Source organism: Streptomyces sp. NBC_01320, from assembly GCF_035974375.1.
In the GTDB taxonomy this organism is placed as follows: Bacteria; Actinomycetota; Actinomycetes; order Streptomycetales; family Streptomycetaceae; genus Streptomyces; species Streptomyces yanii.
Genome location: NZ_CP108390.1, coordinates 6,413,729 through 6,470,793, shown reverse-complemented (window position 1 = coordinate 6,470,793; position 57,065 = coordinate 6,413,729). Strand labels below are relative to the sequence as shown.

General features: G+C 70.9%; 52 protein-coding genes (2 of these 52 running past the window's edge). 17 read left to right on the top strand and 35 right to left on the bottom strand.

All coding sequences use genetic code 11. The features are described from left to right. On the bottom strand, positions 1–115 hold the 5' end (the start) of the coding sequence (locus OG395_RS29435) for an APC family permease (RefSeq protein WP_327245619.1). The gene continues 1,703 nt to the left of window position 1, outside the view; 115 of the gene's 1,818 nt are visible here — the first part of the coding sequence; it begins with the start codon at positions 113–115; its stop codon lies beyond the left edge, outside the window. A 1,943-nt stretch (positions 116–2,058) separates the two neighbouring features. Between OG395_RS29435 and OG395_RS29430 the strand changes: the two genes are divergently transcribed. Then, positions 2,059–2,865: an SGNH/GDSL hydrolase family protein gene (locus OG395_RS29430; RefSeq protein WP_327245618.1), complete on the top strand. Its 807-nt coding sequence runs from the start codon at positions 2,059–2,061 to the stop codon at positions 2,863–2,865. 255 nt (positions 2,866–3,120) lie between these two features. On the opposite strand, the gene OG395_RS29425 is transcribed toward OG395_RS29430, so the two are convergent. Further along, the gene (locus OG395_RS29425) at positions 3,121–4,560 is read right to left on the bottom strand and encodes an MFS transporter (protein ID WP_327245617.1); all 1,440 of its coding nucleotides are present in this window, start codon (positions 4,558–4,560) and stop codon (positions 3,121–3,123) included. Between the two features lie 55 nt (positions 4,561–4,615). On the opposite strand from OG395_RS29425, the gene OG395_RS29420 reads away from it, so the two are divergent. Continuing rightward, positions 4,616–5,182, top strand: coding sequence for a winged helix-turn-helix transcriptional regulator (locus tag OG395_RS29420; protein WP_327245616.1), 567 nt, complete (start codon positions 4,616–4,618; stop codon positions 5,180–5,182). On the opposite strand, the gene OG395_RS29415 is transcribed toward OG395_RS29420, so the two are convergent. Together OG395_RS29415 and OG395_RS29410 are read right to left on the bottom strand one after the other, a co-directional pair. Next, positions 5,176–5,559 (bottom strand): nuclear transport factor 2 family protein, encoded by a 384-nt coding sequence (locus OG395_RS29415; RefSeq protein ID WP_327245615.1) that lies wholly within the window; start codon positions 5,557–5,559, stop codon positions 5,176–5,178. The genes OG395_RS29420 and OG395_RS29415 overlap by 7 nt on opposite strands. 40 nt (positions 5,560–5,599) lie before the next feature. Beyond that, on the bottom strand, positions 5,600–6,436 hold the full coding sequence (locus tag OG395_RS29410; protein ID WP_327245614.1) for a class I SAM-dependent methyltransferase: 837 nt from the start codon (positions 6,434–6,436) through the stop codon (positions 5,600–5,602). A 70-nt stretch (positions 6,437–6,506) separates the two neighbouring features. On the opposite strand from OG395_RS29410, the gene OG395_RS29405 reads away from it, so the two are divergent. Further along, positions 6,507–8,375, top strand: coding sequence for a S9 family peptidase (locus OG395_RS29405; protein WP_442818612.1), 1,869 nt, complete (start codon positions 6,507–6,509; stop codon positions 8,373–8,375). Between the two features lie 227 nt (positions 8,376–8,602). Next, positions 8,603–9,412 carry an SURF1 family protein gene (locus tag OG395_RS29400; RefSeq protein WP_327245612.1) on the top strand — a complete coding sequence of 270 codons (810 nt, stop codon included), beginning with the start codon at positions 8,603–8,605 and terminating at the stop codon, positions 9,410–9,412. An 81-nt stretch (positions 9,413–9,493) separates the two neighbouring features. Here OG395_RS29400 and OG395_RS29395 read toward each other — a convergent pair whose 3' ends face one another. The 7 genes from OG395_RS29395 to OG395_RS29365 form a co-directional block, all read right to left on the bottom strand. Next, a complete protein-coding gene (locus OG395_RS29395; protein ID WP_442818611.1) occupies positions 9,494–10,726 on the bottom strand; it encodes a hypothetical protein in 1,233 nt (410 codons plus the stop codon). Positions 10,727–10,791: 65 nt separating this feature from the next. Beyond that, the gene (locus OG395_RS29390) at positions 10,792–11,367 is read right to left on the bottom strand and encodes a SigE family RNA polymerase sigma factor (RefSeq protein ID WP_266984182.1); all 576 of its coding nucleotides are present in this window, start codon (positions 11,365–11,367) and stop codon (positions 10,792–10,794) included. A gap of 358 nt (positions 11,368–11,725) precedes the next feature. Next, a complete protein-coding gene (locus OG395_RS29385; protein ID WP_327245610.1) occupies positions 11,726–12,790 on the bottom strand; it encodes an aspartate-semialdehyde dehydrogenase in 1,065 nt (354 codons plus the stop codon). Next, positions 12,787–14,058, bottom strand: a complete 1,272-nt coding sequence (locus OG395_RS29380; protein WP_266984180.1) for an aspartate kinase — start codon at positions 14,056–14,058, stop codon at positions 12,787–12,789. The genes OG395_RS29385 and OG395_RS29380 overlap by 4 nt, the downstream gene beginning before the upstream one ends. A 548-nt stretch (positions 14,059–14,606) precedes the next feature. Further along, positions 14,607–15,266, bottom strand: coding sequence for a DUF5063 domain-containing protein (locus OG395_RS29375; protein ID WP_266984178.1), 660 nt, complete (start codon positions 15,264–15,266; stop codon positions 14,607–14,609). A 134-nt stretch (positions 15,267–15,400) separates the two neighbouring features. After that, a complete protein-coding gene (recR, locus tag OG395_RS29370) occupies positions 15,401–16,000 on the bottom strand; it encodes a recombination mediator RecR (RefSeq protein WP_327245609.1) in 600 nt (199 codons plus the stop codon). An 82-nt stretch (positions 16,001–16,082) separates the two neighbouring features. Beyond that, positions 16,083–16,418 (bottom strand): YbaB/EbfC family nucleoid-associated protein, encoded by a 336-nt coding sequence (locus OG395_RS29365; protein ID WP_266984175.1) that lies wholly within the window; start codon positions 16,416–16,418, stop codon positions 16,083–16,085. 373 nt (positions 16,419–16,791) lie between these two features. On the opposite strand from OG395_RS29365, the gene OG395_RS29360 reads away from it, so the two are divergent. Beyond that, a complete protein-coding gene (locus tag OG395_RS29360) occupies positions 16,792–17,592 on the top strand; it encodes an SLATT domain-containing protein (RefSeq protein WP_442818773.1) in 801 nt (266 codons plus the stop codon). Positions 17,593–17,668: 76 nt separating this feature from the next. On the opposite strand, the gene OG395_RS29355 is transcribed toward OG395_RS29360, so the two are convergent. From OG395_RS29355 to OG395_RS29345, 3 genes are all read right to left on the bottom strand, one after another. Continuing rightward, the gene (locus OG395_RS29355) at positions 17,669–18,319 is read right to left on the bottom strand and encodes a hypothetical protein (protein WP_327245607.1); all 651 of its coding nucleotides are present in this window, start codon (positions 18,317–18,319) and stop codon (positions 17,669–17,671) included. Positions 18,320–18,443: 124 nt separating this feature from the next. Next, the gene (locus OG395_RS29350) at positions 18,444–19,163 is read right to left on the bottom strand and encodes a GntR family transcriptional regulator (RefSeq protein ID WP_327245606.1); all 720 of its coding nucleotides are present in this window, start codon (positions 19,161–19,163) and stop codon (positions 18,444–18,446) included. A 114-nt stretch (positions 19,164–19,277) separates the two neighbouring features. Further along, positions 19,278–20,660: an aspartate aminotransferase family protein gene (locus OG395_RS29345; protein WP_266984169.1), complete on the bottom strand. Its 1,383-nt coding sequence runs from the start codon at positions 20,658–20,660 to the stop codon at positions 19,278–19,280. Between the two features lie 219 nt (positions 20,661–20,879). On the opposite strand from OG395_RS29345, the gene OG395_RS29340 reads away from it, so the two are divergent. From OG395_RS29340 to OG395_RS29325, 4 genes are all read left to right on the top strand, one after another. Beyond that, on the top strand, positions 20,880–21,473 hold the full coding sequence (locus OG395_RS29340) for a DJ-1/PfpI family protein (RefSeq protein WP_327245605.1): 594 nt from the start codon (positions 20,880–20,882) through the stop codon (positions 21,471–21,473). Next, positions 21,470–21,937 (top strand): MarR family winged helix-turn-helix transcriptional regulator, encoded by a 468-nt coding sequence (locus OG395_RS29335; protein WP_327245604.1) that lies wholly within the window; start codon positions 21,470–21,472, stop codon positions 21,935–21,937. The genes OG395_RS29340 and OG395_RS29335 overlap by 4 nt, the downstream gene beginning before the upstream one ends. Positions 21,938–22,094: 157 nt before the next feature. Further along, on the top strand, positions 22,095–23,942 hold the full coding sequence (locus OG395_RS29330; protein WP_327245603.1) for a serine/threonine-protein kinase: 1,848 nt from the start codon (positions 22,095–22,097) through the stop codon (positions 23,940–23,942). Between the two features lie 387 nt (positions 23,943–24,329). Continuing rightward, on the top strand, positions 24,330–25,748 hold the full coding sequence (locus OG395_RS29325) for an FG-GAP repeat protein (protein ID WP_327245602.1): 1,419 nt from the start codon (positions 24,330–24,332) through the stop codon (positions 25,746–25,748). A 105-nt stretch (positions 25,749–25,853) separates the two neighbouring features. Here the strand turns inward: OG395_RS29325 and OG395_RS29320 are convergent, their stop codons facing one another. Beyond that, positions 25,854–27,317 carry a helix-turn-helix domain-containing protein gene (locus OG395_RS29320; protein ID WP_327249495.1) on the bottom strand — a complete coding sequence of 488 codons (1,464 nt, stop codon included), beginning with the start codon at positions 27,315–27,317 and terminating at the stop codon, positions 25,854–25,856. A gap of 423 nt (positions 27,318–27,740) precedes the next feature. Here OG395_RS29320 and dnaN point away from each other — a divergent pair, with 423 nt between their 5' ends. Continuing rightward, positions 27,741–28,859 (top strand): DNA polymerase III subunit beta, encoded by a 1,119-nt coding sequence (gene dnaN, locus OG395_RS29315; RefSeq protein WP_327245601.1) that lies wholly within the window; start codon positions 27,741–27,743, stop codon positions 28,857–28,859. A gap of 185 nt (positions 28,860–29,044) precedes the next feature. Beyond that, positions 29,045–30,574 (top strand): substrate-binding domain-containing protein, encoded by a 1,530-nt coding sequence (locus OG395_RS29310; RefSeq protein ID WP_327245600.1) that lies wholly within the window; start codon positions 29,045–29,047, stop codon positions 30,572–30,574. A 53-nt stretch (positions 30,575–30,627) separates the two neighbouring features. Here OG395_RS29310 and OG395_RS29305 read toward each other — a convergent pair whose 3' ends face one another. Then, positions 30,628–31,911, bottom strand: a complete 1,284-nt coding sequence (locus OG395_RS29305; protein ID WP_327245599.1) for an adenylosuccinate synthase — start codon at positions 31,909–31,911, stop codon at positions 30,628–30,630. A gap of 186 nt (positions 31,912–32,097) precedes the next feature. Here OG395_RS29305 and OG395_RS29300 point away from each other — a divergent pair, with 186 nt between their 5' ends. Both OG395_RS29300 and OG395_RS29295 read left to right on the top strand, forming a co-directional pair. After that, the gene (locus OG395_RS29300; RefSeq protein WP_327245598.1) at positions 32,098–32,964 is read left to right on the top strand and encodes a diacylglycerol kinase; all 867 of its coding nucleotides are present in this window, start codon (positions 32,098–32,100) and stop codon (positions 32,962–32,964) included. Positions 32,965–33,103: 139 nt separating this feature from the next. Then, a complete protein-coding gene (locus OG395_RS29295; protein ID WP_327245597.1) occupies positions 33,104–33,376 on the top strand; it encodes a DUF1876 domain-containing protein in 273 nt (90 codons plus the stop codon). Between the two features lie 148 nt (positions 33,377–33,524). Here the strand turns inward: OG395_RS29295 and OG395_RS29290 are convergent, their stop codons facing one another. Beyond that, positions 33,525–34,064, bottom strand: a complete 540-nt coding sequence (locus OG395_RS29290; protein WP_327245596.1) for a GbsR/MarR family transcriptional regulator — start codon at positions 34,062–34,064, stop codon at positions 33,525–33,527. A gap of 113 nt (positions 34,065–34,177) precedes the next feature. Between OG395_RS29290 and OG395_RS29285 the strand changes: the two genes are divergently transcribed. Both OG395_RS29285 and OG395_RS29280 read left to right on the top strand, forming a co-directional pair. Then, a complete protein-coding gene (locus tag OG395_RS29285; protein WP_327245595.1) occupies positions 34,178–35,092 on the top strand; it encodes an ABC transporter ATP-binding protein in 915 nt (304 codons plus the stop codon). Further along, the gene (locus OG395_RS29280) at positions 35,089–36,711 is read left to right on the top strand and encodes an ABC transporter permease (RefSeq protein ID WP_327245594.1); all 1,623 of its coding nucleotides are present in this window, start codon (positions 35,089–35,091) and stop codon (positions 36,709–36,711) included. The genes OG395_RS29285 and OG395_RS29280 overlap by 4 nt, the downstream gene beginning before the upstream one ends. A gap of 151 nt (positions 36,712–36,862) precedes the next feature. On the opposite strand, the gene OG395_RS29275 is transcribed toward OG395_RS29280, so the two are convergent. The 16 genes from OG395_RS29275 to OG395_RS29200 form a co-directional block, all read right to left on the bottom strand. Next, positions 36,863–38,092, bottom strand: a complete 1,230-nt coding sequence (locus OG395_RS29275; protein ID WP_327245593.1) for a cytochrome P450 — start codon at positions 38,090–38,092, stop codon at positions 36,863–36,865. A 61-nt stretch (positions 38,093–38,153) separates the two neighbouring features. Further along, positions 38,154–38,816 (bottom strand): response regulator transcription factor, encoded by a 663-nt coding sequence (locus OG395_RS29270; protein WP_327245592.1) that lies wholly within the window; start codon positions 38,814–38,816, stop codon positions 38,154–38,156. Beyond that, on the bottom strand, positions 38,813–40,132 hold the full coding sequence (locus tag OG395_RS29265) for a sensor histidine kinase (protein ID WP_327245591.1): 1,320 nt from the start codon (positions 40,130–40,132) through the stop codon (positions 38,813–38,815). Before OG395_RS29265 ends, OG395_RS29270 begins: the two co-directional genes overlap by 4 nt. 141 nt (positions 40,133–40,273) lie before the next feature. Then, positions 40,274–41,149 carry an alpha/beta hydrolase gene (locus OG395_RS29260; RefSeq protein WP_327245590.1) on the bottom strand — a complete coding sequence of 292 codons (876 nt, stop codon included), beginning with the start codon at positions 41,147–41,149 and terminating at the stop codon, positions 40,274–40,276. Positions 41,150–41,258: 109 nt separating this feature from the next. Next, on the bottom strand, positions 41,259–42,473 hold the full coding sequence (kynU, locus tag OG395_RS29255) for a kynureninase (RefSeq protein ID WP_327245589.1): 1,215 nt from the start codon (positions 42,471–42,473) through the stop codon (positions 41,259–41,261). Beyond that, a complete protein-coding gene (locus tag OG395_RS29250; RefSeq protein ID WP_327245588.1) occupies positions 42,466–43,314 on the bottom strand; it encodes a tryptophan 2,3-dioxygenase family protein in 849 nt (282 codons plus the stop codon). The genes kynU and OG395_RS29250 overlap by 8 nt, the downstream gene beginning before the upstream one ends. A 161-nt stretch (positions 43,315–43,475) precedes the next feature. After that, the gene (locus OG395_RS29245; protein ID WP_030977723.1) at positions 43,476–43,889 is read right to left on the bottom strand and encodes a DUF3151 domain-containing protein; all 414 of its coding nucleotides are present in this window, start codon (positions 43,887–43,889) and stop codon (positions 43,476–43,478) included. A 55-nt stretch (positions 43,890–43,944) separates the two neighbouring features. Then, positions 43,945–45,462, bottom strand: a complete 1,518-nt coding sequence (locus OG395_RS29240; protein ID WP_327245587.1) for an MFS transporter — start codon at positions 45,460–45,462, stop codon at positions 43,945–43,947. A 64-nt stretch (positions 45,463–45,526) separates the two neighbouring features. Beyond that, on the bottom strand, positions 45,527–46,705 hold the full coding sequence (locus OG395_RS29235; RefSeq protein ID WP_327245586.1) for a MalY/PatB family protein: 1,179 nt from the start codon (positions 46,703–46,705) through the stop codon (positions 45,527–45,529). 88 nt (positions 46,706–46,793) lie between these two features. After that, positions 46,794–47,825 (bottom strand): class II fructose-bisphosphate aldolase, encoded by a 1,032-nt coding sequence (fbaA, locus tag OG395_RS29230; RefSeq protein WP_327245585.1) that lies wholly within the window; start codon positions 47,823–47,825, stop codon positions 46,794–46,796. Between the two features lie 213 nt (positions 47,826–48,038). Next, on the bottom strand, positions 48,039–48,578 hold the full coding sequence (gene pyrE, locus OG395_RS29225; protein WP_327245584.1) for an orotate phosphoribosyltransferase: 540 nt from the start codon (positions 48,576–48,578) through the stop codon (positions 48,039–48,041). Between the two features lie 25 nt (positions 48,579–48,603). Then, positions 48,604–49,404 carry an aldose epimerase family protein gene (locus OG395_RS29220; protein WP_327245583.1) on the bottom strand — a complete coding sequence of 267 codons (801 nt, stop codon included), beginning with the start codon at positions 49,402–49,404 and terminating at the stop codon, positions 48,604–48,606. Positions 49,405–49,425: 21 nt separating this feature from the next. Further along, complete coding sequence (locus tag OG395_RS29215; RefSeq protein WP_327245582.1) at positions 49,426–50,391, bottom strand: SRPBCC domain-containing protein; 966 nt, start codon at positions 50,389–50,391, stop codon at positions 49,426–49,428. 119 nt (positions 50,392–50,510) lie between these two features. Beyond that, the gene (locus OG395_RS29210) at positions 50,511–52,121 is read right to left on the bottom strand and encodes a polyamine aminopropyltransferase (protein WP_327245581.1); all 1,611 of its coding nucleotides are present in this window, start codon (positions 52,119–52,121) and stop codon (positions 50,511–50,513) included. Between the two features lie 84 nt (positions 52,122–52,205). Beyond that, complete coding sequence (locus tag OG395_RS29205; RefSeq protein ID WP_327245580.1) at positions 52,206–52,727, bottom strand: DUF2617 family protein; 522 nt, start codon at positions 52,725–52,727, stop codon at positions 52,206–52,208. 306 nt (positions 52,728–53,033) lie between these two features. Further along, entirely contained in the window at positions 53,034–53,327 is a 294-nt protein-coding gene (locus tag OG395_RS29200) for a hypothetical protein (RefSeq protein ID WP_327245579.1), read from the bottom strand. Between the two features lie 138 nt (positions 53,328–53,465). Here OG395_RS29200 and OG395_RS29195 point away from each other — a divergent pair, with 138 nt between their 5' ends. Then, on the top strand, positions 53,466–54,644 hold the full coding sequence (locus OG395_RS29195; protein ID WP_327245578.1) for a pyridoxal phosphate-dependent aminotransferase: 1,179 nt from the start codon (positions 53,466–53,468) through the stop codon (positions 54,642–54,644). A gap of 277 nt (positions 54,645–54,921) precedes the next feature. Here OG395_RS29195 and OG395_RS29190 read toward each other — a convergent pair whose 3' ends face one another. Then, the gene (locus tag OG395_RS29190) at positions 54,922–55,479 is read right to left on the bottom strand and encodes a YbjN domain-containing protein (RefSeq protein WP_266984115.1); all 558 of its coding nucleotides are present in this window, start codon (positions 55,477–55,479) and stop codon (positions 54,922–54,924) included. Positions 55,480–55,624: 145 nt separating this feature from the next. Here OG395_RS29190 and OG395_RS29185 point away from each other — a divergent pair, with 145 nt between their 5' ends. Next, on the top strand, positions 55,625–56,086 hold the full coding sequence (locus tag OG395_RS29185; protein ID WP_327245577.1) for a hypothetical protein: 462 nt from the start codon (positions 55,625–55,627) through the stop codon (positions 56,084–56,086). A 15-nt stretch (positions 56,087–56,101) separates the two neighbouring features. On the opposite strand, the gene clpB is transcribed toward OG395_RS29185, so the two are convergent. Then, on the bottom strand, positions 56,102–57,065 hold the end of the coding sequence (gene clpB, locus OG395_RS29180) for an ATP-dependent chaperone ClpB (RefSeq protein WP_327245576.1). The gene runs 1,634 nt beyond the window's last position; only the last 964 of its 2,598 coding nucleotides appear in the window; its start codon lies off the right edge, out of view; the stop codon is at positions 56,102–56,104.

The following is a 57,065-nucleotide window of genomic DNA, read 5'->3' as shown; positions in this document are numbered from 1 at the left end:
CGTCCAGCGACAGCGCCGCCAACCCCTCCAGGCTCGTGAGACGGTGCTTCTCGCCCTCGCCCGGACGTAACGGAACACGTGGTTTCAGCTCGCGACGTGCCAGGCCATACGCCATCGGGACCTCTCACCACGGCCGGTCGGACAGTCGGACGGTCGGGACCAGTTTCCTCCGGACCGCGTCTTCGCGCGTCGTGGTGATGGCCCGGGCGGGTCAGCCGGCGTGAGGGAAGGCCGGCCCTGCTCCTCCGCCGTGCGCAGCGCCGCGCGCACGGCGTCCCGCAATCCCTGGTGGTGCTGGTCGGGTACGGCACGGACGTCGGGTTCGCCGTCCTCCGCCCCGGCATGGGCACGGGTGACCATGCAGCCCCGACGGGGGTACTCGCCGGTGCAGCGAGCCTTGATCAGCCCGGCGAAGAACTCCGCGACGGCGGGCAGGCCGCGCTCGTCCTCGGCGAGGCGGCGGGACGTCGGCCGGGAGCGATGCGCGGGACCCGCCGCACTCCCCCGGTCCCGGACGCCCGGAATGCGCGCTTCGTACTCACATGCGAATCTGAAAGTGGCCCCTCGTCCGAGATCGGCTACAGGAGGCGTCATCGTGAGCAAGAAGCAGAGCCGACAGAATCGCGGCGCCCGCACAGGTGGCCACGAACGCAGCGCGCCCGCGGAGACGAAGGAACAGACGCAGACGCACATTCCGGATGCGCCTGGGCCGGTGCGCGCGATATCGGAGCAGGTCTCCCACCGGAAGCAGCGTAGGTTCGGGCACAACTGATCTTCGGCGGCCGACCGTGACCAAAGCGCTGTGGTGGCACCCCGCGTGGGGGCCACCACAGAGTGCGTCTGCGCGTCGGCCTGAATCCGCGCGGCCCCGGGCGCCATCTGCGTCGGCGCGCCGCAGGCGTACCGCGGCCGGATCACGGAGTTGCGGTGTCGCGCGAGCAACCACCTGCCCTGTTCCATGAGCCACCCGCCGACGAGGACCGTGTCCCCCGCGCCCGGGTGCACGGTCGGCGCAAACGCTCCGCAGCCGTCGGCATCGGCGCCGGGTTCAGGGCGCCGAGCGTGAGCGGGACCGGATCCGCCGCTCTGCCCGGCCACCGGCCCCGATGCCGCGCGGCCCTTCGATGATTTCGTAGCACCTCCCGCGCGCCGAGTGCGGACTCCTTGTCCGGCACGTTCGCCCGGCTGGTTGCGACCGCGAAGTGCATCGCGGTGAACAGACCGCCCGCTGCGGCGGGTTTCGACGTCGACACCGAGGCCGGTGGTGATCCCGGCCGTCAGGATCCGTCGTACTGCCGCCTGCGTCCCGAGTACCGGCATCGCCTTCTCGACCGCGGGGCAGACCGCAACTGTGCGCGTTGTCGATACCGGAGACGCCGGGCCCGTCGTGGCTGCGGTCGGGGTGACCGGTCCGTCGTCCGAACGGAGCAGTTTCTTGCGCACGCGGCGCAGCTCCGTCGGGCGGGGCGCCGAAGTCCGGCTTGCCGCCGGCCAGGCGTGCAGCGCGCTCCGGCCCCTCAGGCCAGGGCGAACAGCCCCTCCACATCGATCACTTCGGTGCCCTCGGAGTCGGCCTGGGCATGTCCCCGTACTTTTGGGCGACTTGGCCGGGAGCGGCGCCCTCCGGCCGATGTCGTGTCGTAACCCTGGGCGGAGCGGACTCCTGGTCGCGCCGTACGAGGACGGCGAGTTGGGCCCTGCCGGACGGACGTGGCGGGCCCGTGCCTGTGTGTCGAGGCGCAGCGTCCGGCGCACTTCTTCCAGGGCCTCGGGGGACACCTTGACGTCGCGACCCCGGCTTCAGCGAGGCGCGTCGACTGTGCAGTAAGTTCCGTGACTCCTCGCGCCGCATGCGCGACGAGGCTCTCCCGGTCAACGCATTCCTTCTCCCGGCGCCCCACGGTGGACGGGCGGTTCAGCATGCCCGAACGAACGATCATTCGGGCATTTCAGACGAGTTCCGACGCAGCCATTACCGGCGGGTACCAACAGCTGCTAGAAACGTCCTCGCTCACTCAACCCCCCACCCACCCCCCACACTTCGGAGGGCTGACAGGCATGTCAGTACGGAGATTCTGGGCGTCCGCATCCACTCTGGTCCTCGCCGTCGTGGCCGCGCTGGGCATGGCCCAGCCGGCCTCGGCAACCTCCTCGGCCGCCGCCGGCGGGTATGTCGCCCTCGGCGACTCCTACTCGTCCGGCGTCGGTTCGGGAAACTATCTCTCCGACTCCGGCGACTGCCGCCGGAGCACCAAGGCCTATCCCTACCTCTGGGCGGCGGCGAATTCGCCGGCCTCGTTCGCCTTCGTCGCATGCTCGGGTGCCACGACCGGCTCCGTCGCCGGCAGTCAACTGGGTGTGCTGAGTTCGTCGACGACCCTGGTGAGCGTCACCGCGGGCGGCAACGACGTCGGTTTCGCCGATGTCATGCAGGACTGCGTCCTGTACAGCGAGTCCACCTGCGTGAGCAGCGTGAACGCAGCTGTGTCGCAGATGCAGAACTCGCTTCCTTCCGGCCTTGGTTCGCTGTACAGCGCCATCCGCTCCCGTGCCCCGCAGGCCCATGTGGTGGTGCTGGGATATCCGCGGTTCTACCAGCTGAACGGGACCTGCATCGCCGGGCTCACCGAGATCGAGCGCTCGGCCATCAACAATGCGTCCGACGTGCTGAACGGTGTCATCGCCAAGCAGGCGGCCAATGCCGGATTCACGTTCTCCGGCGTGGTCGACGAGTTCACCGGGCATGAGCTGTGCTCCGGCGACGCCTGGCTCAACAGTGTGACGCTGCCGGTCTACAACTCGTACCACCCCAAGGCCGCGGGGCAGTCGGGCGGTTATCTGCCCGCCTTCCGCTCGGTCGCGTAATACGCAACGGGTAACGCGTTCGTACGGTACGGAAAGGTGGCGGTCCACCGGGAGATCTCCGGTGGACCGCCACACGTCTGCCGTCCCCCTCAGAGCCTGTCGGGTGACCTCTGATCGGGCGGCCACGCCCTGGCACGCACGCTTCCCGCGTTGCCGAAATGTCCTAGTAGCTCCGCTACGAGGACATCCCGCCGCCTTGGAATCGCACGCACCAGACCGCGTCCGCTATCCGATCGAAGGTCACCCGACAGGCTCTCAGGCGCGGCTCGCAGTGCCCGGCCGGGGCAGGGCGAGGGCCGTCACTGCGGCGAGTACGGCGGTGGCGGCCGCCGCCCACCAGCCGTGCCGGAACGCGTCGAGTGCCGCGGCCGGGGTCTTTGGGGTGGCGAGCAGAGTGACCATCAGGGCGACGCCGAGGACCGAACCGGTCTGGCGCGCCATCGTGGTGACAGCCGATCCGGTCGCGAACCGGGTCGGCGGCAGGGCCGCCGCAGCCGCACCGACCAGAGTGGGCAGGGCGAAACCGACGCCGATGCCAGTGATCAGCATGCCGGGCACGAACCCCGTCGCGTAGTGCGGGACCGTGTCGAGCGCGATCGCCCACCAGCCGAGGCCGACAGCGAACAGCAGACAGCCGAGCGCCGCCGTGCGGCCCGCGCCGAGGCGGCGGACCACAGGGCCGGAGGTGACGGCGAGCGCCGGGACGACCAACGGGCCGGGCGCGATGGCCAGTCCGGTGCGGATCGCCGAGTACCCCCACACCTGCTGGCACCAGAGCACCGAGGTCAGCAGCATCGCCGCGAACGCGACGGTGAAGAGAAGCGCGGCGAGGGTGGCGGCCGCGAAGGCCGGGGTGCGCAGCATCGGCAGTTCGACGATGGGGGCGCTGTGCCGGGCGGAGCGCAGCCAGAACGCCCCGCCGAGCGCGACCGCGGCGACGAGCGAGCCGATCACCTCCGGCGAACCCCAGCCCCATGCATCGGCCTTGACCAGTCCGAGCGCGAGCGCACCGATGGCGAGCGTGAGCACGGCGGCGCCGACCAGGTCCGGGAAGCGGCCGTCGCGGTCCGGGCGGGCGTCGGGCAGCAGTCGGGCCCCGGCCACCAGTCCGACCGCACCGACCGGCACGTTGACGAGGAACACCCAGCGCCAGTCGGCCTCCACCAGCAGCCCACCGATGACGGGACCGAGACCGGCGGCGATCCCTCCGATCGCGGCCCAGCTGCGGATGGCCTGCGGTCGGCGCTCGGGCGGGGTGTTGACGAGCAGGAGCGCCAGTGAGGTCGGCATCAGCGCGGCGGCTCCGGCGGCCTGCAGGGCGCGGGCGGCGACCAGCCAGCCGACGCCCGGGGCGACGGCACAGAGTGCGGAGGCGACGGTGAAGACCGCCAGCCCGAGGAGGAAGCCGCGCCGGTGCCCGTACCGGTCGGCCAGCCGGCCGGCGACGACGAGCAGGGCGGCGAAGACGATCGCGTACGCGTTGAGCACCCAGGACAGCGAGGCGAGGGAGCTGCCGTGGAAGGAGTCGCCGAGGGCGGGGACGGCGACGTTGACGATGAACAGGTCGAGGTTCACGACGAAGACACCAGCCGAAATGATCCAGGCGGTGGCGCGGGAGCGCGCGGCCGAGCCCTTCGCCGCGGGCGGCGCGAGGTCAGCCGCATCCGTTAGTGAGTTTGATTCTCCAACTGTCATGGCCGCAAGGTAGCGCCAGTGAGTTTGAGATGGCAACCTTGTAGGGGTGAGTGCAATGAACGGTTCCGTGAGCCGGATCGACACAGCCGCCCTGCCCGGGCGGCCCTGTTCCGCCGCCGCCACGCTGCATGTGGTGGGCGAGAAGTGGGCCCTGCTCGCGGTACGCGAGATCTTCTTCGGCAACCATCGGTTCGAGGCGATCGCCCGTAACACCGGGGCGCCGCGGGACCGCCTTGCGGCCCGGCTGCGCTCGCTGGAGCAGGCCGGGGTGGTCGAGCGACGCCCGTACAACGAACGGCCGCCGCGTTACGAGTACCACCTGACCGAGGCGGGCCGGGACCTCGCTCCGGTGATCCGGGCCCTGCTGGACTGGGGCGACCGCTGGGTGCTCGACGAGCCGCCCGTCGTCATGGTCCATGAGCCGGGCAGCGTCCCCCAGCCGGGCAGCACGGATACCCGTGTCGAGGGCGGACACGGGCACGACCTCGACGCCGCGTGGGTCTGCCGCACCTGCGGCAAGGAGGTCGTGATGAACACCCTCACCGTGGACGTCTGCGCCCCCGGCTGGGACCGGGCCGGCCCCACCCCCGTAAAGGCCGCCCCTGAAGCCGCGCCTCAGTAACGCTCGGCGAGGTGCTCCCGCCCTGCCGGAGGCCCGTACGGCTCCGGCCAGAAGTCCGTGATCTCCACGATCCGGCCCTGGTCGTCCCCCGTGAAGAAGTGGAGGGCGTGCATCTCTTCCAGGCCCGCGGTGAACAGCGTCCGTACGGCCACCTGTTCGCCTGTCCGGTCGGCCACGATCCGTTCGACACGGACATGCCAGTCTCCCGGGTACTCCCGGTTGAACCGCAGATACCGCTCCTTGCCGAGAATGCGCTCGCGGGTCTGCGGCAGGTCGTAGAGCACCTCCTCGGCGAGCGTCGTCGCGAAGGTGTCCCAGTCACGTGTCTCGGCCGCGGTCCAGTACGTCTCCACCGTGGCGCGCAGATCGGCAGTCATGGTCCGAGTCTGAACCCCACCACTGACAACCGGCCTTCGCTCAACCCGTGGACGGCTTCGACGCCTTGATCGAGTACATCAGTGGAATGCGGGGCCGGTCGGACGGGAAGCGATGGAACCCGTCGGCGTGCCGCTCCAGTGCCGCGAACCGCTGGAAGAGCGAGGCGTCGTGCTCGTGCAGGAACTCGATCCGCAGTCCTGCGGCGGCCAGCGCCGACACCACGTCGCCGACGGGGTGCTGCCACTCGACACTCCGGTTGTGGACGGTCGGTGCGTCGAGGTCCGCGTATGTACCCGGTGTCTCGTCGACCCATGCGTCGCGGCTGAAGTAGTCGTACGTGATCGTCGAGCCGGTCGCGTCGTCGAGGCAGTCGGTCAGCGGATGGAACTCCGCGAGATAGAGGAATCCGCCGGGCGAGACGAGCGCGGCGGCGATCTCGGCCCAGCGGCGGGTGTCCGGCAGCCAGTTCAGCGCACCGACGCCGGTGTAGACGATGTCGTACGAGGAATCGGGGACGGCCTCCGCCGCGTCATGCACATCGGCGGCGACGAACGCCGCCCGGTCCGGGGTGAACCCGAGCTCACGGGCCAGACCACGGGCGGTCTCGACGGCCGGCTCGGAGAAGTCGAGCCCGACGACGTGCGCGGCGCCGTGCCGGGCCCAGGAAAGAGTGTCGAGCCCGATGTGGCACTGCAGATGCAGCAGCGACTTTCCCGTGACGTCCCCGACCTCCGCGAGCTCGAACGCACGCAGCGCGTCCTTGCCCGCCCGGAAGGCGTCGAGGTCGTAGAAGTCGCTCGCCGTATGGATCGCCACGCGCTCATCCCAGCGCGCGCGGTTGGCCTCGCGCCAGTCGTCCGGAGTCGGGGAGTACATGTCGGGGAGGTTATCCACAGGCTGAGGACGATGTGAACGGATTTTCCGGGCCCGACGCAGAATGGGGGGCATGACTGAGATCACTGGCTCGACGACCGACTCCGCTCCGGCGCGGGCGAACGGCTCCGTTCCGGCACAGACGACCGATTCCGTTCCGGTGTGGGAGCAGCGCTTCCGGGCGCCCCGGGTGTCGCTGCCCGACTGGGCGGAGGACGCGCCGGACCGTGCGCTGTTCGTCTCCAACGCGACGGGGACGTACGAGCTGTACGCATGGGACCGGGTGAGCGGGGATCAGCGACAGGTCACCGACCGGCCCAACGGGACGACGGACGGGGTGCTGACCCCGGACGGCGAGGCGATCTGGTGGTTCGACGACACCGACGGGGACGAGTTCGGGGTGTGGATGCGCCAGCCGTTCCACGGCGGTGGCGGTGAAGGGACGGTGGACATGCCGGCGGCTCCCGGTCTCGCCCCCTCCTACCCGGCGGGGCTCGCGATCGGGCGGGACGGGACGGCGGTGATCGGCCGCTCCACCGACGAGGACGGGACGACGATCCATGTCGTACGGCCGGGGTCCGCGCCCGTCGAGATCTACCGGCACCGCGAGTCGGCGGGCGTCGGGGACCTGTCGCACGACGGGACGTTGATCGCCCTGGAGCACACCGAGCACGGCGACGCGATGCACTCGGCGCTCCGCGTGGTGCGGCCGGATGGGACGACGGTCGCCGAGCTCGACGACACCAAGGGCGGTACGGAGGAGCTGGGACTGACCGTGCTGGGCTTCGCGCCGGTGGCCGGAGACGCCCGGCTGCTGATCGGGCATCAGCGGCGGGGACGCTGGGAGCCGATGATCTGGGACCCGGTGGCAGGGACGGAGACGGACCTCGCGATCGATCTGCCCGGCGACGTGGGCGCCGAGTGGTATCCGGACGGCTCCGCGCTGCTGATCGCGCACCGCTTCGAGGCCCGCAGCGACCTGTGGCGGTTCGAGCCGGGCACCGATACCGCTCCGGTCCGGGTGGAGACGCCGGCCGGATCGGTGTCGGGTGCCACGGCCCGGCCGGACGGCACGGTGGAGTATCTGTGGTCGTCGGCCGCGCAGCCGCCGGTCGTGCGGTCCACGACCGGTGCGGTGGTGCTCGATCCGCCGGGTGCGAAGGCTCCGGAGTCTGTTCCGGTGGAGGACGTGTGGGTGGACGGTCCGGGCGGCCGGATCCACGCCCTCGTGCAGCGGCCCGCCAGTCCGGCGCAGGGACCGTTCCCGACCGTCTTCGAGATCCACGGCGGCCCCACCTGGCACGACAGTGACGAGTTCGCGTCCGGGCCCGCCGCCTGGGTGGACCACGGCTACGCGGTGGTCCGGGTCAACTACCGCGGCTCCACGGGCTACGGGCGGGCGTGGACGGACGCGCTCAAGCACCGGGTCGGCCTGATCGAGCTGGAGGACATCGCGGCGGTACGGCGGTGGGCGGTGGAGTCCGGGCTCGCGGACGCGGAGAAGCTGGTGCTGGCCGGGGGCTCGTGGGGCGGCTATCTGACCCTGCTCGGCCTGGGTACGCAGCCGGACGACTGGGCGCTGGGCCTGGCGGCGGTCCCGGTCGGCGACTACGTCACGGCGTACCACGACGAGATGGAGGCCCTGAAGGCGATGGACCGCACGCTGTTGGGCGGCACGCCGGAGGAGGTGCCCGAGCGGTTCGAGGCCTCGTCCCCGCTGACGTACGTCGACGCCGTGAAGGCACCGGTCTACATCTCGGCGGGAGTCAACGACCCGCGCTGCCCGATCCGCCAGGTCGAGAACTATGTGGCCCGCCTGAAGGACCGGGGCGCCCTGCACGAGGTGTACCGGTACGACGCGGGGCACGGCTCGCTCGTCGTCGAGGAGCGGATCAAGCAGGTGCGGCTGGAACTCGACTTCGCCCGACGGCACCTCGGGTAGTCGGTGTCCCGGCCCGCGCCGTGGCCGGCGACGGCGTGGGCCCGCGCCAGGCCCTGGTGGCGCCCGGGCCACGCGGAGGCCCGCGCCACGCTCCGGCGCGGCGTCCCGCGCTGGCCTCCGCCCCGCCCGGCGGCATCCCGGGTGACCGGCGTCCTGGCCCGGGCCGGATGGGGGTGCTTGCGACACCCCGGTCCGGGATGCCGGATCGGGGACCGTACCGTGGAGGGGTGTATCGGTTCCTGCTGACCCCGCGATGGTGGGGGATCAACCTCTTCGCCGTCCTGGCCATCCCGTTCTGCGTCTTCATGGGCACCTGGCAGCTCGGGCGCTTCGAGGACCGCGTGCAGACACACGAACAGGCCCAGGAGCAGCCCGCCCCGGGCAGCAGGGCCGCCGAACCGCTCGACGATCTCCTGCCGGTCGACAAGGTGACGTCCGGGCGCCCCGCCACCGCGACCGGCCGGTACGCCGACCAGTTCCTGGTGCCCGGCCGGAAACTGGACGACAAGAGCGGCTTCTACGTCCTGAACCTGCTGCGCACCGACGGCGGCAAGGCCCTTCCGGTGGTACGCGGCTGGCTGCCCGGCAAGCCCGGGCAGACCGCGGTTCCCGCCGCTCCGACCGGTGAAGTCACCGTGACCGGCGACCTCCAGGCGTCCGAGAACGCGGGGACTGCGGGCGTCGACCCGGCGGGCGGGCTCCCGGACGGCCAGCTCGGCATGATCAGCGCCGCATCGCTGGTCAACCTCGTCCCGTACGACGTGTACGACGCATGGGTGACGCTCCAGGACACCGACAGCAAGAGCACCGACGCCAAGAACAGCGGGGCCACTGCCCTGCGCCCCGTGCCCGCCGTCGCGCCGCAGGGCAGTGGACTCGACCTGAAGGCGTTCCAGAACCTCGGCTACACCGGCGAGTGGTTCGTCTTCGCCGCCTTCGTGCTCTTCATGTGGTTCCGGCTGGTCCGGCGAGAGGCGGAGGCCGCACGGGACGTGCGGCTCGGCCTCGCGGCCGATGCGGACGCGGACAGCGCCTGAGGCGTGCTGACGTGACGGCACATACGTGAGGGGGCCCGCCGGTTTCCACCGGCAGGCCCCCTCACGTATGTGCCGTCGTTGCTACGCCGACGGGGCGATTACGCCCGTCCGGTAGATCGTGCCCGCGCAGGCGTTGGGGATCCTCGCCGCCGCGACCGGCGCCCCGGGCTCCGGGGTGTGCGTCACGGCGACGCTGCCCTCCAGCGTTCCGCCGCCGTCCTCGCCGCCGAGCTGCGGCTCAGTCTGCGACGTCCCGTCACTGGTGCCGCCGCTGGTACCCGCGGCGCCGTCGGTCGGCGTCGGGGTCGGCGAGCTGCCGGCGGTCGGGCAGGTGTCCTTCGGCACCCAGGCGAACTGGACCTCGTACGTCATGGACGGCTTCAGCAGCACCGCGCCCGCCTCCTGCGACGGGTCGGGCAGTCCGGCCGCCGGGTCGCCCGCGGTGTGCTGGACGACATCGATCCTGGCCGGGTCGGCCGCGCCCGCCGTCTCGAAGCCCACGGTGCCGCTGCTGGTCACGGAGCAGTCCGTGCCGGAGATGTTGGAGATACGGAACGTGCCGTACACCGTGCCGTCGGCACCGGCCGCGCCCGCCTGGGCGGAGGCGACGCCGAGCTGCCCCGGGTCGCAGACCGGCATCGAAGCCGCCGCGGTGTCGGCAGGGTCGGCACCTCCGCCCGACGCACTGCCGTCAGTGCCCGTGCCGCCGCTGCCCGAGGGGCTGCTGGCGCTTTTGGGGTGGCCGTCGGGTCCGCTGTTGTGTCCGTCGGTGCTGCCGCCGTGGCTCTTCTCGTCGGCCTCCGAACCGGAATCGGCGCCGTTGCCGCCCTGGGCCTGCTCGCCGTGTCCGGCGATGGCCGGGTTGGCGGTTTCCGAGCCGGTGGAGTCGGCGACATGGACGAACGCGGGGACCGCGGTGCCGATGAGTAGCGCCGCGGCCGCCATGCCGACGATGGCCTGCCGCCGCCGGGCGCGCCGGGCGGGGACGGCACGCCGCAGGTGGTCGAGAGCGCCGTCGGTGGGTGCGAGGTTCTGGACGGCGCCGTGGAAGATACGGCGCAGTGCGAGCTCGTCCAGTTCAGGGCCGGAGCCGCCGGCTGCGCCGGAACCGTCGTCGGAGTCCGCGCCGAACAGCTCCGGCAGACCTCCGAGCCGGGCCGTTTCGGCGATGTCGTCGCCCCCGCCCTGCGCCTCCTGCGCGCCTGCCGCACCCGTCATGGATGCGGCAGCCTCCGCGGCGGCGTCCGCATCCGACTGCGGGTTCCGAGACCCGTTCGGCTGCGCGTTCGAGGTGTTCTCCGGCCCGTGGTTCACAATTCCGTTTCCAGTCCGGTCAATCCCACGCTCATGCGTGCGTCCCTGCCTGCGCTTGCGCCAGTTCATGCCTGGGCCTCCATCACGACGCGAAGCGCCGCGATACCGCGCGAGCCGTACGCCTTGACCGAACCCAGGGAGATACCCAGCGTCTCGGCCACCTGGGCCTCGGTCATGTCCGCGAAGTAGCGCAGCACCAGTACCTCTCGCTGGCGCCGTTGCAGCCCCCGCATCGCTTTGATCAGCGCGTCCCGCTCCAGCTGGTCGTACGCGCCCTCCTCGGCGCTCGCCATGTCGGGCATCGGCTTGGAGAGCAGCTTCAGCCCGAGGATGCGGCGGCGCAGTGCGGAGCGCGACAGGTTGACGACCGTCTGGCGCAGGTACGCGAGTGTCTTCTCCGGCTCGCGTACCCGGTTGCGCGCCGAGTGCACGCGGATGAACGCCTCCTGCACCACGTCCTCACATGACGCGGTGTCGTCCAGCAGCAGGGCCGCGAGGCCGAGCAGCGAACGGTAGTGGGCGCGGTAGGTCTCGGTGAGGTGGTCAACGGTGGTTCCGGCGGCCACGCTGTGCTCAGCGCCCTCGCGCTGCGACGGGAGCTGGGCGGGGCGCGCAGCGGGCATGGGCGCAATCACCGGCATACCGCCGGGTGCGCGGGGCCTCCGGAGCGGACGCACTGAAGCGCCCCGCAACGGGCCCACCACTGTGATATCGAGAACCTCTGCCACGCCAGTTGGACACGTTTCCCCCCGTCAGGGTTGTACGCGTACGGCACCACTTTTGGCGCTGTGCGACATGCCCTCATACGTACCTGCTCTTCCCCAAATGCCACGATTTTGCGCCCCGCCGCGCAAGAAGTGACCGCATAGACGCGCTCTCCCCGGCCACCGGTTCCAGCAGGCCAAAGGTCATCGTCGGACACCCCAACGTCCCAGCTCAAGAGGTTCAGACCAGCAACTTGCTCACAGGTGGTCCACAGAGCGTACAGAAACGATCGGATCAGGTCCGGGGAAATTCTGCGGCCACCGCTTCGGCGATCTGCGCCACGTTCAGCGCAGCTCCCTTGCGGAGGTTGTCGCCACAGACGAACAGCTCCAGGGCGCGCGGATCGTCCAGCGACCGCCGCACCCGCCCCACCCAGGTCGGGTCGGTGCCCACGACGTCGGACGGCGTCGGGAAGTCGCCGGATGCCGGGCTGTCGAAGAGGACGACGCCCGGCGCGGTCGCCAGGATCTCGTGCGCCCGGTCGACCGCGACCTCGTTCTCGAAGCGGGCGTGCACGGACATGGAGTGTGTCGCGATGACGGGTACGTACACACAGGTCGCCGAGACCCGCAGGCTCGGGAGGTCCAGGATCTTGCGGCACTCGTCGCGGATCGCCAGTTCCTCGGACGACCAGCCGTCCCCGGCGTCGATCCCGGCCCAGGGCACGACGTTGAGCGCCACCGGCGCGGCGAACGGCGAGTCCTCGGCGTCCCCGAGGGCGCGGCGTACGTCCCCGGGCCTGGTGCCCAGTTCCGTGCCGGCGACCGTCGACAGCTGCTCGCGCAGCGCCGCGACGCCGTCGCGGCCCGCGCCGCTCACTGCCTGGTACGAGGAGACGACGAGCTCCCGCAGCCCGAACTCGGCGTGCAGCGCGCCGACGGCGACGATCAGCGACAACGTGGTGCAGTTGGGGCTCGCGACGATGCCGCGCGGCCTGATCCGTACGGCATGGGGGTTGATCTCGGGCACGACCAGCGGCACGTCCGTGTCCAGCCGGTACGCCGCCGAGTCGTCGATGACGACGGCGCCCTTGGACGCGGCGATCGGTGCCCACCGTGCGGATACGTCGTCGGGCACCAGGAAGAGGGCCACGTCCACGCCGTCGAACACGTCCTCGGTGAGTTCGAGGACTTCGGTCTCCTCGCCGCGCACGACCAGCTTGCGGCCGGCCGAGCGCGGCGAGGCGATCAGCGTCACATCGCCCCAGACGTCCGCGTGCTGCGAAAGGATCTGGAGCATGACGCCGCCGATCGCCCCGGTCGCTCCGACGACCGCGAGCGAAGGGCGGCGAGGTGTCATCGGCCGGTACCCCCGTAGACGACGGCCTCGTCGGAGTCGCTGTCGAGGCCGAAGGCGGTGTGCACGGCGCGCACGGCCTCGATGACGTCGTCGGCGCGGGTGACCACCGAGATGCGGATCTCGGACGTCGAGATCAGCTCGATGTTCACACCGGCGTCGGACAGCGCCTCGAAGAAGGCCGCGGTGACCCCGGGGTTCGTCTTCATACCCGCGCCGACCAGGGAGATCTTCGCGATCTGGTCGTCGTAGCGCAGCGACTCGAAGCCGATCGTGCCACGGTTGCGCTCCAGGGCGTCGATGGCCTTGCGGCCCTCGGCCTTCGGCAGCGTGAACGAGATGTCGGTCAGACCGGTCGACGCGGCGGAGACGTTCTGCACCACCATGTCGATGTTGATTTCCGCGTTCGCGATGGTGCGGAAGATCGCTGCGGCCTCGCCCGGCTTGTCGGGCACGCCGACGACCGTGATCTTGGCCTCGGAGACGTCATGGGCGACTCCGGAGATGATCGCGTGCTCCACCTTCTGGTCCCCTTGCGGCTCGTTGCTGACCCAGGTGCCGCGCAGTCCGGAGAAGGACGAGCGGACGTGGATCGGGATGTTGTAGCGGCGTGCGTACTCCACGCACCGGTGCAGCAGCACCTTGGAGCCGGACGCGGCCAGCTCCAGCATGTCCTCGAAGGAGATCCAGTCGATCTTCCGGGCCTTCTTCACGACCCGCGGGTCGGCGGTGAAGACACCGTCCACATCGGTGTAGATCTCACAGACCTCGGCGTCCAGCGCGGCCGCGAGTGCGACCGCGGTGGTGTCGGACCCGCCGCGGCCGAGGGTGGTGATGTTCTTGCCCTCCTGGCTCACCCCCTGGAACCCGGCGACGATGGCGATGTTGCCCTCGTCGATCGAGGTCCGGATACGGCCCGGCGTGACATCGATGATGCGCGCTTTGTTGTGGACCGAGTCGGTGATGACGCCGGCCTGGCTGCCCGTGAACGACTGGGCCTCGTGGCCCAGGTTTTTGATCGCCATCGCCAGCAGGGCCATGGAGATCCGCTCTCCGGCGGTCAGCAGCATGTCGAACTCACGCCCGGCAGGCATCGGTGATACCTGCTCGGCGAGATCGATCAACTCGTCCGTCGTGTCGCCCATCGCTGACACCACGACAACCACCTGGTTGCCGTTCTTCTTGGCATCGACGACTCGCTTGGCGACACGCTTGATGCCTTCGGCATCGGCTACGGAGGAGCCTCCGTACTTCTGCACGACAAGGCCCACGTGCGCTCCTAGCTCAATCCATTACTGCGGTCGGCTCAGTTTAACGAGCAGTCCGCAATCGCCCCGTCGATATCACATCGTGAGATGTCCCGCTCACCACGTGATCATCGGCGTGTCGCCCGGACTGCTCGTACGGGTCTGCTGCCCGGTGATCCCGGTACCACGCCCGCATGTGGCTCAGCCCACACCGGCAGGTTCCACGATCTCCGGGTCCGTCCCCTCCAGCGTGAACCGGAACCGCCCGCACCGCTCTCCGGAGCCCCCGCCCCGTCGAAGACCGTGGAGCGTGGAGGCTTCAGCAGGGACCGGACAGGCGCTGGTGTCGACCGCTCCTCTGACAGCTGCCCGGAATCTCCGACCGGGCCGGATCCGCACACCCTCCGACACGATGCGCAGTGCGTCGCGTGCGATCGAATCCGATGCGGCACCCGACACCCGGAAATTCCCGGGGGATTCCCGTCGTAGTTCTTGATCGCGACTCGCAGCGCCGCACGCGGATGCCCAGGGGCCGCGGCCCGACCCCCGGCCGGACGGGCCGGGACGGACGGCTACTTCACCGGGCGCAGTCCGAGCGGTCCCGCGATCTCCTCGGCCATGACCCGGCCCGCCTCCTCGGCCAGATCGTCGTCGATGGTCTCCGAGTCCGTGTCCAGCCCGTCCAGTTCCTGGAGGGGCTGGTTCAGACGGATGTGGGCGACCAGGGACTGGAGGGCGCGCAGGGTGGCGGAGGCGGTGGAGCCCCAGTTGGAGAAGTAGGAGAACTGCCACCACCACAGCGCCTCGGTGGTGCGGCCCTCTTCGTAGTGGGCCAGGCCGTGACGCAGGTCCGTGACCAGGTCGGCCAGGTCGTCGGAGATGCGGGCCGGGACCGGGGCCTTGCGGGGCTCGTAGGGGTCGAAGACCTCGGAGTAGACGTCGATCGGTTCGAGAAGGGCGGCGAACCGGTCGCGCAGGCCGTCGGCGTCCGGCTCGGCACCCAGGTCCGGCTCGTAGCGCTCGTCCGGGAGGACGTCCTCGTACGCGCCGAGCCGGCCGCCCGCGAGGAGCAGCTGGGAGACCTGGAGGAGCAGGGTCGGGACAGCCTGCTCCGGCTCGTCGACCTTGGAAACCTCGGCGACCGCGACGATGAACGTCTTGATCTGGTCCGCGATCTGGACGGCGAAGTCGTCCGGGTCCTGCGTGACGGAATTCAGCGTGGCGTCAGACATCGAGGGGACCTCCCGTGGGCACGGTCGCGAACGGTGAGTAGAACATAGCGCCGCTGAACGTAAAGCCGCCGTGAGACGTCAAGGTTTCGTCCGCGAGGATCCCAGCCGTGGTGCAGGTGTCGTGCGGGGCGGAGTCAGACATCCAACAAGCGCCTCCCCTCGAAGGCGCGGCCCAGGGTGACCTCGTCCGCGTACTCCAGGTCGCCGCCCACCGGCAGCCCGCTGGCCAGCCGCGTCACCCGCAGCCCCATGGGCTTGATCATCCGCGCCAGGTACGTCGCGGTGGCCTCGCCCTCCAGGTTGGGGTCGGTGGCCAGGATCAGCTCCGTGATCGAGCCGTCGGCGAGCCTCGCCAGCAGCTCGCGGATGCGCAGATCGTCCGGGCCGACGCCCTCGATCGGGCTGATCGCCCCGCCGAGCACGTGGTAGCGGCCCCGGAACTCACGGGTCCGCTCGATCGCCACGACGTCCTTCGGCTCCTCGACCACACAGATCACCGTCCGGTCGCGGCGCGCGTCGCGGCAGATCCCGCACTGCTCCTCCTGCGCGACATTGCCGCACACCGAGCAGAACCTGACCTTGTCCTTGACCTCCAGGAGGGCACGGGCGAGACGGCGCACGTCGGTGGGCTCGGCCTGCAGGATGTGGAAAGCGATCCGCTGCGCGCTCTTGGGACCGACGCCGGGCAGCCTGCCCAGTTCGTCGATGAGGTCCTGAACCACGCCTTCGTACAACGGAACGCCTTCCTGAGCTGAGTGCCTCGACTGCTACTGCTGTTGTTGTCGTGGTACGTACGGTAGTTGTTGCGTCGGCGGATCAGAAGGGAAGACCGGGCATACCGCCCAGCCCCTGGGCCAGCGGGCCCAGCTTCTGCTGCTGAAGCGCCTGCGCGTTCTCGTTCGCCGCCTGGACTGCGGCGACGACGAGGTCGGCGAGCGTCTCGGTGTCCTCGGGGTCGACCGCCCTGGGGTCGATCACGAGGCTGCGGAGCTCGCCGGAGCCGGTGACGGTCGCCTTCACGAGACCGCCACCCGCCTGACCATCCACCTCGGTCCCGGCCAGCTCCTCCTGGGCCTGGGCGAGGTCCTGCTGCATCTTCTGGGCCTGCTGCAGCAGCTGCTGCATATTGGGCTGGCCACCACCGGGAATCACGGTCACTCCTGGCATTTCGACGACAAATGTTTCGGTATGCCGAGCCTACGTGGTCACCGGGAACCGCGCCCCACCCACTGGCGAGCAACTCTTTCGGGTGAGATCCGGTCAACTGTGGCAAGACTCCTATACCTGATCACAGGCCATGCACACCCGGGAATACCGCGATTTCGGCCCCATGGCCCACCATTCGGCGGTAGGAAGGGCATGCATATCAATACGCACACGTGCGCCGTCCGTCACGCAGTGTTACGCAGGCGGGATGGACGGCCGCGTCGAAGGTCCGCCGCCGTCGCGTGCACGTGTCCCATACGCGCGTCCGAAACGTCGAAAACGCAGAGTGCAGAGGAGTGCCCCGGTGAGTCAGCCGGAGATGCAGCCCGAGAGGGCGCCCCGCAACGAGTCCGGCGCGCCCGGTTCGGCCGTTCCGTCGGGCTCGGACCCGGGCTCCGGGTCGGGCTCGGAGCCGCGCTCCGGCTTCCGTGCGCGGGGCCGGGATCTGACCGGCCAGCCGTTCCCGCTCGGCGACTGGGGCGAACCCGCGGAACGCCTCGACGAGCTGTACCGCTGGGTCGAGGCCGAGGCGCTGCGCACCGCCGGCTGGTATCTGAAGGACCGGGTGTGGAAGCGGCGCGGCGCCAGGGTGCTGCGGATCGGCACGGCGGCCGGGGCGGTCGCGGGCGGGGCGCTGCCGCTGCTCGATCTGACGGGCGCGCTGCACGGGGCGGCCGGCTGGGGCTATCTCTCGCTGCTGCTGGGTGCCGCCTGCATGGCCTGCGACCGGTACTTCGGCCTGACCTCCGGCTGGATAAGGAACCTCGCCACGGCGCAGGCCGTGCAGCGACGGCTTCAGGTGCTGCAGTTCGACTGGGCGTCGGAGTGCGTGCGGGAGGTGCTCGGACCGACCGAGGGAACGGCGAGCGAGGCGGCCGAGCGGTGCCTGGGGGTGCTGCGGCGGTTCTCGGAGGACATCACGGATCTCGTACGGTTCGAGACCGCGGACTGGATGGTGGAATTCCGGGCCGGGCCTGCGCCGATGGGAATGCAGGCACTGGTCTCGGGGAGCGGGATCGGCGGGCGTGCGGAGCCGGGGGCGGCGCCGGGGCGGTTTCCGATGCAGTCGGTGACCCGGCCGAACATGCCGCGGCAGCGCCCACCGGAGTCACCCCGGTGACGGTGGTCCCGGTGGGCGGTGACTCCGGTGGCGGTGACTCCGGTGGGCGGTGACCTCGGCTGTCCGGGCCGCCGCGTCAGCTGAAGATGATCATGGAGCCTTGGGCGAGGCTGCGGGTCGCCGCCGCGTGCAGGCCCAGCCAGACGTGCCGCTCCCGGGCGAACGGGCTGTCGTCGTACGGAATCGGGCTCGCCGGCTCCTCCAGCGAGGTCGGCGCGACGGGCGGCAGGGGGGCGGCCGGCGGGTTCGCCGGGTCGATGCCGATGGACGGAGCGACGTACTCCAGCTCCCGCAGCAGCCCGTGCGCAGAGCCGAGCGGGCCGCCCCCCTCCAGCAGCTGGTCGTTGGAGAGCGGGGAGGGGAAGTCCACGGGGACGTACGCCCCCGCATGGTCGTAGTGCCAGACCAGGTGGGATTGCTTCGCGGTGGACTCGAACATTTCCAGCAGCTGCTCGTAGTCGCCGCCCAGTTCGTCGACCGGTGTGACGGCGAGACCGCTCAGCTGCAGCAGATAGGCGCGGCGCAGGAAGTGCAGTGCGTCGTAGTCGAAGCCCGCGACCGGGGCCACATCGCCGGTCAGACCCGGCATGTAGGCGTAGACGGGTACGGCCGGGAGTCCGGCCTCGCCCAGCGCGTTGTCGTAGACGGCTATCTCTTCGGCGAACGGGTTGTCGGGGCTGTGGCACAGCACATCGACGAGGGGGACCAGCCACAGGTCACAGGCCACGAAGTCTCGCTCTCCCACGGGTTCTCGCGCGGTTCGCGCGATGGTCGGGACAGCGTAATGCGAGGGGGCCGTCGCGCACAGTGGTCCTTCATGTCCGGCTGTGGAACACCTCGCCGCCGGGCCGTCAGCCGCCGCGCCCCGGGTGCGGCGGGTTGCCGGCCGCGAGCCGCTCCGCCCAGCTGAGCGCGTGGGCGTTGTGGCCGTCGATCACCGCGCGCACCGCGTCGCGGTCCCCGAGTGTGATCGCCGCGACCAGGTCCTGGTGGCCGCTCCAGAGCCAGTCGCACACATCCGCGTCGCTGCGGAGGTACGGCACGGCGAACACCCAGGCCTGGATGCGCAGCCGGTGAAGGAAGTCGGTGATGTACGTGTTGCCGACGAACGCGCCCAGTTCACGCCAGAAGCGCAGGTCGTACCCGATGAGGATGTCGAGGTCCCCGCCCCGCGCCGCCCGTGCCGCCTCCTCGGCGCGACGGCGCACGGAGACCAGCGCGTCGCGGTACTTCGCCGCCTGCGCGCCCTTCGGGCGGACCGGCCCGTCGAAGATGCTGCGGATGACTCCGTCGATGACCAGGGTGCGGGCCTCGACGATCGCCCGGTAGTCGTCCACGGTGAACTCGTGCACCCGGAAGCCGCGGTGCTGGTCGGATTCGAGCAGTCCCTGCGCGGAGAGATCGAACAGCGCCTCGCGGACGGGCGTCGCGGAGACCCCGTACTGCTCGGCGATCTGCTTGACGGTGAACTCCCGTCCCTGCTGCAAACGCCCGGCAAGCACCTCGTCACGCAGCGCGTCCGCGATCTGCTGCCGCAGCGTACTGCGGGTCACAGTTCCGCTCGGGCACATGGCGGCCCTCCCTTTCCGGCTTCGGGTCACCTTAAGCCAGGGCCGGTGTGCCCGGATCCGGGCACGGGGGAGGGACGCCATGCGGATGGGCCCGTGGAATGCGGGTGGAGCGCGTCAGACGGTGTGTTCGTCCGCGACGGACAGGGCCACGTCCAGAGCCGCCAGACCCTCCTTGGCCTCGGCCTCCGTGACGTTGCAGGCCGGAACGGCGTGGGTGCGGTTCATGTTGATGAAGGGCCACAGGCCGTTCTTCTTGCAGGCCGCGCCGAACGCCGCCATCGGCGCATTGGCCTCGCCGGCGGCGTTGTACGGGACGAGCGGCTCCCGGGTCTCCTTGTTGCGGACCAGGTCCAGCGCCCAGAACGCGCCGAGACCGCGCACCTCGCCGACCGACGGGTGGCGCTCGGCGAGCTCACGCAGGCCGGGGCCGAGGACGGTCTCGCCGATGTGAGCGGCGTTCTCGACGACCTTCTCGTCCTCCATGACGCCGATGGTGGCGACGGCCGCGGCGCAGGCCAGCGGGTGACCGGAGTACGTGAGTCCGCCCGGATAGGGGCGAGTCTCGAAAGTGGCGGCGATCTCTGCGGAGATGGCGACACCGCCGAGCGGTACGTAACCGGAGTTGACGCCCTTGGCAAAGGTCATCAGGTCGGGTGTGACGTCGAAGTGCTCGGCGGCGAACCACGTGCCGGTGCGCCCGAAGCCGGCCATCACCTCGTCGAGGATGAAGACGATGCCGTACCGGTCACAGATCTCGCGGACACCCGCGAGGTAGCCGGGCGGAGGCGTCATGATGCCCGCCGTGCCGGGGATCGTCTCCAGGATGATCGCGGCGATGGTGGCGGGCCCCTCGAAGGCGAGAGTGTCCTCCAGGTGCTGAAGGGCGCGGGCGCACTCCTCGGCCTCGGTCTCGGCGTGGAACGGCGAGCGGTAGAGGAACGGCGCCCAGAACCGTACGACACCCGCGGAGCCGTTGTCGGACGGCCAGCGGCGCGGGTCCCCGGTCAGGTTGATCGCGGTGGAGGTGGCGCCGTGGTACGAGCGATAGGCGGAGAGCACCTTCGTACGGCCGGTGTGCAGCCGGGCCATCCGGACGGCGTTCTCGACGGCCTCGGCGCCGCCGTTGGTGAAGAAGATCTTGTCCAGGTCGCCCGGGGTCCGCTCGGCGATGAGGCGTGCGGCCTCGGAGCGGGCCTCGATCGCGAACGCGGGAGCGAAGGTGGCGAGCTTGCCCGCCTGCTCCTGGATCGCGGCGACGACGGTGGGGTGCTGGTAGCCGATGTTGGTGTAGACGAGGCCGCTGGTGAAGTCCAGGTAGCGGTTGCCGTCGTAGTCCCAGAAGTACGCCCCCTCGGCGCCGGCGACGGCGAGCGGGTCGATCAGGCCCTGGGCGGACCAGGAGTGGAACACGTGCGCACGGTCGGCGGCCTTCACGGCCGCACCGGCCGCGGAGTCGACCTGCGGAGCGTGGGAGGCATGGGAGGCATGAGGGGTCATGCGGCGAGCGTAGGTCGTGCGGTGAGCGGCTCGACATGGCCATCTTGTATGGCGTGGGGCGGTTTGGTGGGCAGGGTGTCGGGTCGGCGCGGGGGACGCTCGATTGACAGCATCCTGCCGTAATGACAGCATGCTGTCATCAGCTCCAGTCATGACGCCCCACTCATGACGCTCCATCCATGAGGTTTCGTCCATGAGGTTCTCGCCCGGGAGGTCGTCATGACCCGCAAGACCGTGCACCTGGCCGTCTACGACTCCTACGCCGACTGGGAGACCGGCCACACCACCGCGTATCTCGCCCGCAACGGTTTCACCGTGCGGACGGTCGGCCCCACCGCCGGCCCCGTCACCACCCTCGGCGGCCTCCGCATCCAGCCGGACCTCGCCCTCGCCGACGTACGCCCCGAGGACAGCGCACTGCTGATCCTCACCGGTGCCGACCTGTGGGACAGCGGCGACGAGCTCGCCCCCTTCGCCCGTACCGCCCGCACCTTCCTGGACGTGGGCGTTCCGGTCGCCGCGATCTGCGGGGCGACGGCCGGACTGGCCCGCGAGGGACTGCTCGACGACCGCGCGCACACGAGTGCCGTCTCCTTCTATCTCGCAGCCACGGGGTACGCGGGCGGCGCCCGGTACGTCGAGGCGGACGCGGTGACCGACGGAGACCTCATCACGGCGGGACCGACCGAGCCGGTCGCGTTCGCCCGCGAGGTCTTCGCGCGCCTCGGGGTGTACGAGGGCAGGAAACTCGACGCCTGGTACCGGCTCTTCCACGACTCGGACGCGAGCGCGTACGAGGTGCTGGCGGGATGAGCCGCGAGCAGCAGGACGCGCTCAGCCGCACGGCGCTCGGCGTCTTCCGGCTGAACGGCCAGTTCCTCGCCGTTTCGGAGGAGCTGGCCGCACCTGCCGGGCTGACCGCGGCATGGTGGCAGGTGCTCGGAGCGGTCCTGGCCGAGCCGTTGCCCGTGTCCGGGATCGCCCGGGCCATGGGGATCACCCGGCAGAGCGTGCAGCGGATCGCGGATCTTCTGGTGGGCAAGGGCCTTGCGGAGTACGTACCGAATCCGGCCCACCGGCGCGCGAAGCTGCTGCGTCCCACCGAGGAGGGGCGGGCGGCCGTCTCCCGGATCGGCCCCGGCCACGCGGAGTTCGCCGCGCGACTGGCGCAGGAGCTGGGAGCGGAGGGCTTCGCGGAGACGGTGCGTGTGCTGGAACGGCTGTCGGTTGCAGTCGACGCGGTGACCGACGCGCAACCCACCCCGCCCAGCGCGTGAACCCCGTCCTGCCCAGCGGATGAACCCGGCCCGTCCGGCGCCCCGGGACGGAGCCGGCAGCGGACGGGACCGACGCCCGGCCGGACTGCTGGGGCGTGACGTGCGCCGCTATTCTCGACCCGTCCGGCGTGTCGCCGTACGGGGGAGGTCGCACACCATGGAAAAGCTCGGGTCCACCGACCCGCAACGCATCGGCGCGTACCGCCTGCTGGGGCGGCTCGGCGCGGGTGGCATGGGGCAGGTCTATCTGGCCCGGTCCGATCGGGGCCGTACCGTCGCGATCAAGCTCGTACGCCGGGAGCTCGCCGAGCAGCAGGAGTTCCGCGACCGGTTCCGCCAGGAGGTGCAGGCCGCACGCCAGGTCGGCTCGGCGTGGACGGCCCCCGTGCTGGACGCCGACACCGAGGCCGCCGTGCCGTGGGTCGCGACCGGATACGTCGCCGGGCCGTCCCTCCAGGTCACCGTCTCCGGGCGCGCGGGCGCATCGATGGGACCGGCCTCGGGGGCCTTCGGTCCGCTGCCCGAGCGCTCGGTCCACATCCTGGGGGCCGGGCTGACCCGCGCGCTCCAGGCCATCCACGCCGCCGGGCTCATCCACCGCGACCTCAAGCCGTCCAACATTCTGCTCACGATCGACGGTCCGCGGGTCATCGACTTCGGCATAGCCCGGGCACTGGACACCGTCACCGACGGTGGTCTCACCCGCACCGGGGCGCTGGTCGGTTCGCCCGGCTTCATGGCGCCGGAGCAGGTGCGGGGCGAGCGGGTGACCGCGGCGTGCGATGTGTTCTGCCTCGGCTCGGTGCTGGCGTACGCGGCGACGGGCAGGCTTCCGTTCGGCGGGGCGGACAACGAGGTCCATGCGCTGATGTTCCGGATCACGCAGGAGGACCCGGACCTGACCGGCGTCCCGGTGGATCTGGTCGACCTCGTCCGGGACTGCCTCCTCAAGGACCCGGCCGCCAGGCCGACGACGGACGCGATCCTGGAACGGCTGGCGGAGGACGAGCCCGCCGAACCGTGGCTGCCGGGCGCGCTCCTCGCCCAGCTGGGCCGTCACGCGGTGGAGTTGCTGGACTCGGAGGACCCGGAGGAACCGGAGGAGCCGGAGCGGCCTGCGGAACCGGTTGCCCCGTCCGGTCCCGAGGACGCGGTGCCTGCGGCGGCGGAACCTCCCGCCGCGCAGCCTCCGGCCCCGCAAGCGCCCGGCGGGGCACATGCGATGCCCACGGTGATCGGCACCTCAACGCCCGTACCGGGCCCTGCCCCCGCGTACGGCTACCCGCAGTTGCCCGCCCAGCCGCACCCCGGTCAGGGACAGCCGTACGGCTACGGATATCCGCAGCAGCACCCCGGCTTCGGCTCCACTCCTCCGTACGGCCCCCTCTATTCCGCCTCCGCCCCACCGCCCGAACCCGCACGCCGCACGGCGGGTTCGACCGTCGCTCTCGTCGTGGTCGCCGTGCTCGTCGCCATCGGTGCGGGCGGTTCGGTGTACGCGCTCATGAGCGACGACGGCAGGTCGTCCGGCGTTTCCCACAGCAGTTCGCCCAGCCCGTCCGCGTCCGACGACCCGCCCGAGGAGCCGTCGGACGCCCCCTCCGACACTTCCCCGTCCCCCTCCGGCGCGGAGAAGAACGGCGACGGCTCCATCCCCGGGGGCTACCTCGGCACCTGGTCCGGCAGCATCGACAACTCAGCCGGTCGCTCCACCCGCGAACTCGTCATCCGGCAGGGCAAGGTCGGCCAGACCGTCCTCACGCTCACCGCGGAGGGTCCGATCGACACCGGTGGCACCTACCGCTGCGTCTTCCAGGCCGATCTGACCGATGAGCCGTCCCCCGACGGACCGATCCACATCGGACCCTCGACGATCACGCTCGGCGAACCCATGACGTCCTGCACCCCTGGCAACGCCACCACGCTGACCCTGTTGCCGGACGACACCCTGCGTCGCGAGAACCCGGACACCGGCGAGAAGATCACGTACACGAAGACCGGCTGAAGAGTTCAGCCGAGCAGCGCTCCGGCCTTGCGTCGGGCAGCGACAGCGCATGGACGGACCTGCCGTGCACCGTCGGCGGAAGGTGCCACGCCGGCGGCCGGACCCGCCCGGTCCGCGTTACGGCCGGTACGTCACTCACACGCCCGGCACGCGCGTTCAGCTGCGTCACCGCGTCCGGCCAACTCCGAGATCCCCGACGGTCCCGTCTTCCGCGGTCGCCCCCGACACCTGGTCGACGTTCCCCACCCGGGCGGACTGAAGTCCCTCTGCGGGGCTTCGCACTTCCCGCCCCCGCCTCATTGCGCAGCTTGTCCGACTGTGGGTGAATGCGGCAACAGTCGGTTGTCCCGCCTCGTCGGGCGCGGGGCATGGGGTGGGGACAGAAGCATGAGTGGACGACGCACAGCCGGATACAGACGGGCGGCCCTGGTGACCGCCATCGCCGCCGTTGCCGCGACGCTGTCCGGGGGGACAGCCTCCGCCGCACCGATGCCGGTTCCGCAGGACATCAACGGCGACGGCTACCGGGACCTCGTGGTCCCCGCGCCGGGAGCCTCTGTCGCGGGCCACGAACGGGCCGGGAGCCTCGTCGTCCTGTACGGGTCCGCCAAGGGCGTGTCCGCCTCCAGGCGTGCGGTGATCACGCAGAATTCGGCCGGGGTGCCGGGCACGGCCGAGGCGGGCGACCTGTTCGGTGCCTCCAGCGCCCTCGCGGACCTCAACCACGACGGCTATGCGGACCTGGTGGTCGGGGCGCCCGGCGAGGATGTCGGCACCACACTGGACTCAGGGGCGGTGTACGTCCTGTGGGGCAGCACGAAGGGCCTGGTCTCCGGTACCGCACTGCCGACGCAGGTGCTGAGGCGCTGGGGCGCGGGCAAGGATGTGGCGGCGGTGTCCGGCCCGGGCGAGGCGCGGGTCCTGATCGCCAACTGGAACTTCACCACCGAACTGACCGGACCGTTCACCCGGAGCGGCGGGGTCGGTTCGTCCGTGCCGAACGAGGACATCGGCTGGATGCGCGCCGTCGCGTACGGCGATGTCAACGGCGACAAGGTGGCCGAACAGCTCCAGGTCACCGGCCGGGCGAACGGGAGCAGTGGGGGCCGGGTGCTGGTGAATCCGGTGCCCGGGACGTACCCGCCTCCGCTCCTGGAGGGCGAGGGGCTCAACGTCGCGGTGGGGGACGTGAACGGGGACGGTTACGGGGACGTCGTCGCCGGCGACCCGGACGAACCGAGCGACGTGGGACCGATCGGTCACGTGGGCGGGTCCGTCTCCGTGTGGTTCGGGTCGGCGAACGGAGTACCGCTGGACAAAGCGCCCATGACGTTCCATCAGAACACTGCCGGGGTGCCCGGTTCGAGCGAGCGCTACGACGAATTCGGCGCCGCGGTGGCCGTGGCCGACCTGAACAAGGACGGGCTCGCCGACATCGTCGTGGGCGCACCCGGCGAGGGCATCGGCACCAAGGGCGGTGCGGGCACGGTCACGGTCGTGCCCGGTCGCCGTACGGGGCAGCTGGGCGCCGGCTCGTACACCTTCAAGCAGGACACCCCGGGCGTGCCGGGCACCCCGGAGGTGAGCGACTCCTTCGGCTGCACGGTGGCGGCGGGGGACCTCACCCGTGACGGCAGGCCTGAGATCGCCGTGGGCGCGTGCGAGGAGGACGGGCGCGGCGCGGTCTGGGTGCTGCCGGGCGGGAAGACCCGGCCGGTGTACACGTCGGCGGTCTCCTTCGGCACGGGCTCGCTCGGACTGCCGGCAGTCGCTGGAACGCTGCTGGGCGGCGACTGGCAGCGGTGAGCGCAGGCGTCGCGGGAGCGTAGGGTTCGCCGGCCCCGCGACGCCCTCTGAACCTGTCCTCCCGCTTCGGGGCCGACGGCCATGGGCCCTGCCCTGCAGTGAAACTCACACCGCGTCGGTGACACCCGCAACAGCCAGCGCCCGGAAAGCCAGCCACAACTCGTAACGTGCGCTGGGTGTTTGGAGCAGAGAGCGCTGGAGTGCTGCTTCGATCCGGGTGAGGCGCTTGCGGGCGCCCGGCACGGAGATCCCCAATGCCTCTGCCGTCGGGGCCAGTTGAGCCTCGCGGTCCAGCCAGCACCGGACCGTCGCCTCGGCCGCCCCGCCGTTCCGGCGGAGCGGTTGCAGTTGCTGGGCCGCCCACTCCCGAACGTCGGGGCGGCGCAGGATCTCGTCCAGGGAGCGGACCACCTTCCCGGGCTCGGCAGGACTTGGTGCGCGGGCGGGTGTGGCGCGGATCCGCAGCGCCAGGTCGAGTGCGGCCTGGTCGGCGAGCCGGTTGAGGTCGCGTCCGAGCAGCTCGCCGATCAACCGCAGGCGTGCGGACAAGGTGTTGCGGTGGATCTTCAGATGCTTGGTCGCATGGGACGAGAACGCGAGCCAGGAACCCAGCGTCGCCGCCAGTTCCTGACTGCCGGGGTCCTGGCTGCGCCGGGGCAGGTAGGTGAGGAGGGGCGCCAGCAGGTCGTCGGCCCACTGTGCGCCCTCGGCGCCGACGAGCAGGGCCGGTTCCGGTGCCGAGCCGAACCGGGCGTGGCGGACGGGCAGTCCGCGGGCGACCGCCAGGGCATGGAACGCCTGCCGGTATCCGGTCGCCGTGTCGCTGAGCGGAACCTCCTCGCTCACGCCGACCACGCAGTCGTCCACCACGACGGCGACTTCACGGCCGAGTCGCGGCTCGGTCCCACCCTGGCCGGCGGGCACGACGAGGATCAAGTGGCGTGCGTACACCGGACACCGCACGATCCAGGACCGTCCGCCGGAGAGATCCGCGCAGACCTTCGCCACCTCGTCCCGCCGCCCGCCCGGGCACTCCACCACGCACACCTGGACGGGGTCCGGCAGCCTGGGCTTCAGAGCACCCGCGACCTGGTGGGCGATGGAGAGCTGACCGGTCATCAGCAGATGCAGCACCGCTTCCCGGCCGCGGGACTCCGCGAGGTCGACGCGGCGGCGTTTGCGTTCGACCGATTCGACCGCCCAGCACAAGGCCAGGGGCATCACCGCGTCGGCGAGGAGCGTGGCCAGCCCGTCCGGCAGCGGACGGCACGTGACGACGGCGAGGACCGGGACGCGGGCGTCACGGGCATCGGGCGGGCCATCGAGAGGAAGCAGCAGAGCGGTGTCCTGGCCGCGGTCGAGGGTGAAGGAGCGCGCGCCGAGGGCCGTCAGTTCCCTTGCGCCGTCGGAGGCGAGCGTGACGGCCGCGGCGCTCGTACGGTCCGGGGTCCGTGCCACGGCGTGCAGGACGGTTCCGTCGTCGTGGAGCAGTCCGGCCCAGCCGTCGGCGCGCCCCGACAGCCAGCGCAGCAGTTCCTGCACGCCACCGACGCGGGCCAGGCGGTTCATCCGCAGTACGTCGTCGGCCCGTTCCTGCGCTCGCACAGGCCCTCCGCTCCGTACTCGTGCCCGTCTGTCCCTGCTTCCGCCCCCCCTGCTTCTGTCCCCGGCAGTGGAGATAACCGGAGTGCAGAGTACCGGTTTGGCTGTGCGGACTGTTACCCCCGAGTTGCCCACACCGTGCGAATTGAATCTTCCTGTCGGGAACCCGCCGACCTACAGTCCGAACGTGTTCCGCGGACGGCATGGATGTCGGGGGATGTCGGGTGCCGTCCGTGGGCACAGGGGCGTCGGGGGACGGCCGGGTGGCCGACGGCAGCGACCCACGGGGGTGGTCGCTGCCGTCGGCCGCGCGACGCCGGTCCGCGGTCGATTGTCAGTGGCGCCCTCTAGCGTCGGATCTCGTTGGTCCGACGGAGAGAGGCCCCGCGCATGGAGTTCCGCATTGATCGCAACGCACTGACGGATGCCGTGGCCTGGGCGGCCCGGGTGCTGCCCGCCCGGTCGCCCGTACCCGTGCTCGGCGGGCTGCTGCTGGAGGCCGACGGCGCGGTGTTGCGGATCTCCGGCCTGGATTACGAGGCGTCCGCCCGCATCGAGGTGGGGGCGGAGACCGTACGGGCCGGGAAGGTCCTGGTCATGGGCCGACGGCTGCTCGATGTGTGCCGGGTGCTGCCCGAGAGTCCGGTGGTGTGCGCGGTGGAGGGTTCGCGGTTCTCCGTGACCGGCGGCGGCGCCCGGTTCGGGCTGTCCGTGCTGCCGCTCGACGACTATCCGGCGCTGCCGCCGCTGCCCGAGGTGCTGGGAGCGGTGGACTCCGAGGAGTTCGCCGCGGCCGTCGCCCATGTGACCGTGGCCGCGGGCCGGGACGACACGCTGCCGACCCTCACCGGGATCCGGCTGGGGCTCGACGGCGACACGATGACGCTGGCCGCCACGGACCGGTACCGCTTCGCGGTGCGCACGCTCGGATGGAAACCGGAGGCGGCGGACGTCACGGCCGATGTGGTGGTGTCGGCCCGGCGACTGACCGAGATCGCCCGCTCCTTCGGCCGCTCCGGCATGGTCCGCGTCGCACTGGACGTCGGATCGGCCGGCTTCGAACTCGCCGGGATGCGGACCACGGTTCGCCTCCTGGACGGCCGACTCCCCCGCCACGACAAGCTGTTCGCGATGGCGGACCCGACGACCGCGGTCACGGACCGGGCGCCCCTGGTCGAGGCCGTCAAGCGCGTCGCGGTGGTCGCGGACGGCGACAGCCCGCTCCATCTGACCTTCTCCGACAGCTCGGTGCTGCTTCAGGCGGGGTACGAGGACGATGTCGCGTCCCAGCGGCTGCCCGCGGCCCTGAAGGGCGCCGACGAGCTGACGGTCGCCTTCAACCCCTCGTACCTGATGGATGCCCTGGCCTCGTTCGACGCGCCGGTCGTGCAGTTCCGCATGATGGGTCCCGGCCAGCGCGCCATGATCATCGGCCGGACGGCCGGGGACGAACCTGAGGGCGACCCCACGCACCGGCATCTTCTGATGTCCGTGAAGCCACTGGTCTGACGGCCTCCCCCGCCTGCGGGGGAGGCCGAACTGATCGATCGGTCAGCAGGATCGGCCGGTCCGCTCCCCCGTCCGCCGGACGAACGGCGGGCGAACGTCTGCTGTCGGGACTCGCCCTTCGCCACCAACTCCCTTGCCACGCCCATACGGTGACTCGAACGGGAGACCGGAGGTGTGAGAAAGCCGTGCAGTGGTTCAGCGCCGAGAACATCGTGGCCGTGTGCACCGCCGTGCTCGGTGTCCTGGCCTCCGTCGGAGTGCTCTGGTATGAGCGCCGCGTACCCCGCCGGGGGCGCATCGGCTACCGGGTCCAGATGGACACGCCGATCGGCAGCGACGTCAGCCAGGGACGCGCCAATGTGCGGCTCGGGCTCTTCAGCGAGACGCCGGACATGGCCGATGCCACACTCGTCCTGCTGCGCATCGAGAACGACGGTTCGCAGTCCATCGCCGACAACGACTACACCGGCCGCGAACTGCACGGACTGACCGTCGAGTTCACCGGCCGCACCGTCCGCGGCATCGCGGTCACCCAGGCACCGGGCGCCGACCATCTGATGGAGCACTTCACCCCGGCGGGCGGGATGCGGCACAGCGGCCCCCTCATCCGGCTGCCACGTGTCCCCCTCAACCGGGGCGAGCACTTCAAGCTGCTGGTGCTGCTCACCGGGGCGCACGTGGGCAGCCCCATCAGAATCACGGGCGGCATCCGGGACGGCGAGGTGACACCGAACAGCGCCGTCCGCCCCGACGAGAAGCCCCCGATGTTCGGCCGGGCCGCCCGGCTCATCACCGTGGCCCTGACCGTCTGCGTCATCACCCTGGCCTCGATCATCCTGGTCCGCGACGACACCCCGCCCCCGATGGGCTGCGCCCGGGGCACCCTGACGGTGACCGGCTCCACCGCCTTCGAACCGGTCGTGCGGGAGCTGGCGAAGAAGTACGAGAAGGAGTGCGAGGGCTCCACCGTCACTGTGGACGCGCACGGCAGCAACGCCGGGATACGGGAGCTCGCCGACCGGGGCGCCAGAGCCGGGACGTCCGGTTCCCCCGCGCTGATCGCCCTCTCCGACGGCCCCAAGCCGGACGGCTATCCGCAGCTGCGCGAGAACCGGATCGCGGTCTCGCTCTTCCGCCTCGTCGTCAACGACCGGGTCCCGGTGAAGAACCTGACCCTGGCCACCATCCGGAAGATCTACCGGGGCGACATCCGCAACTGGAAGACGCTCGGCGGTCCCGACCTGCCCGTACTCCTGGTCAGCAGAGACGCCAACTCCGGCACTCGCGAGGTCTTCCAGCGCCGCGTCCTCGGCCACAACGAACCGGCCCAGTCCTCCCGCGACTGCACCACCAAGGACGATGCCGCGGCCCGGGTCATCCGCTGCGAACTCGACTCCACCGAACAGGTCCTGTCCACCGTCGGCCGGCTGGACGGCGCGATCGGCTACAGCGAACTGCGTGCGGGAACCAAGCTGTCGGGAGCGCACCAGCTCGCCATCGACTCCACCGTCCCGTCCGTCGACACGATCGGCTCCAGCAGCTACCCGTACCGGGAGATCGAGTACGCGTACACCTACGGCCGGCCGCCCGCCGACTCACTGGCCTCCAGCTTCCTGGGCTATCTGAGCCGAGGCAGCGGCCAGGACGTCGTCCGTACCCACGGTCATCTGCCGTGCGCGACGCCGAAGGGGCTGCGGATCTGCGGGGAGGACTGAACGCGCGGAAGGGCCGGGACGCCTGCGTCCCGGCCCTTCCGCGTCGTGCCGTCCTACAGGAAGGAGTTGATCTCGATGGTCTCGGTCCGGCCGGGGCCGACACCGATCGCGGAGATCGGGGCGCCGGACATGTCCTCCAGCGCCTTCACGTACGCCTGCGCGTTCTTCGGCAGGTCGGCGAAGGTCTTGGCCTTCGTGATGTCCTCGGACCAGCCCGGCAGCATCTCGTAGACCGGCTTCGCGTGGTGGAAGTCGGTCTGGCTGTACGGGAGCTCGTCGACGCGCTTGCCGTCGATCTCGTACGCGACACACACCGGGATCTGCTCCCAGCCGGTCAGCACGTCCAGCTTGGTGAGGAAGAAGTCGGTGAGACCGTTGACCCGGGTCGCGTACCGTGCGATCACCGCGTCGAACCAGCCGCAGCGGCGGTCGCGGCCGGTGGTGACACCGCGCTCGCCACCGATCCGGCGCAGCGCCTCGCCGTCCTCGTCGAGCAGCTCCGTCGGGAACGGACCGGCGCCGACGCGCGTGGTGTATGCCTTGAGGATGCCGATGACCCGGCTGATCTTCGTCGGGCCCACACCGGAACCGGTGCAGGCGCCGCCCGCGGTCGGGTTCGACGAGGTGACGAAGGGGTATGTGCCGTGGTCGACGTCGAGCAGCGTGCCCTGACCGCCCTCGAAGAGGACGACCTTGCCCGCGTCGATGGCGTCGTTGAGGATCAGCGTCGTGTCCGCGACGTACGGCTTGATCTGCTCCGCGTACTGGAGCATCTCCTCGACGATCTTGCCGGACTCGATGGCGCGGCGGTTGAAGACCTTGGCGAGGAGCTGGTTCTTCTGCTCCAGGGCCGCCTCGACCTTCTGCTCCAGGATCGACTCGTCGTACAGGTCCTGGACGCGGATGCCCACACGGTTGATCTTGTCGGCGTACGTCGGGCCGATACCACGGCCGGTCGTGCCGATCTTCCGCTTCCCGAGGAACCGTTCCGTCACCTTGTCGATGGTGACGTTGTACGGAGTGATCAAATGAGCGTTGCCGCTGATCAGCAGCTTGGACGTGTCCACGCCGCGCTCGTTGAGCCCACTCAGCTCGGAGAGCAGGACCGCCGGGTCGACGACGACACCGTTACCGATGACCGGGGTACACCCCGGCGAAAGGATTCCGGAGGGGAGGAGATGAAGTGCGTACTTCTGGTCGCCGACGACCACCGTGTGGCCGGCATTGTTGCCGCCTTGGTAACGCACCACATAGTCCACGGATCCACCGAGGAGGTCGGTGGCCTTTCCCTTGCCCTCGTCACCCCACTGAGCACCGAGCAGCACAAGTGCGGGCACAGGCGTACACCCCTTCCGGGCGGGGCATGTCCAAGGTCAGGGGGCGTACGAAAACGCCGTACATGCCGTACGACGATGTACGACGAAGCCTGAACCGTCGAACCGGGTGCCCCGGAATAGACGAAGCCCCTGGCGCAATAGCGCAAGGGGCTCTTGCACCAAGATGCTACCCGAGGAAGGACCGAGGTGTCGGCTGCCCAGCCCCCCGGCAACGGTACGGACCAATTGCTGGTGGTCATCGACCCGGTCGCCCGCCGGACCGACGGTGAGTCCGTCCGGATCGCGAAGGACGTGCTGAGCGCCGGCTCGCACGCCAAGATCTGCCTCCCGGACAGTCCGGAGGAGTTCGCGCGGGCCTTGTCCCGCCGGGGCAGCAGGCGGCCGGTGGTCGTCGGCGACGACCGGTCGCTGCTGCGCGCCGTGACCCTCCTGCACCGGGAGCGGGAGCTGGCCGGTGCAGCGCTCTCGCTGGTCCCGGTGGGTGCCGCGGCCGCGCTGGAACTCGCGCATTCGCTCGGCGTGCCCCTCGGCGCGGTGGCCGCGGCGCGCGCGGCACTGGACGGGGCGGTGCGCCGGCTCGACCTGCTGGTCGACGACAGCGACGGGGTCGTCCTGGGCGCCCTGCGCATCCCCGCCTTGTCCGCGGCACCGGGCACGGCGACGGCGCACACGGGTGTCACGGCGGTCTGGGACACCTGCCGCTCCCTCGTACGGACCCTGGTCCGCCCCGCCCCGTCGCCGGCCCCGCCCGTCCCGCCCCGCACCCATCGGCTGCGGGTCGAGGTGGACGGGGTGCTGCTGAACGATCTGGACCGCCCGGTCGAGTCGGTGACGGTGAGCGCGCAGCGCGGTGACGGGGGCCTGGCGGACGTGGTGGTCCGGACGACGACCGGCGAACCCGTGACCGCGGAGGCGAAGGCGGTCACGGTCTCCGGTGCGGACTTCCGCTACCGGGCGGACATACAGGTCGGCGGCCCGGTCCGGACGAGGACGTGGACGGTGCGGGCGGGTGCGTGGGGGCTGATGCTGCCGGTGGCGGCGGAGGGTGGATGATCCCCGCGCCGGGGGGCGCACGTGAGGGTTCAGGGGGTGTGTCGCACCTGCCGCGACCTGCGCGCGACCGGCCCCTGACACACCGAGCGCGGGCGCGGAAAGAGGCGCACCCTGGTAGCAGGTCCTGGAGGTGTTCGCCATGATGAAAACCGCTGTCGGATGGCACATCGAGCTGGAATTCGAGGAAGACAACCACCGCACCCGCGCCGCCGCCCTCGTACGGCTTCCCGACGGGAACGAGGTACGTGCGCACGGATACGCCAGCCGCCACCCCTCCGACTCCCAGCAGCCGAGGGTCGGCGAGGAGATCGCGGGTGCCAGAGCACTGAACGAACTCGCCATGAACTTGCTGACCAAGGCGCACGACGAGATCGACCAGGCGTCCGGCCGGACGTCGCACCCGCTGACCTGAGCCGTTCCGAGCCGAGGCCCAGGGCCCAGTGTCCCGGGCCTCTTGCCAGGCTCTTCCGCTTTGCCCAGTGCCCCTCCCGGCAAGCTTTGCCCCGTCGCACCGTCCGGTACGCACGCTCCTCATGGGGCGAACATTGCCGGTCACGGCACTAGCTCTTCCCTTCCGGAAGGTCGAACTTCTTGCGGTAGTCGCGCCAGCGGTCCATCACGCCGACCAGTTCCGTCTGCAGGAACTCGAAGAACTCCGCGGTCTCCGCGAGCCGCGTGCCGGCAGGTGTGTCCGGACCGAGGGTCTGTGCACCCTCCTTGAGGGTGTGCTCCCAGCGGGTCAGGACCCGGTCGCGGCCGGCGAAGGTGGCGTACCAGATCTCGTTGTGCAGGCGGTAGCGGTCCCTGCGCGAGCCCGGGTCGCGTTCGCGGCCGACCATGCTGACCTGCGTGAGGTAGTTGATCGCGCCGGAGACCGCGGCCGGGCTGATCCGAAGCTGCTCGCTGAGCTCCGCCGAGGTCATGGAGCCGTCGTCGTCCGCGAGCAGCGCCGCGAAGACGCGGGACGCCATGCGCTGCATGCCCGCCTCGGTCATCTCGGCCGCGAAGCGCTCCACGAACCGCGACACGGCCTCCTCGTCGCGCGCGTGCTCGGACTCCGGCTCGCGCTCACGCCCGTCCGCGCCGGTTTCGCTGCTCATCGCCCCATCGTCTCCCCTGAATTTCCTGCGGGTTCTCCGGCCCCGGGCCATACCCCGACTTTATACGCTTCCTTAACTTCACAAGTTTGTGAATGTAGCGTACGTTCAGAAACATGACGAAGGCAATCACCGTGGCCGGACTGCACAAGTCGTTCGGGCGGACACACGCGCTGGACGGCCTCGACCTCGCGGTCGAGACCGGTGAGGTTCACGGCTTCCTCGGGCCCAACGGTTCCGGGAAGTCCACCACCATCCGGGTCCTGCTGGGCCTGCTGCGGGCCGACTCCGGCGCCGCCCAGCTGCTCGGCCGGGACCCCTGGAACGACGCGGTCGAGCTGCACCGGCGCGTGGCATACGTCCCCGGTGACGTCACTCTGTGGCGCAACCTCTCCGGCGGCGAGGTGATCGACCTGTACGGCCGGCTGCGCGGAGGCCTCGACCCGGCCCGCCGTGCCGACCTCATCGAGCGGTACGAACTCGACCCCACCAAGAAGGGGCGTACGTACTCCAAGGGCAACCGGCAGAAGGTCGCCCTCGTCGCCGCGTTCGCCTCCGACGTGGATCTGCTGATCCTCGACGAGCCGACCAGCGGGCTCGACCCGCTCATGGAGGAGGTCTTCCAGAACTGCGTCGCCGAGGAGCGCGAGCGCGGACGGACGATCCTGCTCTCCAGCCACATCCTCAGCGAGGTCGAGGCGCTCTGCGACCGGGTCAGCATCATCCGGCAGGGGCGCACGGTGGAGAGCGGTTCGCTGGCGGACATGCGGCATCTGACCCGTACGAGCATCACCGCCGAACTGGCCGGCGCGCCCAACGGGCTCGCGCACCTGCCCGGCGTGCACGACATCGACATCCAGGGCATGCGGGTCACGCTCCAGGTCGACACGGACAAGCTCGACGCCGTCCTCAGGTCGCTCACCGCGTCCGGCGTGCGGTCGCTGACCAGCACCCCGCCCACGCTGGAGGAACTCTTCCTGCGGCACTACGCCGCGGACACCGACGAACGCACGGGGGTGACGGCGCGATGACTGCCGCAACCGTGTCCGCGACTCGTGCCGGACGCTCCGCCCGGGGCGGGCAGCTCACCGGCACCGGAACCCTGCTCAGGCTCGCGCTGCGACGCGACCGGATCATGATGCCGATCTGGGTGATCGTGCTCGGCGGGTCGTTCTCCTCCGTCGGGAAGTCCTTCTCCTCGCTGTATGACACCGCGGCCCAGCGCGCCGAACTCGCCGCCTCGATGAACGGCAACAGTTCGCTGCGCGCGGTGTACGGACCCGTCTTCAACGACTCCGTCGGCGGTCTCGTCACCTGGCGCATGGTCGGCTTCGGCGCCGCGATGGCAGCCGTGATGAGCCTGATCATCGTCATCCGGCACACCCGCGAGGAGGAGGAGACCGGCCGCCAGGAAATGCTCTCCGCCGCCATGGTGGGGCGCCGCGCCCCACTGACCTCCGCCCTCCTCGCCGCACTGATCGCCGACGCCGCACTCGCCCTGATGATCGTCGCCGGGATGGCCGGATCCGGGGCGGGCGGCGCCGGGGCGGTGGCGCTCGCGCTGACGGTCGCCGGAATCGGGGTGCTGTTCGCCTGCACCGCAGCGATCGCCGCCCAGCTCACGGAGAGCGCACGGCTCGCGAAGGGGCTGACGGCGGCGGTGATCGGCGCCGCGTTCGTCCTGAAGGCCGCGGGCGACTCGTCGACGGATGACGCCTCGTCCGTACTGAACTGGCTCTCACCGATCGGCTGGGCGGAGAACGTCCGGGCCTACGCAGACGAACGCTGGTGGGTGCTGCTGGTGATCGGGGCCGCGGTGCTGATCCAGGGCGGGATCGCGTACGCCCTCGCCGGGCGGCGTGATGTCGGCATGAGCTTCCTGCCGACGCGTCCCGGACCTGCGACAGGACGGATCTCCACGGCGTTCGGGCTGGCACTGCGGCTGCAGCGCGGTGCTCTGATCGGGTGGACACTGTCGTTCGCCGCGGTCGGCGCCGTCTTCGGCGGGCTCACCGGCGGGGCGGCGGACCTCGTCGGCACCAACGAGAAGACGAAGGAAATCTTCGAACGGATGGGCGGACAGGCCGGTCTGACCGACGCGTTCCTCGCCGCGATGGTCGGGATGCTGGGGATGGTGGCCGCGCTGTACATCGTCGCGTCGGTGCTGCGGCTGCACGGCGAGGAAACCGCGGGGCGCGCCGAACCCGTGCTGGCAGGCGGGGTGAGCCGGATCGGCTGGGCGGCCGGGCACCTGGTCATCGCCTTCGGCGGCGCGGCACTGATCATGGCGGTCGGAGGCCTCGGTCTGGCCGCCGGCTACGGCCACGAACTCCCGGCCGTACTGGGCGCGTCGCTGGCGCAGTTGCCCGCCGTCTGGCTGCTCGGAGGTCTCACCGTCCTGCTGTACGGCGCGCTCCCGAAGGCGGCAGTGGCCTCGTGGGGAGTCGTCGGGATCTGCCTGGCCCTGGGGTGGATCGGGCCGGCGGTGAACATGCCGCAGCCGGTGATGAACCTGTCACCGTTCAGCCACCTGCCGAAGCTGCCGGGCACGGAGATGCAGTGGCCGCCGGCGCTGTGGCTCACGGCGGGCGCGGTGGTCCTGGTGGCGGCCGGACTGGGAGCGCTCCGGCGGCGGGACGTGCAGGGGTGAGCGGGTGACCGTTCCTGTCCTCAATCGCCGGACGGGCTTGATGTTCAAGCCCGTCGAGGGGCCCCCACACCCTTGGGCCATGGAGGAGATCGAGGACACCACCGGCCCGCCACCGCCCTGCGGACCGGGGTGCCGAGAGGAACGCTTCCGGTCACAGCTCCACGCGCAACTCCTTCAGGCCCCTGATCACATAGCCAGGGTTCCACTCCGGCTCGGACACCAGTCGCATCCGGGGCGCCCGGCGCAGCAACTCACCGAAGGAAGCGGCGAGTTCGACCCGGGCGAGTGGAGCGCCCAGGCAGAAGTGGATGCCCGCACCGAAGGTGATGTGCGGGTTCTCCTGCCGGGACAGGTCCAGCGTGTCCGGGTCCGCGAAGCGCGCCGGGTCGCGGTTGGCGGAGCCGAAGAGCAGAGCCACCTCGGAGCCGCGCGGAATGACCGTGCCGTCGATCTCGATGTCGTCGAGGACCCAGCGCTCGAACATCTGCAACGGAGTTTCGTACCGCATCAACTCCTCCACGGCCGTGGGCAGCAACCCGTGGTCGGCGCGGAGGGCCGCCAGCTGCTCGGGGTGACGCAGCAGCGTCCACCAGCCGTTCACGGTGGTGTTGACCGTCGCCTCGTGGCCCGCGTTCAGCAACAGGACACACGTGGAGATCATCTCCTGCTCGCTGAGCCGCTCCCCTTCGTCGTGCGCGGCGATGAGCGCGGAGATCAGATCCGTGCCGGGGTTCTTGCGGCGCTCCGCGATCAGCTCCCGCAGATATGCGGAGAAGTCCACCGAGGCGCGGACGGCGGCGCTCGCGGTCTCCTCGGACGGGTTCAGTTCGAACATTCCGCAGATCGCCGCCGACCAGGGCCGCAACGGCCCGCGGTCGGACTCGGGGATGCCGAGCATCTCGGCGATGACGGCGACGGGCAGCGGTTCGGCGACCGCGGCGAGCAGGTCGCCGCCGCCGGCCTCCACAAAGCTGTCGACCAGCTCGGCGGCGAGCCGCTGCACCGTCGGGACGAGCTGCTCGACCGTGCGTGGGGTGAACGCCTTCGAGACCAGGCGCCGGATCCGGGTGTGGTCGGGGGCCTCCAGGTCGAGAATCCCCTGCCCGTTGAGGGTGGTGAAGGGCTCGTGCGCGGCGGGCGGGGGCGTACGACCGAACTCCTCGTGCGTGAAGCGGTGCAGATACGTCCGACCCAGGCGCCGGTCCCGCAGCAGTGCGGACACATCGGCGTAGTGCGGAACGAGCCACTGGTTCGTGGGCTCGAACCGGTGCACCCGGCCGGCGGCCCGCAGCGCGGTGTACGCGGGGTACGGGTCGGCGACGAACGCCGGCGACCAGGGGTCGAACGAAGCGGTGGCGGCGGGCTGCGGAGACGGGTGCATAAACCGACGCTAACCGGACCGGCCGGTTTAGTCACGAGCGGCCCTCAAGGGGAAGAGGTGGTCAGGAGGGGGTGACCAGGCGGGCCTCGTACGCGAACACCGCGGCCTGCGTGCGGTCCCGCAGCCCGAGCTTCACCAGGATCCGGCTCACATGCGTCTTGATGGTGGACTCGGCGACCACCAGATGCGAGGCGATCTCCGCGTTCGACAACCCCTGAGCGATGAGGACGAGCACCTCCGTCTCGCGCTCCGTCAGATCGCCGATCCGAGCCAGCGCGGGTGGCCGCGGGGCTCCGGCGAGCCGCGAGAACTCGGTGATCAGCCGCTTGGTGACGGTCGGTGCCAGCAGTGCTTCCCCGGCCGCCACCACTCGTACCCCATCGGCGAGTTGACGTGCGGAGGCGTCCTTCAGCAGGAACCCGGACGCCCCGGCACGCAGCGCCTGGTACACGTACTCGTCGAGGTCGAACGTCGTCAGCACCAGCACCTTGGCGGCCGCGTCGTTGGCGACGATCTCGCGGGTCGCCTCGATGCCGTTGAGTTCCGGCATCCGGATGTCCATCAGGACCACGTCGGGGCGGAGCGTTGCGGCCTGGGTGATGGCCTGCCGTCCGTCGACCGCCTCACCGACGACCTCGATGCCCGGCATCGCACCCAGGAGTACCGAGAAGCCCTCGCGGACCATCATCTGGTCGTCGACGATCAGGACACGGATGTCGTTCATGAGGTCTCGCTCTGCGTCGGTTCCTGGGCCAGGGGTACGGGAATGAACGCGGTGATCTCGTAACCGCCGTCCGCGGCCGGCTCGGCGGTCATCTCGCCGTTCAGCATCGCGACCCGTTCCCGCATCCCCGTGATCCCGTGCCCGGCGCCCTGCGACGGTTTCACCGGACCGGTCGGCGGCCCGTTGACGACCCGCAGCCCGAGCCCGCCCAGCACATAGCCGATCTCGACCTTGGCAGCGGCGCCCGGGGCGTGCCGCAACGTGTTGCTGAGGGCTTCCTGGATGATCCGGTACGCCGACAGCTCGACGCCCTGCGGCAGTTCACGTACCGCGCCGGTGATCGTCTTCTCGGCCACCAGTCCGGCGTCGGCCACGTTGGCGAGCAGTCCGTCGAGTGCGGCGAGGGTGGGCTGCGGTGCGTCCGGCGCCCGGTAGTCCTCGGCCCGTACGACGCCGAGCACCCGGCGCAGTTCGGTGAGGGCGGCGACGGCGTTCTCCCGGATGGTGACGAAGGCCTGCTCCAGCTCGGGGGGTGGGTTCTCCACCCGGTACGGGGCCGCCTCGGCCTGGATCGCGACGACCGACATGTGGTGGGCGACCACGTCGTGCAGCTCACGGGCGATGGTGGTGCGCTCCTCCAGCAGCGTGCGCCGGTCGCGTTCCACGGCGGTGACGGTGCGCTGCACGGTCACCTCGCGCTCCGCCTCCCGGCGGATCTGCACGACGCTCACCACGAGCAGGGCGAACGCGGAGGCCACGGCCATGGGCCCGGTGGTCGACGAGTAGTGCCAGCCGAAGTTCTCCAGGAAGGTGCCGAGCACCACGGTCAGGACCCACATCCAGGCGGCGGTACGCGGCCGGGTCCGGGCCGCGACCACGACGAGCACCACCAGGTGCGCGAGGAACATGCTCGGCACCCACGGCCACTCGCCGCCGGTGATCACGGCTGTCACCGGAGTGAGCGCCATCGACATCCAGAACGCGCCGACCGGCCGGAACAGCGTCATCGCGACGGTCAGCGCCGGGAGCAGCCCGGTCACGATGATCTCGATCCCGGACCAGGCCCCGGAGCCGTCCGCCACGGTGAGGCCCAGGAGGACGGTGATCAGCGCGGCCAGCCCGACCAGCGCGTGCGGCGTCCAGGCGGCCCGCGCACGCATCCGCTCGGGCAGCAGCCGGGCCAGCGCCCGGTCGGTCCGCATGGGCGCCAGCGAACTGTAGGCGAACGCATCATGGAAGAGGTCCTGCCGCAGGCCGCCTATCGCCCCTGCGGCCAGCCGGAACTCGGGACTTCTGGTCTTGGTGGTCTGGGTCACGCTCCCACGGTAGGGGGCCCGCCACACGACGTCGTCAGCAGTGATACGGATCCTGCGGCATCCGTCCCAAGGACTACGCGCCCCACCCGGGCGGACCGGTCGCGGCCAAAAGTGCGGTCACCGGACGCCCTGCACCTCCTGTCACCACGCCAGCTGCGCAATCTCCTCCGCCACCACCGCACACGCATCCGCCGCCGGATCGATCAGCGGAAAGTGCCCGACCTCCTCCAGCAGCGTCAGTCCCACGGTCTCCCCGGCCTTCGCCGCCGCGTCGACGAACGCCTCCGCGACCGCCTGCGGCACCGTGAGGTCGGTGCGTCCCTGCACCAGCACCGTGGCGATTCCCGTCGGCAGCAGCACAGCCGGGTCGGCGTACGGGCTCCTCGCCGCGAAGTCTTCTTCCCTGCCCAGCAGTTGACCCACCGCACCGGAGCAGACATCCAGCTCCACCGCCGCGGTGAAGTCGGCGATCGGCGCCAGGGCGACAACACCGCGCAGCGGCGGCGCCGCGGGCAGTCGCCACGGCGACCCTTCCGGGAGGACGTGCCGGGCCGCTGCCCACAACGCCAGGTGACCGCCCGCGGAGTGACCGGTGACGACGATCCGCCGCGCATCGGCCGCCGGCAGTTCGCGGGCCAGCAGTGCGGGCAGCGCGTCCATCGCCGCGGCGACGTCGTCGAACGTCTCGGGCCAACGGCCCGCGACCGGACCGGAACCGCGCTGCTGCGGGATCTCGCTGCCGCGCCGGTACTCGACATTGGCGACGGCGAACCCCCGCCGGGCCAGGAAGTCCGCGAGCGGCGACACATGCTGCCGGTCGTACGGTGCCCGCCACGCACCGCCGTGCAGGACGACCACGACGGGCGCCCCGGCCCGCCCGTCGCGCGGGGCGTAGAAGTCGATCACCTGGTCGGGGTGGGTCCCGTAGGCGGCGGTGGCGTCGGGGGCGACAGTCGGATGCGAGAACGCCGACTCGGTCTCGACTGCGTCCCGATCACGCGCGGCGGAATCCGACATGCTGCTCCAACCATCCGACAGAGGTGCCCAACTGGCCTGACCAGCGGGGACGGTATCAGCACAGGGCGCCGCGTCCCCACGGGGATTGTCCGTGGGGACGCGGCAGGCGTCACACGCCGCCGAGCGGCCCGCTCACCACCTCACCCAGCACCCGCGCGGCCCGCTCCACATCCGCGAACCCCACGTACAACGGCGTGAACCCGAACCGCAGCACATCCGGCCGCCGCAGATCCCCGACCACGCCCCGGGCGATGAGCGCCCGCATCGCAGGCTCGGCGACCGCCGCGTCCACACACCGCAACGACACCTGGCTGCCGCGCTCCCCGTGCGCCCCCGGGGTGACCGAGACGACCACGCCCTTCGGCACATACGCCCCGACGCACTCCAGGAAGAAGTCCGTCAGCGCCAGTGACTTGGCCCGTACCGCCTCGACCGGCACCCCGTCCCACACGTCCAGCGCCGCTTCGAGCGCCAGCATGGACAGGATGTCGGGGGTTCCGACCCGGCCGCGGACGGAACCGTCGGCCGGGGCGTAGCCCGGCTCCATCGCGAACGGGTCGGCGTGCGAGGTCCACCCCGGCAGCGGCGAGTCGAAGGCCGCCTGGTGCCGCTCGGCGACGTACAGATAGGCGGGCGAACCGGGCCCGCCGTTGAGGTACTTGTACGTGCAGCCGACCGCCAGGTCCACCCCGTGCGCGTCGAGCCCGACCGGCAGCGCACCCGCACTGTGGCACAGGTCCCAGACCGCGAGCCCGCCCGCCGCGTGCACGGCGGCGGTGAGACCGGGCAGGTCGTGCAGCCGGCCGGTACGGAAGTCGACGTGGTTGAGCAGGACGACCGCGGTACGGGGACCGACCGCGCCCGGCACGTCCGCCGGGGCGACGGGGACGAGCCGGTGCCCGGTCATCCGGGCGGCGGACTCGGCGATGTAGCCGTCCGTGGGAAACGTCGTCGCGTCGACCAGGATCTCGTCGCGTCCTTCGGGCGCCAGCCTGCTCGCGGCGACGACGGTCTTGAAGACGTTCACGCTCGTCGAATCGCCCACCACGATCTGCCCGGCGGCGGCCCCGACGAGCGGGGCGATCCGGTCGCCGATCCGCTCGGGCGCGGTCCACCAGCCGCTCTCGTCCCAGGACCGGATGCGCAGCTCACCCCACTCGCGGGTGAGGACCTCCTGCATCCGGGCGGGTACGTGCCGGGGCAGCGCCCCCAGCGAGTTGCCGTCGAGATACACGGTGTCGTCGAGGGTGAACAGCTTCCGCAGATCGGCGAGTTCGTCGGCGGCGTCGAGTGCCGCGGCCCGCGCGGCAAAGGTCTCAGACATGGCTGCGCGCCGTCCACAGCTCCGGGAACACGTTCTTCGTGGCACGTTTCTCCAGCCACGCGACCCCGGCGGAGCCGCCGGTGCCGGTCTTCGAGCCCATCGCGCGCCGCGTGGCGACGAGGTGGTCGTTGCGCCAGCGCCACACCAGTTCACCGACGTCGGTGAGCGCCTCGCCGAGCCGGACGAGCTCCTCGTGCCGCTCGGGATCGGCGTAGATCTCCGCCCAGACGGCCTCGACCTCGGGGGACGGCTCGTACTTCTGCGTCAGGTCACGGCCGAGCACGGCCTGCGGTACGGCGTGCCCGCGCCGGGCGAGCAGAGCGAGCACCTCGTCGTACAGACCCGGTTCGGCGAGCGCCTTCTCCAGTTCGGCGTGGACGCGGGGTGCACCCCGGTGCGGTACGAGCATGGACGCGGACTTGTCGCCGAGCAGGAACTCCATCCGCCGGTACATCGCCGACTGGAAGCCGGAGCCCTCACCGAGTGCGCCACGGTAGGAGTTGAACTGGGCGGGGGTGAGCTGGGCGAGCGGCGTCCAGGAAGCGTTGAGCGCCTCGAGTTCCCGCACCGACCGCTTCAGCGCATCGCGTGCGACCGGCAGCCGGTCCTCGCGGAGGGCGAGCGCCGCGGTCTCCCACTCATGGACGATGACCGTGAACCACAGCTCCATGACCTGAGTGGTGACCAGGAAGACCATCTCGCCCGGGTCGTCGGAGCGGAGGTGCTGGAGGTGGGTCAGGACATCCGCCTGGACATAGTCCTCGTACGGAGTCGTTCCCGCGAAGTCCAGGTGCGGGGTGTCCGCACCGGTGGCTTCGGGGTCGGGGTGGATCGTCGACATTGCTGTCTCCTCGACACGAGCTTCCGGGTAGCGGTCCGCCCCTTCCGTGAGGTGATGGAGCTCCGGTCCCCTGTCCGCATCCTAAGCGGAGCCCCGCGAAAGACGCAGGCCCCGCAGACGGCGATACGTCTGCGGGGCCGTGAACAGGGCGTATGCGCCCGCTATCCCAGGATCTCGGCGGCGGTCGGCGACGAGTCGCGGAGGAACGTCGAGCAGCGCTCGTACTCCTCCTGCTCACCGATCGACTGCGCGGCGCGCGCCAGGGCGTGCAGGGCACGCAGGAAACCGCGGTTCGGCTCGTGCTCGAACGGTACGGGCCCGTGGCCCTTCCAGCCGGCCCTGCGGAGCGCGTCGAGGCCGCGGTGGTAGCCGGTGCGGGCATAGGCGTACGACTCGATGACGCGGCCGCCCTCGAACGCCTCGTCGGCGAGCTGCGCCCAGGCCAGGGAGGATGTCGGGTACTTCGCGGCGACGTCGGCGGGGGCGGTGCCGTTCGCGAGCAGCTCGCGCGGCTCCGGGTCGTCGGGCAGGTGGGTCGGGGGAGGCCCCCCGAGCAGGTTCTCGTGGATGGACATGGGTTCAAGTGTGCCTGGCACATGCGCGTCGGGGGTAGCCGGGCGCCCCGAGCGGTCAGGTCCGGCCCGGCTCCCCGTTCTCGTCCCGCGCGGGCTCCAGGGGAGGTGCCACGACACCGCAGTGCACGGTGCATTCCGGACGCGCCCTGCCCTTCCGGTCCGCGGGCGGTGTCCGTACGGTCGCCCAGGCGATCGCCGAGCCCAGCACCATCAGCCCGGCGCACATCGGCATGGCCCGCCGGAAGGTCGCGGCGAACTCACCGGCGTCGCGGTACGCCTCGGGCCCCATCCCGGCGAGCAGCGGCAGCGCGGCCACGGCGATCAGGCCGGCGGCGCGGGCGGCGGCGTTGTTGATCCCGCTGGCCAGCCCGGCGCGCGAGGTGTCGACGGAGGCGAGGACGGTCGCGGTGAGCGGCGCCACCAGGGTGACCAGGCCGAGGCCGAGCAGGGCGACGGCGGGCAGCACGTGCTGGACGTACGCGGAGACGGAGGCGTCGCCGGGCCCCACCCGCAGCATGAGCAGCATCCCGGCGGCGGCCAGCAGCGGCCCGACGGTGAGCGGGATACGGGGGCCGATGCGCTGCCCGAGCTCGCCCGACGAGGCGGAGAAGAGCAGCATCAGCACGGTGCTCGGAAGGAGGGCGGTCCCGGCCCCGAGCGCGGAGTACCCGGCCACGACCTGGAGCTGAATGGCGGAGAGGAAGAAATAGCCGCCGAGCGCCGCGTACACGCAGAGTGTGACGACATTGACGGCGGTGAACAGTCGGGACTCGAACACCGACGGTGGCAGCATGGGGTTCGCCCGCCGCCGCTCCACCTGCACGAACGCCACCCCGAGCAGCACTCCGCCCACGGCCGCCCCGATCACCGCAGCTGACGCCCCCTGCCCGGGAGCCTCGACCAACGCGTACGTCACGAGGGCCAGAGCCAGCGCGCCGAGCACGGCCCCCAGAACATCGAAGCGCCCGTGCGCGTGCGGGTCCCGCGACTCCGGTACGTGCCGCAGCGCGACCGGCACACAGATCACGGCGACCGGCACATTGATCAGGAACACCCACCGCCACCCCGGCCCGTCGACGAGCCACCCCCCGACGAACGGCCCGATCGCCGCCCCCACCCCACCGAAGCCGGACCACAGCCCGACCGCGCGCGCCCGGTCGTCCGGGTGAAAACTGGCCTGGATCAACGCCAGCGACCCGGGCGTGAGGAGCGCCCCGCCCACCCCCTGAAGGGCCCGGGCCGCAATCAGCACGCCGGCATTCGGCGCGACGCCGCACAGCAGCGAGGCGGCAGCGAACCACACCACCCCCACGACGAACACCCGCCGCCGTCCGTACCGGTCCCCGAGCGCCCCACCGAGCAGGATCAGCCCGGCAAGGGTCAGCATGTAGGCGTTGACGGTCCACTGGAGAGCGGCCAGATCGGTGCCGAGGTCCTTGCCGATACGGGGCAGGGCGACGTTGACGACGGTGGAGTCGAGCAAGGCCATGGCGGACCCGAGGACGGTGGTCAGAACGACCCAGCGCCCGGGTGCGGAGGCGGCACGGATCTGACCGGCGGGTGTCTCGACCATGCGAGCAGCATCCCCGGTCCGGCGGGAGGCGGCCAGTCCGGCACGGGCACCTGCCGGTCCCGGATCAGCCCCTCGACGCCCGCACCGCCCCCAGCGCCCGGATCAGCGCCTCGACGCCCGCCTCCACCTTGCTGCGCGGGCACCCGACGTTCAGACGCAGGAAGCCCTCCGCGCCGTACACCGCCCCCGGCATGATCGCGACCTTCTCGCGTTCGATCAGCACCCGCTGCAGCGCCTCGTCGTCCACACCCAGCGGGCGCAGGTCGATCCACGCCAGGTAGCCGGCCTGCGGCGGTTCCCAGGACAGCTCGGGAAAGGCCGTGTTCAGGCGTTCCGCGACCAGTGCCAGGTTGTCGGAGACGTACGCCCGGACCGCGTCCAGCCACTCCCCGCCCTCCCGGTACGCGGCTATGTGCGCGGTCAGCGACAGGACCGCCGGGGAGGCGAGCCCCTCGGCCGTCTCCATGCGCCGCAGAAACTCCGTCCGGTCCACCGGGTCGCCGATGATGCCGTACGAGCCGGTCAGCGCCGGAAAGTTGAAGGACTTCGAGGCGGACGAGATCACCGCCCAGCGCCCCCCGCCCGCACCTGCCACGCGCGCCCACGGCACATGCCGATGGCCCTCGTGCACGAAGTCCGCGTGGATCTCGTCGCTGATCACCGCGACCCCGTGGCGCGCCGCCAGCGCCGCCGTCTCGACGAGCTCCGGCTCCGTCCACACCCGGCCGGTCGGGTTGTGCGGCGAACACAGCACCAGCACCTTCGCGTCGGGGCGCGCCAGCTCCCGCTCCAGCGCCTCCGTGTCGCCCACCGGCACGCCTCGCAGCTCCCGGCCGAGACCGGTGATCGCCTTGCGGAAGCCGTCGTACGTGGGGGTGTGGACGACGACGCCGTCGCCCTGCGCCGTCCACATCTGGAGGAGCTGCGAGAGCTGGCTGAGCACCGACGGGGCGTAGACCAGCCGGCCGGTGTCCAGCTCGGTGCCGTACCGGGTCCCGTACCAGTGCGCTATCGCCGACCGGAAGTCGTCGTGCTGCCAGCTGGTGTAGCCGAGGACGCCGTGGTCGAGGCGGGTCCGCAGCGCGGTCAGCACCTCCGGGGCGGTCTCGAAGTCCATGTCCGAAATGGTGAACGGGAGGAGTCCGTCGACCCCGAACCGGTCGGCGACTCCGTCCCACTGGACGCACCAGGTGCCCCTGCGGTCGACGACGGTGTCGAAGTCATAGCGTGCGCTCTCCTGCACCAGTGCTCCTTCTGCTCGTTCGCGGACGTGCCGTGGGCCCGGCACCCCCAGGGAGTGCCGGGCCCACGGCCGCCGTTCGTACCTATTGCTACTTCAGCTTCGTGCCGGTGGAACGCAGGTTGGCGCAGGCCTCCGTGACACGCTTGGCCATGCCCGCCTCGGCGGACTTGCCCCAGCTGCGCGGGTCGTAGACCTTCTTGTTGCCGACCTCGCCGTCGACCTTCAGCACGCCGTCGTAGTTGCGGAACACGTGGTCCACGATCGGGCGGGTGAAGGCGTACTGGGTGTCGGTGTCGAGGTTCATCTTCACGACGCCGTTCTCCAGCGCGGTGGCGATCTCCTGCTCGGTGGAGCCGGAGCCGCCGTGGAAGACAAAATCGAAGGGCTGGCTACCAGCCGCCTTGCCGTACTTGGCGCCGACGCCCTCCTGGAGGTCCTTCAGCAGCTCGGGGCGGAGCACGACGTTGCCCGGCTTGTAGACGCCGTGCACGTTACCGAAGGACGCGGCCAGCAGGTAGCGGCCCTTCTCACCCAGACCGAGCGCCTCGGCGGTACGCAGCGCGTCGTCGACGGTGGTGTACAGCTCGTCGTTGATCTCGTGCGTGACGCCGTCCTCCTCGCCACCGGTCGGGGTGATCTCGACCTCAAGAATGATCTTGGCGGCGGCGGCCTTGGCCAGCAGTTCCTGGCCGATGGCCAGGTTGTCGGCGAGGGTCTCGGCCGAACCGTCCCACATGTGGGACTGGAACAGCGGGTTCAGGCCCTTGGCGACGCGCTCGGCGGAGATGTCGAGCAGCGGACGTACGTAGCCGTCCAGCTTGTCCTTGGGGCAGTGGTCGGTGTGCAGCGCGACCGTGATGTCGTACTTGGCGGCGACGATGTGCGCGAACTCGGCGAGGGCAACGGCGCCCGTGACCATGTCCTTGTTGTGCTGGCCGCCCAGGAACTCCGCCCCACCGGTGGAGATCTGGACGATGCCGTCGCTCTCAGCCTCCGCGAAGCCGCGCAGTGCAGCGTGCAGGGTCTGGGTCGACGTCACATTGATGGCCGGGTAGGCGAACTTGCCTGCCTTCGCCCGGTCGAGCATCTCGGCGTAGACCTCGGGGGTTGCGATGGGCATCTGTCCGCTCCTTGGGATGTGCGGGTGTGCGTTGCTGGTTCCCTGACCTGGGGGCGACGTCATCGTCGCCCCCATCTTCCCAGACTCTCGCTCCGGCTCCACCCGGCGGACTCCCTGGGCGGTCGGGCCGGACCGCTGGAGGCATACGACGAGGGCGGACGGTTTCACGTGAAACCGTCCGCCCTCGAAGAAAAACGCAGGTCAGGCCAGCGATCAGGTCAGGTCGAGGTCCGACACCGTGTAGGCGTGGATGTACGGGAGACCCGCCTCGGCAATGGCCGGAGCCGCACCCCGCTCCACGATCGTGGCGACAGCGACGACCTCGCCACCGGCCTCGCGCACCGCCTCCACAGCCGTAAGCGGCGAACCGCCGGTCGTCGAGGTGTCCTCGACCACCAGGCAGCGACGGCCCTTCACGTCCGCGCCCTCGATCCGGCGCTGCATCCCGTGCGCCTTCTGCGCCTTGCGGACGACGAACGCGTCCATCCGCCCCCCGCGCGCTGCGGAAGCGTGCAGCATCGACGTGGCCACCGGGTCGGCGCCCAGGGTCAGCCCGCCCACGCAGTCGTAGTCGAGCTCGGCGGTCGCGTCCAGCATGACCCGACCGACCATCGGAGCAGCCTCGCCGTCCAGCGTGATGCGGCGCAGGTCGATGTACCAGTCGGCCTCAAGACCCGAGGAGAGGGTCACCTTGCCGTGTACCACGGCCTTGTCCTTGATCTGCTGGAGCAGCTCAGCACGTACGTCAGTCATGGCTACGAGCTTAAGGCCGCCCGCCTCACAGCCTGCGCCAGCTCCAGGTCGCCACGATCTCCAGCGGGTCGATCGGGGTGACATAGCGCGGCGCGGTGTTCAGTCCGTTCGGCGGACCCGATTGCGGCTCCACGCAGACCGCCTCGTCCTGCTCGTCGTAGACGACGACCCACTCGGTCCGGCTCTTCACCTTCAGTTCCAGTTGCTGCGGCCAGGTGAGCGTCACGTCGACCCCGTCGGGCATCCCGAAGCAGTCGTCCCACGGGCCGGGCAGCGGCGGGATCCGGCGGCCGGTCGGCAGATGGTTCTCACCCCGCTCCTCCTGCCAGGCGGCGTCGAAGCCGATCTGCACGTCGTCGCCGCCGGTTCCGAGGTTGCGCAGGAACCAAGGGTGCCAGCCGGCCTGTGCGGGGAACGAGTCCCCGTACGTCTCGATGCCGAACGCGAGCGTGAGCGAGTCCTCGGCCAGTTCGAAGGTCTGGGTGACGCGGCCCGGATACGGCCACGGCTCAGCCAGGTCGTAGTAGAACGCAGCGTCGGTCCCGCCCTCCTTCGCCGTGAGCCACGCGGTGTCACGGCCGGTGCCGTGGATGGCGTGCGGCGGGGAGTTCAGCGGCAGCTGGTGGAGCACATCGCCATTGTGGAACCGGCCGTTCTCGGTCCGCCCGCACCACGGCACCATGGGGAAACAGCCGTACCGCTCCCCCTGCCGCAGCAATTCGGTGCCCCCGATCCGGAGGCTGCTGATACGGCAGCCATTGGCGGGATCCACGGTCAACTCGGCGTCGCCGACGGACAGCCGGACGTTCTTCTCGCTACTGCTCACACGACGACACTACTGGCGCCGCTACCTCCGCCGCCGCAGCGCCCGGCCGATGACGACCGCGGAGGCGAGCGCGAGGGCGGCCGCCGGGGCCACCCAGCGCAGGGTGGCCCCGGCGGTGGTCGACTCGGGCGACGGCACGGGGGCGTACCGGCCGCGCGGCGGCGCGTGGTCGACCTCCTCCGCGCTGCGCCCGATCATGGTCCGGCGCGCGTGCGCGGCCTCGGCCGGCGGGCCCTCAGGGGCGGGGAACCCCATGTCCGCGTTGGGGTCGAGCGAGGGCGGCGGCACCGGCGTCTCGAAGGCCGAGCCGGTGCCGGGTGGTGTCCGGTCGGAGGGGGCCTCGGCAGGGGGCGTGCCGTCGGACGGCGCCTCGGCCGAGGGTGCCTCCTCGGACTGCGATTCGCCGGACGGTCCCTCGTCGGACGGTGCGGAGGCGGCGGGCAGTCCGCCGGATGCCGCCCCCTCGGACCGCACGCGGTCGGCGCTCACGTCGTCCGCGGTCGCCGCAGGCTCCCCGGCCGCCCCCTCGGGCTGGTCGCCCGCGCCGTGCGTCGCCAATGTCTCGGTCACCAGCTGCTGCGTGAAGCGGTCCAGCAGTCGGTACGCCGCCGCCAGCGCCGTCTCCGGTTCCAGCTCCACGATGCGGCCCTCGCCGCCCGCCGTGCCCGTGAACGCGATCGTCGTACCGCCGTCCGTCTCCGTCAGGCGGATCGTCAGGCCGAGCTTCGCCGAGCCGGTGCCCCGCGCCTCCACGCCCTCACCGGTGACGGAAACCCCTGCCCCGTCCGGCAGCGCGGTCGGTGTCAGCGTGCCGCGGTACGTGATCGTGTGGCCGCCGATCCTGACCTTGAGCCGGCCGGCCAGGGGGCCCACGGACACGTCGGCATCCTGCTGGAGGCCCGGCACGCAGCGGGCGACACGGGCGGAGTCGCCCAGCGTCCGCAGCAGGGACGGGACCGGAACCGGAACGAACACCTCATGCTCCATGAAAACCGAGCCTACTCAGGCACGGCCGCCCCGTCAGCGCTTCCGCACCCGGAAGAGACGGGATCTCCCCCGGAGCGACACACCTCCGATCCCCCGGACCAGGCGTACCCCTCGCACCCTCACGGCTCCTCCCAGTACCGCGGATGCACGAGCGTCGACGGCACCTGGCCCCGCAGCCGTCGGCCCTCCGCGTACCGGGCCGCCCGCGCCAGCTCCCCTTCCGAGAGGAACCGAAGTTTCGGCGGACGTGGAGGCAGGTGAAGGGCCGGAGGTCTCACGCCCGGGCGGGCGAGGACGAAGCCCCAGTCGGGGCGGCCCTGCGCAGCGTCCGTCGTGCGGTCCGAGCCCGCCGCGAAGCCGGACGGACGGCCGCAGATACGGTACGGGCGGGTCCGCAGGCCCGCCGCTCTCATGGACGCTTCGACCGTCCAGAACGTCCGGGGCCGGACGACGGGCGGGCCCGCGTGCACCACCAGCCGTCCGCCCGGCGCGAGGGCTTCTGTGACCAGGCCGTAGAACTCCGCCGAGTACAGCTTCGTGCTCGCCGTGATCCCGGGGTCCGGCAGGTCGGAGATCACCACGTCGTAGCCGCCGTGCGACACCTCCCGCAGCCAGCTGAACGCGTCCGCGGTGACGGCGGTCAGCCGCGGATCGCGGTACGCGTGCGCGTTCAGCGCGGAGAGTGCGGGGTCGGTACGGGCCAGTCGGGTGACGCCGCGGTCGAACTCGACGACCGTGACGCTCCGTACGTCCGGGTAGCGCAGCACCTCGCGGGCGGCCAGGCCGTCGCCGCCACCCAGGATCAGCACCCGGGCATGGCGCCCGTTCATCGCCGGATGGACCAGGGCCTCGTGGTACCGGTACTCGTCGCGGGCGCTGACGCGCAGCCGCCCGTCCAGGAAGAGGTCCAGGGAGCTGCGACCGGCCCCGGTGAGGACGACCTCCTGCACATCGGTCTGTACGGCGACCCGCACCCGGTCCCCGTACACCGCACGCCGTGCCACCCGCTCGAAGTCGTCGACGAGCACCGTGGCGGCGGCCAGCAGGGCGATCACCGTCACGTTGGCGACGATCAGCAGCCACCGGGACCGCCGGGTCAGGTCCCGCCGGAACACCCACAGCACCAGTGCCCCGCCCGCCGCCGCGTTGACCGTGCCGGTGAGCAGCGCCCCGGTGAGCTGGCCGAGGGCCGGCAGCAGGAGGAAGGGGAAGGCCAGTCCGCCGACCAGCGCACCCACGTAGTCGGCGGCGAACAGATCCGCGACCGCCCCGCCCGCGTCCTGTCGGTCGACGCGCTGGATCAGCGTCATCAGCAGCGGGATCTCCGCGCCGATCAGGATCCCTATGGCGAGCGAGAACCCGACCAGCGCGAAGCGTGACTCCCCCATCCACGCGAACGACGCGTAGAGCACGAGCGCCGAGCAGCCGCCGATCAGTGCGAGAGCCGCCTCGATCAGCCCGAAACCCACGGCGGCATGGCTGCGCAAACGTTTCGCGAGCAGCGAGCCGATCCCCATCGCGAAGACCATCACGGAGAGCACGACGGATGCCTGGGTGACGGAATCGCCGGTCAAGTAGGAGGCGAGAGCGACCAGTTCGAGCTCGTAGACCAGTCCGCAGGCAGCGCAGACGAAGACTGCGGCCAGCACGAGGAACCGACCGGTCCGCGGTCGCACGGGAAGACGCGGCGCACCCCCTCGCAACGACACCTGCACCTGCTGGTCGATCATGATGCGAACGCTACGTCACGATGACGTCGCCGCTTGTCACCCGCAAGGGTGCAAGTGCCGTGTACGCAACCGAGTTGAGGCGATTCAGAGCGCCACCACCGGCGTCCGTACTCCCACCCTGGTGCGGGTCACCACCAACTGCCCCTCCTGCGGGTACGCATGCCAGGTGCGCCATCCGACCTGGCCCTCCGACCGCTGCGCGAGCATGGCGGTGAAGGCGTGCGGACTGCCGGGGAACGTACCCGCGAGGCCGTGCGGATGGTCGGTCACCAGCGCGAGGAGCTCCTGCGCACGCCCGGCGAAGGAGCCCGTGGAGAGCGTCTCGACGCGCGCCGCGAATTCGTACTCCCAGTCGCCGAGCCGTTTGGCGACGCCGAGCGGCAGCGGCGTGGAGCCGCCGGGGATGCAGGCGACCGTTTCGGAACAGGTACCGCCGTCCTCTTCGAGAAGCACCTGGTGGGAGGCGCCGAGCAGACGCAGCTGCAATTGGGCCCCGCCGAGCTCGAGGTCGAGCACGGCCAGGGCTGGGAGCGGTTCACGCCCCAGCGCCCAGGCCAAGTCGGCAGCACGGGTATCGGAATAGGCCGTCTGGAGGGTCGTGAGCATGGGTCGGCTCCGCAAAACACGCATGGACACATGGACAGGGGACGCCCCCGTAACGACGCACGTGGGGAGTGGGGAACGCCCGATCAGGTCCAACTGGGGTCCGAGGGCTGAATGTTCTCTCCACCGAGGGAATCATGAAGTGCGCCGCGTCCACAGCGTTTTTGCCCAACTTGACGTGGTTTCCATCCCCTCGGGGGCCCGACGGTTCAACTGTTCACCGCCAACGCGCCGCACGGCCCAACAAAAAGGTGCCCGGCGGGAGTTCACCCGCCGAGCACCTTCACCACGCGGACCAGCTGCCCCGTGTCAGCTGCCTCCGCCGCATCCGCCCCCGCCGCCGCACGAAGAACCGCCACCGCACGAGGAGCCCCCGCCGCACGAGTGACCACCGGAGTGGCCGCCGCCTCCGCAGGACGAGCCGCCGCTGTCGCCGGCCCACCAGCCACCACCGGCGGCCGCACCACTGCCCGAGCCACTGCCCGCGCGGCGCCGCCCGCTGCGCACCCGCCCCGGCCTCCGGTTGGCCGCCACCGCCAGCAGCAGCACCACGACGAACCCGACGACCACGACCCCGATCAGCACACCAGGAAAGTTCTCCATCGACCTCACGTCCCTTCCGTCCCCCGAAGCGAGGCCCCCCGCTTCACACCGCTTCTCGCGTGAGTGGGGGATGCCCTCGGCCTCCCGGAGCCAAAGCGGACTTGAGCAACTCCAGAGCTTCGGCCCAGGATGGCGGGCATGACACAGGGACGACCGCTGCTCAACCGCCGCCTCGCCGAGTTCGGCACGACGATCTTCGCGGAGATGTCGGCGCTGGCCGTACGGACCGGCTCCATCAACCTCGGCCAGGGCTTCCCCGACACCGACGGCCCCGAAGAGATCCGGGAGGCCGCGGTCCGCGCGCTGCGCGCCGGGCACGGCAACCAGTACCCGCCGGGCCCCGGCGTCCCGGAACTGCGCACCGCGATCGCCGACCACCAGCAGCGGAGGTACGGACTCGCGTACGACCCCGACTCCGAGGTCCTCGTCACGGCGGGCGCCACCGAGGCCATCGCCGCCACCCTGCTCGCCCTGGTGGAACCCGGTGACGAGGTCATCGCCCTGGAGCCGTACTACGACTCCTACGCCGCGTGCATCGCCATGGCCGGCGGCACCCGCGTCCCGGTCACCCTGCACCCGGACGCGGACAGCGGTACGTACCGGCTCGACCTCGACGAGCTGCGCGCCGCCGTCACCTCCCGCACCCGGCTGATCCTCCTCAACACCCCGCACAATCCGACCGGCACCGTCCTGACCCGCGAGGAGCTGGCGGCGATCGCCACACTCGCCTGCGAGCGGGACCTCCTCGTCGTCACCGACGAGGTGTACGAGCATCTGGTCTTCGAGGGCACCCACCTGCCGGTCGCGGGCTTCCCGGGCATGCGGGAGCGGACCGTGACCATCGGCTCCGCGGGCAAGACCTTCTCCTTCACCGGGTGGAAGGTCGGCTGGGTGACCGCGGCCCCGGAGCTGGTGGCGGCGGTCCGCTCGGCGAAGCAGTTCCTGACCTACGTCTCCGCGGGCCCGTTCCAGTACGCGGTCGCCGAGGCGCTGCGCCTGCCCGACAGCTACTTCGACGGGCTGCGCGCGGACCTGCGGGCCAAGCGGGACCTGCTGAGCGCCGGGCTGGCCGAGGCCGGATTCGAGGTCTACCGGCCCGCCGGGACGTACTTCGTCACCACTGACATCCGTCCGCTCGGCGGCGAGACCGACGGATTCGCGTTCTGCCGCGCACTGCCCGAGCGGTGCGGGGTCGTCGCCATCCCCAACGCGGTGTTCTACGACCATCAGGAGGCGGGCCGCAGCAAGGTCCGGTTCGCCTTCTGCAAGCGGGAGGACGTGCTGCGCGAGGCCGTCGCGCGACTCAAGGGGCTCTGAGCGACGGCCCGTCCTGCGCCGTCCGTCCGGCTCCGGCTTCCTCGGGTCCGAGCCGCGCTTCCTGCTGCCCGCGTTCCCGCTGCCACTGCCGTCGGCGCACACCCCGACAAAAACCCGGCCGAGGACGGCGGTCGTGGTGACCGTCGCCCCGGCCGGGCTGTCGTGCGCCTCCGGAACGTATCTGCTGACGTCGTCCAGCCGGCGCTGTGAACGGCTGTGCGCTCAGAGCCTGTCGGGTGACCTCTGATCGGGCGGCCGAAGGTCACCCGACAGGCTCTCAGGCGCTCGGCGCGTCCGAGCCGTCGCCCGGCTCCTTGTCGGCCGGCTCCAGCCCCAGACGCTCCCGCAGCCACTTGTCGAACTCGATCGAGGCCCGCACCCAGCTGACCGTCGACGAGACGAAGTGCTCCAGGCTGACGCCCGTACCGATGAGCATCTGCGCCTCACCGATCAGACGGACCGAGGTCTCGGTGTCCTCGGCACCCTCCTCGGCCTCGTGGGTGTGGGTGTAGACCTTGGGCCACAGGGTGCGGCGGTTCCAGTCGTCGATCGCGTCGAGGAGGACCGGGCGCTGGTCGGCGGGGTGCGGGCGGTCGTAGAACGTACGGACCGAGAAGACCTGCTGCTCGTCCTCGCCACGGAACATGAAGTACGTGCGGAAGTCCTCCCACGGCGCCGCGAGGTCACCCTCGTCGTCGACGACGTACTTCAGCTCCATCTGGTCGAGAAGCTGCTTGACGAGGTCCTGGTCAGGGACGACGGGGCCCTCCGGTCCTGCCGCCTGCGGTTCGGGCTGGCCCCCGAAATTCGGAATCGAGGACGGGTCGATGCTCACCGTGAATTTCCCTTCGTACGGTTGGCGCCATCCTCTCCCATCGCGGGAGGGGAATGGCAACCCCCGGCTGGTCCGATCAGCTACCGGCTGACATGATCCCTCCTGTCGGGGAGGGGGTCTCGGAGGGTCCACGGGAAGGGATGTCTTGGACGGAACACGCGGCAGAGCCGCCCGTTTCCGCTCCCCCTTGGTGCTCCTGGCACTGCCCGCGCTCGTCGTCGCCTGGATCGGGTGGTCCGTCATCGGCTTCCTGACGAGCGACGATCCCCTCGACAGCGCGTCGCAGGTCCCCTGCGACGAGGCGATGGAATTCACCGGGGTCCCGTTACCGGCCGGAGCGCGCGACCGGCGGTGCGTGACGCGCGTCTGGCTGGACACGGAGTACGACGTCCGCTTCCGGATCACCCGTAAGGAGTTGGACGCCTGGCTGGAATCGGAGTTCCCCGGCACCGAGCTCGACCCGGAGTTCTGCGCCGGCGAGGTCGACGCCTGCGCGCACATCGACTTCGGCAACCAGAGACCGGGCCAGGCGGTCGCGGCCGATGTGTCGGTCGTGTACGAGGGCGGCGGCACCGCCCTCGTACGCTTCGAGCCTTTCGACGTCTGAGAACCACCCGGTCCGTTACCGCGCGGGCCCCACGATCAGACCGCTCCCCTCGCCGTCCCCGAACGTGTCCACCCGCACGGTGTCCCCGTCCCTGACCTCGCCCGCGAGGATCTCCTTCGCGAGCCGGTCACCGATCGCGGTCTGGATGAGGCGACGCAGCGGCCGCGCCCCGTACGCCGGGTCGTTGCCCTCCTTCGCCAGCCAGGCCAGCGCGGCCGGGGTGACGTCGAGGGTGAGCCGCCGGTCGACCAGCCGCTTCGCGAGCCGGTCGATCTGGAGCGCGGCGATGTGCGTGAGCTCGTCGCCGGAGAGGGCGGAGAAGACCACCAGGTCGTCGAGCCGGTTGAGGAACTCCGGCTTGAACGAGGCGCGTACGAGCTCCAGGACCCGCTCCCTCTTCTCCTCCGGCTTCATCAACGGATCGACCAGGAACTGGCTGCCCAGGTTCGACGTCAGGACCAGGATGGTGTTGCGGAAGTCCACCGTCCGGCCCTGGCCGTCGGTGAGCCGGCCGTCGTCGAGCACCTGGAGCAGGATGTCGAAGACCTCGGGGTGGGCCTTCTCCACCTCGTCCAGCAGGATGACGCTGTACGGGCGGCGACGGACCGCCTCCGTGAGCTGGCCGCCCTCCTCGTACCCCACATAGCCGGGTGGGGCACCGACCAGCCGGGCGACGCTGTGCTTCTCGCCGTACTCGCTCATGTCGATGCGGACCATGGCCCGCTCGTCGTCGAACAGGAAGTCGGCGAGCGCCTTCGCCAGCTCGGTCTTGCCGACACCGGTCGGGCCGAGGAAGAGGAACGATCCGGTGGGCCGGTCCGGGTCGGCGATACCGGCCCTGGTGCGGCGTACCGCGTCCGACACCGCCTGCACGGCCTCGGTCTGGCCGATCAGCCGCCTGCCCAGCTCCTCCTCCATGCGCAGGAGCTTCTGGGTCTCGCCCTCCAGCAGGCGTCCGGCCGGAATGCCCGTCCAGGCG

What these genes read in the sequence shown, in the direction of transcription:
- OG395_RS29410 (WP_327245614.1), bottom strand. Translation starts at nt 6,436, where the DNA reads ATGTACTCCCCGACTCCGGACGACTGGCGCGAGGCCAACCGCGCGCGC.
- OG395_RS29330 (WP_327245603.1), top strand. Translation starts at nt 22,095, where the DNA reads ATGGAAAAGCTCGGGTCCACCGACCCGCAACGCATCGGCGCGTACCGC.
- OG395_RS29205 (WP_327245580.1), bottom strand. Translation starts at nt 52,727, where the DNA reads ATGCTCACGACCCTCCAGACGGCCTATTCCGATACCCGTGCTGCCGAC.
- OG395_RS29320 (WP_327249495.1), bottom strand. Translation starts at nt 27,317, where the DNA reads ATGAACCGCCTGGCCCGCGTCGGTGGCGTGCAGGAACTGCTGCGCTGG.
- OG395_RS29340 (WP_327245605.1), top strand. Translation starts at nt 20,880, where the DNA reads ATGACCCGCAAGACCGTGCACCTGGCCGTCTACGACTCCTACGCCGAC.
- OG395_RS29290 (WP_327245596.1), bottom strand. Translation starts at nt 34,064, where the DNA reads ATGAGCAGCGAAACCGGCGCGGACGGGCGTGAGCGCGAGCCGGAGTCC.
- OG395_RS29200 (WP_327245579.1), bottom strand. Translation starts at nt 53,327, where the DNA reads ATGGAGAACTTTCCTGGTGTGCTGATCGGGGTCGTGGTCGTCGGGTTC.
- OG395_RS29425 (WP_327245617.1), bottom strand. Translation starts at nt 4,560, where the DNA reads ATGACAGTTGGAGAATCAAACTCACTAACGGATGCGGCTGACCTCGCG.
- dnaN (WP_327245601.1), top strand. Translation starts at nt 27,741, where the DNA reads ATGGAGTTCCGCATTGATCGCAACGCACTGACGGATGCCGTGGCCTGG.
- OG395_RS29270 (WP_327245592.1), bottom strand. Translation starts at nt 38,816, where the DNA reads ATGAACGACATCCGTGTCCTGATCGTCGACGACCAGATGATGGTCCGC.
- OG395_RS29260 (WP_327245590.1), bottom strand. Translation starts at nt 41,149, where the DNA reads ATGTCGGATTCCGCCGCGCGTGATCGGGACGCAGTCGAGACCGAGTCG.
- OG395_RS29325 (WP_327245602.1), top strand. Translation starts at nt 24,330, where the DNA reads ATGAGTGGACGACGCACAGCCGGATACAGACGGGCGGCCCTGGTGACC.
- OG395_RS29420 (WP_327245616.1), top strand. Translation starts at nt 4,616, where the DNA reads ATGAACGGTTCCGTGAGCCGGATCGACACAGCCGCCCTGCCCGGGCGG.
- fbaA (WP_327245585.1), bottom strand. Translation starts at nt 47,825, where the DNA reads ATGCCCATCGCAACCCCCGAGGTCTACGCCGAGATGCTCGACCGGGCG.
- OG395_RS29415 (WP_327245615.1), bottom strand. Translation starts at nt 5,559, where the DNA reads ATGACTGCCGATCTGCGCGCCACGGTGGAGACGTACTGGACCGCGGCC.
- OG395_RS29195 (WP_327245578.1), top strand. Translation starts at nt 53,466, where the DNA reads ATGACACAGGGACGACCGCTGCTCAACCGCCGCCTCGCCGAGTTCGGC.
- OG395_RS29280 (WP_327245594.1), top strand. Translation starts at nt 35,089, where the DNA reads ATGACTGCCGCAACCGTGTCCGCGACTCGTGCCGGACGCTCCGCCCGG.
- OG395_RS29405 (WP_442818612.1), top strand. Translation starts at nt 6,507, where the DNA reads ATGACTGAGATCACTGGCTCGACGACCGACTCCGCTCCGGCGCGGGCG.
- OG395_RS29295 (WP_327245597.1), top strand. Translation starts at nt 33,104, where the DNA reads ATGATGAAAACCGCTGTCGGATGGCACATCGAGCTGGAATTCGAGGAA.
- OG395_RS29250 (WP_327245588.1), bottom strand. Translation starts at nt 43,314, where the DNA reads ATGTCGACGATCCACCCCGACCCCGAAGCCACCGGTGCGGACACCCCG.
- OG395_RS29275 (WP_327245593.1), bottom strand. Translation starts at nt 38,092, where the DNA reads ATGCACCCGTCTCCGCAGCCCGCCGCCACCGCTTCGTTCGACCCCTGG.
- OG395_RS29245 (WP_030977723.1), bottom strand. Translation starts at nt 43,889, where the DNA reads ATGTCCATCCACGAGAACCTGCTCGGGGGGCCTCCCCCGACCCACCTG.
- OG395_RS29430 (WP_327245618.1), top strand. Translation starts at nt 2,059, where the DNA reads ATGTCAGTACGGAGATTCTGGGCGTCCGCATCCACTCTGGTCCTCGCC.
- OG395_RS29385 (WP_327245610.1), bottom strand. Translation starts at nt 12,790, where the DNA reads ATGACACCTCGCCGCCCTTCGCTCGCGGTCGTCGGAGCGACCGGGGCG.
- OG395_RS29350 (WP_327245606.1), bottom strand. Translation starts at nt 19,163, where the DNA reads ATGTGCCCGAGCGGAACTGTGACCCGCAGTACGCTGCGGCAGCAGATC.
- OG395_RS29360 (WP_442818773.1), top strand. Translation starts at nt 16,792, where the DNA reads ATGCAGCCCGAGAGGGCGCCCCGCAACGAGTCCGGCGCGCCCGGTTCG.
- OG395_RS29285 (WP_327245595.1), top strand. Translation starts at nt 34,178, where the DNA reads ATGACGAAGGCAATCACCGTGGCCGGACTGCACAAGTCGTTCGGGCGG.
- OG395_RS29375 (WP_266984178.1), bottom strand. Translation starts at nt 15,266, where the DNA reads ATGTCTGACGCCACGCTGAATTCCGTCACGCAGGACCCGGACGACTTC.
- kynU (WP_327245589.1), bottom strand. Translation starts at nt 42,473, where the DNA reads ATGTCTGAGACCTTTGCCGCGCGGGCCGCGGCACTCGACGCCGCCGAC.
- OG395_RS29215 (WP_327245582.1), bottom strand. Translation starts at nt 50,391, where the DNA reads ATGGAGCATGAGGTGTTCGTTCCGGTTCCGGTCCCGTCCCTGCTGCGG.
- OG395_RS29345 (WP_266984169.1), bottom strand. Translation starts at nt 20,660, where the DNA reads ATGACCCCTCATGCCTCCCATGCCTCCCACGCTCCGCAGGTCGACTCC.
- pyrE (WP_327245584.1), bottom strand. Translation starts at nt 48,578, where the DNA reads ATGACTGACGTACGTGCTGAGCTGCTCCAGCAGATCAAGGACAAGGCC.
- OG395_RS29335 (WP_327245604.1), top strand. Translation starts at nt 21,470, where the DNA reads ATGAGCCGCGAGCAGCAGGACGCGCTCAGCCGCACGGCGCTCGGCGTC.
- OG395_RS29390 (WP_266984182.1), bottom strand. Translation starts at nt 11,367, where the DNA reads ATGCCGGTGATTGCGCCCATGCCCGCTGCGCGCCCCGCCCAGCTCCCG.
- OG395_RS29240 (WP_327245587.1), bottom strand. Translation starts at nt 45,462, where the DNA reads ATGGTCGAGACACCCGCCGGTCAGATCCGTGCCGCCTCCGCACCCGGG.
- OG395_RS29210 (WP_327245581.1), bottom strand. Translation starts at nt 52,121, where the DNA reads ATGATCGACCAGCAGGTGCAGGTGTCGTTGCGAGGGGGTGCGCCGCGT.